Here is a 57,671-nt window from a genome sequence, read left to right as displayed (position 1 = left end):
CGCTTTCGGCGACCGCCTTGGCGATCAGCTCGATGCAATCGATGCCGCCTGCGACCCACCACAACAGCGTGTCGTTCAGCGCGATGTTGGCCTTGGTCAGGCGCGCGACCAGGTCCGCGCTCTTCGGCGGCAGCTTGCCGGCGCCGTCATAGCTGCAGCTCTTGTAGCCGATCGCGTAGACCTTCTTCCAGTTCTCCGGCTTGGCGACCAGGCTCGCAAGCTCGCCCGACGCCATCGAGGGATGACCGACGAAAGGCACGTCCCAGTTCATCGCGGCGCGGGTGTTGAACATGCGCGCCTCCATACCGGTCGAGACGCTCCACACCACGATCGCTTCCGCGCCGGCATTCTTGGTGCGCAGCATGTCCGGCGTCATGTCGGGCTGCGTGGCGTCGATATTGGCCTGATAGGCTACCTCCGCGCCATCCTTCTTGAACGCCGCGACGGAAGCGCCGACCGCGGTGACGCCATAGCCGGTGGTGTCGCCGATCACCGCGACCTTCTTCACCTTGAGGATCTTGAGACAGTAATTGCGCACGGCATCGTCCCATTGGTTGTTCGACGGCGCGATGCGGAACGCGTTGGGGAACTTGACCGGGTCGATCAGGGTCTCGACGACGCAAGGGTGCAGGTCGGGCATCTTGGCGCGCGCCATGATCGGCGTCGTCGCCAGCGCCTCGCCCGAGTTCAGCGGACCCCAGATTGCGTGCACCTTGGCCTGGCTGATCAGCTCCTGCGTGGCGTTCACCGCCTTGGTCGGATCGCCCTGGGTGTCGCGCATCACGAGCTCGATCTTGCGGCCCTTCACCCCGCCGGCGCCGTTGATGGCGTCGACCGCGAAGTTGACGCCGCGATTGAAGCCGACGGTCGGCGCCGAGCTCGGACCGGTGATCGCCGCGAGACAGCCGATCTTGATCGGTTCCGACTGTGCGATGGCAGGCGCCGGGAAGGAAAATGATGCGGCGCCCAATGCACCGGCGCTGCCCAACAAAACGTCACGGCGTGAAATAGCCATGTGATGCCTCCCTGTTTCCCTCTCGGCGCCCGTCGTTTGTTGCGGGACGTCCGTTCATTGATTGTCCGCGCGCTCAGGGGCCGCGGTTATGCGGGCCAAGTCTGGGCCGGATGCGAAGCTCTTGTCCAGCCCCGCGGACGACATTGGGCTTCGCCAAACTTTCATGGCCGAGGCCGCCGCGTCCAGTAGCCGGCATTGACCGCGCCGACGGGTATCTCGCCGGCAACGATCTTCGCAACCTGGCGTACCGTCTCCGACGACTGATGCTCGATCGCCTGCGGCGTCAGGCCGCCGACATGCGGCGTTGCGATCACATTGTGCAGCTTCGCAAGCTCGGGCGTCGGCATCTGGTCCGGCGCGCGGCCGACATCTATCGCGGCACCCGCGATGCGGCCATCGCGCAGCGCGGCCGACAGCGCCGCCTCGTCGACGAGGTTTCCGCGCGAAAGGTTGATGAAGAATGCGTGCTTCGGCATCCGCGCCAGTGCGGCTTGCCCGATCAGGTTCTCGGTCTGCGCGTTGGCGATCGCGAGACAGACAACGTAGTCGGCGCGCGCCAGCAGATCGTCGAGCGGCAGATGCCCGATCGCCGCATCATCGATCGTTACGTAGGGATCGGCGACCAGCACATTCATGCCGAGCACTTTTGCGATCCCGGCAAGATAGCGCCCGATGCTGCCATAGCCGATGATGCCGATCGCGCTTCCCGCCAGCTGGCGGCCCATCACGACCTCGGGCGCCCTGCCCGCGTGATAATCCGCGGTGGCGCGCGAGACGCCGCGCGACAGATCGACCATGAAGCCGAGCGCGAGCTCGGCGACCGACCGGACGAAGCCGGCGCTCGCCTGCGTCACCAGCACGCCGGCGGCGGAGGCCGCGGCCACGTCGATATTGCGGATATCGACCGCGCAGCGCACGAACGCGCGCAACTTCGGCAGCTGCGGAAAGATCTCCCCTCGCCCCTGCGTCATGCGGTCAGCGACGATGATGTCGACATCGGCCGCGGCCTCGACCAGCACCGCCGCATCGAGCGCGTCCTCGCCTTCGTGCAGCTTGACGTCGGCGACCGCGCGCAGGCCGCTCAGGCTGCGCTCGCCATAATAGTCGCGGCGCATCTGCGGGGTATGGGCGAGCAGCACCTTCACGATCCTACTCCCCTAATAGCCGAGCGCATGCGGCAACGCCGTGCTGATCGCCGGCACGAAGGCGATCACCAGCAGGCACAGCAACAGCAGGCCGAGATAGCCCGCGATCGGCTTGATGGTCTGCTCGATCGGCACGTTGCCGATCAGGCAGGCGCCGTAGAGCCCAAGGCCGAGTGGCGGAGCAAAGAGCCCGAGCCCCATCGCGATCACAAGCACGACGCCGAAATGCAGCGGATCGATGCCGAGCTTGACGGCAACCGGCAGCAGCAGCGGGCCGAAAATGATCAGCGCCGCGGCGCCTTCGAGCACCGAGCCCATCACCACCAGCACCAGGATCGACAGCAGCATGAACAGCCAGACGCCGTGGCTGCCCGAGATCGCCAGCATGAGGTCGCCGACGGCATGCGGCACCTGCTGCAGCGTCAGGATGAAGGCCAGTGACTGCGCCGCGGCGACGATGAACAGCACCAGCCCCGAACGAACAGCCGATTGGACGAAGCAGTGCGCGAGGCTCTTCGCGCCGAGCTCGCGGAACAGCAGGCTGCCGACGGCGATGGCGTAGACCGCGGCGAAGGCGGAGATTTCGGTCGCGGTGGCAAAGCCGCTCTTGAAGCCGAAGAAGATCATGAAGATCAGCCCGAACGAGGCGATCGCACCGGTCCAGAGCCCCGATACCGCGGCGCGCGGCTCGGCTTCCACGTTCGCCGCGGGGCGCTTGCCGAAGATGATCGACACCGCGATCAGCGCCAGCGCCATCAGCGCGGCCGGCAACATGCCGGCGACGAACAGTCCGCCGATCGACAGGTTGGCGACGAAGCCGAGGATGATGAGGTTGATGCAGGGCGGAATGGTCTCCGCCATGACAGCGGAGGCGGCGAGCAGCGCCACCGCTCCGCCCGGGTTCTGCCGCGAGCGGCGCGCCGCCGGGATCAGCACCGAGCCGACCGCGGCAACGTCGGCCATCTTGGAGCCCGAGATGCCGGAGAACAGCACCATCGACATCACCATGACGACGTTGAGCCCGCCGCGCATCCGTCCAACCGCGCGCTGCAGCAATTCGATCAGCCGGACCGACATGCCGTTGGCTTCCATCAGGTAGCCGACCAGGATGAAGAACGGGATCGCGAGCAGCACGAAATTGTCGATGCCGCGCGCCATCTGCTGGGCGAAGATCACGCCGGGCAGCGTGCCCTCGACCCAGATGAAGATCAGCGCCGCCAGCGCCAGCGCAAAACCGATCGGCAGTCCGCCGAACAGCGTGAGGAGGAAGCCGATCAGCATCAACGTTTGCGATGACGGTACGGACGATGGTGCGAATGCATCCCAAGCGAGATAGAGACCCACGATGACGGCAGTCGCGACGATGGCCACCGTCATGTCGCGCAGCGGCCGGCCACAGAACGTCTCGAACGCGAAGATCGTCATAAACGCCGCGCCGACGCCCATTGGATAGAATGTCCATTCCAGCGGCAGGCCGGAGCCGGAAGTCTGACCGGTGGTCAGCCAGCCCATCTTGACGGCGTTGAACGCGACATAGCCGGCAATGATGGTGACAAGCAGCGCACCGACCGCGTCGACCACCCGGCGGCAGCATGTTGACGAAGAAGGCGACGCCGAGATTCTCGCTGCGGGCGAGCGCGCTTGCCGCGCCGAAGAAGCTCGACCCGACCATCAGGCCGCGGGCGACGTCGTCGGACCATTCGACCGGCGCATTGAACAGGAAGCGGGCCAGCACCGAGACGCAGACCACCACGAGATCGGCGGCAAGCAGGAGCGCGGCGGTCGCATCACTGACGGCAAGCAGCGGCGCCGTAATCCGATCAGCGCTGCTTCTCGCCTCGACTGCGGCGACTGACATGCGCCGACCTCAGGCCTGGGTGGCGCGGATCAGGTCGACGACGGCCTTGGCCTCGGGCCGCGCCTTGATGAAATTGTCGGTCTGCGGCAGCACGCGCTTGCGGTATGCCTCCTTGTCGCATTCGACGACGGTGACGCCCTTCTCCACCAGCGCCGCCAGCGCCTCCTTTTCCACCGCAAGGCCGTGCGCGCGGGTGTCGATCGCGGCCTTGTTCGCCGCGTCGAGAAAGCCTTCCCGCAGCTTGGGAGCCATGCGGTTGAAGCTGGTGTCGCTGAAATAGACCGCGAGCGGCGAGAAGATGTGCTGGGTCAGCGCGTAGTGCTTCGCGGTCTCGTAGAACTTGCTGGCGAGGATGGTCGGCGGATCGTGTTCGAGGCCGTCGAGCACGCCGGCCTGCAGCGCCGTATAGATCTCGCCGAACGCCAGCGGCGTCGCGGCGGCCCCCATCAGCCGCAGGCATTCGGTGATGATCGGATTGGGCAAGGTGCGGATTTTCAGGCCGGCGAGATCCTCCGGCGTCTTCACCGGTTTCTTCGCCAGCACGCTGCGCGCGCCGAAATTATAGGCCCAGCCGATGATGTGAATGCCGGCGCCCTTGAGCAGCGCAGCCTCGATCGGCTTCGCCGCGCCGGCGTCGAACGCCTTGGTTTGCTGCTGGAAGCTGGTGAAGAGGTAACCGAGGTCGAAGGTGCCGACCAGCGGCACGAGATTCGCCGAGATCGACGAGCCGGACACCATCAGGTCGATCACCCCTAGCTTCACCGAGTTGATGACGTCGATCTCCTGGCCGAGTTGGTTATCGGGGAAGAAGGTGACCTCGATCTGCTCGCCGAGTCCGTTCGCCTTCAGACTCTTGACCAGATTGTCGTAGTAGACGCGGCCATTGGCGTATTTGGGATCGTTCGGAAGCGACGACGAGCATCGCATTTTCATCACCGCAGCCTCGGCGCGGCCGATGATGGCGGGCGCGGCGGCAAGCCACGCGGTCGCTGCGACCGACGACTGCAGCACAATGCGGCGGCTCACGCGGTTCGACGTCATGTTGGTGCTCCTCCCCGGGGACGGATCTTTATTGTGTTGGCCACCCGCCTGACGGCGTGAGCTTGGCAGCCGATTTGTCATAATGTATGACAAAACGGATACGGTTGTGCAAGGGCGCGGCTCGGCGGCGGCGCAGGCTGCAACCGCAGCGAGGCCCTCGATGTTCCAGACATCCAACGCGTTGCGTCGAAGCGTGCACAGCCAGGTCACCGACCGCGTCGGCAGCAGCATCGTGCGCGGCGAGATCGGCGTCGGCGAAACGCTGCCGCCGGAAATCCGGATCTGCGAGATGATGGACGTCAGCCGCACCGTGGTGCGCGAGGCGATCCGCACCTTGACCGGCAAGGGCCTGATCGAGTCGCGGCCCAAGAGCGGCACGCGGGTTCGGCCGCCCGAGCAGTGGAATCAGCTCGATCCCGACGTGCTGCGCTGGCATCTCGAGACCGCGGAGATCGACCGTTACCTCGCCAAGCTGTTCCAGCTGCGCGCCGCGGTCGAGCCCGCCGCGGCAGCGCTCGCGGCGACCCATGCCGATGAGGTCGACGTCGCCCGCATCCGCGCCGGATGCGACGGCATGGATGCGGCAAAGACCAACGAGGAGTTCGTCGCCGCCGACATCGCGTTCCACCAGGCGATCTATTTCGCCACCCGCAACGAATTCTTCTGGCCGATCGCGCAGATGTTCGAGATCACGCTGCGCCAGAGTTTTACGATCGCAGCGCCGGGCTCGCACCGTCCGCGGGCGCTGCGCGAGCACCGCGCGGTGCTCGACGCGATCGCCGCCGGAGATGCGGAGACGGCGCGCACAGCCACGGTCGTGCTGCTGACGAATTCCGCCGACGACCTGGTGCGAATCCGTGGCCGGGAGTTCGACACGCCACGTCCAGCCAAGCGCCGATGATGTTGGTGACTGCGGTCGTGATGCGCTCACTGCTTCCACATGGTCGTCCTGGCGAAAGCCAGGACCCATAACCACCGCAAGTGGTTGTGACCGGGATCATGGCCCCAGCGTCGCGCAACCTGACATTTGGGGTAATGGGTCCTGGCTTTCGCCAGGACGACATCGAATATGGGGCGCGACCTACATCCCAATCGTCGTCCCGGCGAAAGCCAGGACCCATACGCCGCGGCCGATGTTGTCGGTGAGACTCGTCGTTCCAGCGTCGCGCAACCTAGCTCAGCGGTGGTTATGGGTCCCGACCCCCGTGTGCAATTGCGCATTAGGCCGGGACGACAGCGAATGTGTGGTGCCGCTTGCAGGTCAAAAATGGGCATCAGTGATTGGCGCGTGAGCGAGGCACCGCCAGAAGGGTTCCCTCCCCCCTTGCGAGAGTGGGAGCCGCGCGGCGTGCTCACCTCACCGTCATTCCGCGCCCGCCACGTCAGAGTCGACCCGCACACGACCCTGTGACCATAGTTGAAGGCTGCGACGACGAAACTTCTGGATTGTTGGCCGCGTAGACGCCAAGACAGGAGCGCTATTCTGCGAAGGTTTCATTGATGCACGACGTCTCGATCCCGGCGGCCCTGATCGCCGGTCTGGTCAGCTTCCTCTCGCCCTGCGTGCTGCCGCTGGTACCGCCCTATCTGATCTATTTGACCGGCGCGACCATCGAGCAGGTCAACCAGGACGGCGCCACCGCGGCCTCCAAGCGCGCGGTGATGACGGCGGCGCTGATGTTCGTGCTGGGCTTCTCCACCGTGTTCGTCGCGCTCGGCGCCAGCGCGTCCTTCGTCGGCGGGCTGGTGCGCGCCTGGTCGGCCGAGCTCTCGATCCTGGCGGGCATCGTCATCATCATCATGGGCCTGCACTTCCTCGGCGTGACCCGGATCGGCCTGCTGATGCGCGAGGGGCGGCTGACCGCGCCGAAGCCGGTCGGGCTGTGGGGCGCCTACGTCATGGGTCTGGCCTTCGCCTTCGGCTGGACGCCATGCATCGGGCCGATCCTCGCCGCGATCCTCTCGATCGCGGCCGCCGAGGCCACGGTGACAAAAGGCGCCGGCCTGCTCGCGGTCTATTCCGCCGGGCTCGGCATCCCGTTCCTGCTTGCGGCCTTCATGGTCAAGCAGTTCTCCTCGCTGTTCGCGCGGATGAAGCGCCATCTCGACACCGTCGAGCGGGTGATGGGCGTGCTGATGGTGGTCACCGGCATCGGCTTCCTGACCGGCGCAGTCTCGAGCGTCAGCGTCTGGCTGCTGGAAACCTTCCCGGCGCTGCAAAATATCGGCTAGGCCTGCGCGCCAGCGCAGGCTGCCGTCGGCTGGCTTTTGGCCGCGCGATGTCGGACTATCGGGGAATCGCCGCAATCCTCACGGGGCACCGATGGGCCAGGATCGTCAGACACGCGCCAGCTGGCCGATCTTCCGTTCGCTCAGGGCCTTCCGGCCAAGCGACCTGCCGGGTGACCTGATCGCCGGGTTGACGCTCGCCGCGATTGCGATCCCGGAGCAGATGGCGACCGCGCGGCTCGGCGGCTTCTCGCCGCAGATCGGCTTCTTCGCCTTCATGGCCGGCTCGCTCGGCTTTGCGATGTTCGGTGCCAACCGCTTCCTGTCCTGCGGCGCCGACTCCACGATCACGCCGATCTTCGCCGGCGGCCTCGCGCTGATGGCTACCGCCGGCTCGCCGGACTATCAGGCACTGGCGATGGCGCTGGCGCTGATGGTCGGCGCGATCATGATCGCCGGCAGCCTGTTCAAGCTCGGCTGGATCGCCAATTTGCTGTCGACGCCGGTGACGGTCGGCTTCCTTGCCGGCATCTCGGTCCACATCCTGGTCTCGCAATTGCCCGGCGTGCTCGGCCTGACCACGCCGGACGGGCCGACGCTCTACAAGCTCGGGGTGCTCACCGAGAAGATCGGTCAAACCAATTTCTACACGCTGGCGATCGGCCTCGGCGTGCTGGCGCTGGTCGCCGGATCGGAGAAGATCAGCGCACGCATTCCGGGCGCGCTCATCGGCCTTGTCGTGGCCACCGTCGCCGTGATCGCCGGCCATCTCGAAAGCAAGGGCGTCAAGGTGGTCGGCACCGTGCCCGGGACGCTGCCGACGCCATCGTTTCCGGACATCGCGCCGGAGCGCTGGATCAAGCTGTTGTCGCTGGCGATCCTGATCGCCGTTGTCATCATGGTGCAGACCGCGGCGACGACGCGCTCGTTCCTGTCCGATCCGGACAAGCCGGCCGACGTCGATCGCGACTTCCTCGGCGCCGGTGCCGGCAGCCTGCTGTCCGGACTGTTCGGCGCATTTCCGGTCAACGCCAGTCCGCCGCGAACCGGCATCGTGTCGGAGACCGGCGGACGTACGCAGCTCTCGGGGCTGTTTGCCGCGGCCATCGTGCTCGCGCTGCTCGCGTTCGGCGCGACGCTGCTGCAGCACGTGCCCGATGCGGCACTCGGCGGGGTCCTGCTGTTCGTGGCGCTGCGCATCATCCGCGTGAAGCAGATCGTCGCGATCTTCCGTCAGTCGTTCTATGAATTCCTGCTGGTGGTGGCGACCGCAGCCGCGATCATCGTGCTGCCGATCGAGCAAGGCGTCGCCGTCGGCATCGCCTTGTCACTGCTGCACGGCATCTGGACCACGACGCGCGGCCAGCTTGCCGAATTCGTCCATGTGCCCGGCACCACGATCTGGTGGCCGACGGGCCCGCACGTCACAGGCGAGCGCACGCCCGGCATTGCCGTCGTCGGCCTGCAGGCGCCGCTGTCGTTCCTCAACGCGGAAAGCTTCCACAGCGGCGTGCTCAAAACCATCAGCGCGACGACACCCAACCCGCGGCTGCTGGTGATCGAGGCCAGCGGCATGATCGAGATCGATTTCACGGCGGCGCAGGCGCTGCGCGACCTGTTTCGCGAATGCCGCGATGACGGCGTGACGGTGGCGGTGGCGCGGCTCGAATCCGAGCGCGCGCAGGACGCCTTCGGGCGCTTCGGTCTCTACGAGGTGTTGCCGCGGGACCACGTCTTCCGCAGCGTCGACGAAGCGGTCCGCACGCTCGGCGGACAGGCGTAGAGGTTGGTGAGATCAGTCCGTAGCCCGCATGAGCGAAGCGATACCCGGGAAACCGTTCCCGCATATCGCTTCGCTCATGCGGGCTACGCACGATCCTCCGTCATTGCGAGCAAAGCGAAGCAATCCATCGTGTGGCGTATGCGGAAGCATGGATTGCTTCGTCGCTATGCTCCTCGCAATGACGGAGCTACAAATTTAGGGCGACTCAGCTGCATAGCCTGGATGAAGCGAAGCGCAATCCGGGATTTCTCGCGCGTTGATGAACCGTCCCGGATTTCGCTTACGCTCCATCCGGGCTACCGGACGACCTCAGGCCTGCTCGCCCTCGAGCGTCGGATGCTCCCTCAAAACTTCCGCCTTGATCGAGCCCGCGTGGATGGCGCGCAGCAGCGCCCGCCCCGTCTTGATGTTATTGGCCTTCATGCAGAGACCGACGATCTCGCGCACCGCGGAATCCCGCACCAACTCGTCGGAGATCTTCATCGCGGTCTCCATCGCGACCTTGGCGGCACGCTCGTAGCGATCACGCTCGATCTGCTGCTTCTTCGCTGAGCGCTTGTCGGGCGAGCCGACCGCCTCGGCGCAGCCGGCGGCATCGCGGCAGATCGCACGGATCCGCTGCGCAGCTTCGATGTCGCCGAGCGGATGCGCGACGGGATCGTCCCAGATATCCTTGTGCTCGTCCTTGCTGAACCACCACATCGCCGCACCTTGAATGCACGGCAAACATAGCTGGCCTTGGCGCAACCTGTGAACCGCAGAGTCGACTCGGTGCCGAGCAAGAGGTGCACACTATGGCCCGGCGGCCACACCCGCGGCCGATCCGCGCGCGAATTGATGTCGAACTCATGGAATAAAGCCCGTTTCGGTTCTGATTGCGTCAGAGCCGAGGCTGCGGGGTTTTCGCTTGCCGCGTTTTCACGCGAACCGACGAGGCTCTAAGCCGATCGTTTCGGCCCGATCGCCTCGAACTGCGCCTTTTGCTCATCGCTGAGCGTGGCGTAGAAATTCTCAAGCGCGGCGCGGACGTCCTTGACCGACTGCAGCATAACGTCGAGCCGCCTGGCAACGAAGGCAAGGCGTGCGGGCGGGGTCATCGCCTCGTTGGTCTGGCACGCGGCCTTCAGCTTCCGCGCGGCGTCGGCGCTGGCATCCTGCAGCGCCTGAAGCGCACCGCGCTGGGCGTCGCTGAGCTGCAGCCGCGCCTCGATCTCGCCGGTCGGCCATTCCTGCATCGCCGGTTGCGCAGCGCCGCAGCTCTGGGCGACCGTCGCGTTCGGATCGCGCGCCGCGGCTTCCTTGCGCTGGTTCTCGGCGAGCGCGTTGAGCCGCGCTTTCTGCTCGTCATCGAGCAGGCCGTAGAATTTGTCCAGCGGAGGCTTCACGATTCCGACCGCGGTGACCATCGCTTCGATCCGCTGCTGCATGGCGGCGAGGCGGTTCGGCGCCGTCAACACCACCTGCGCAGGACATGCTGCGCGAATGACCTGGGCAGCCGCGAGCGACGCGTTGCCGAGTTCGCCGAGCGCCGCCGATTGCGCTTCGGTCGGCTGCACCGTATCCGCGATCTGATCCACCGGCAGGCCGGCGACCGAACGGCTGTCATTGCCGCACATTTGCTCGATGCGCCCGCCGCCGCGGTAACGGCGGCCCGTCCGGCGCTCCGGCAGATAGCCCCTGAGATCGTCATACCCATAAGGCCCGAAGATGCCGGCATAGATATCCGGATAGCCGTAGCCCCAGAATCCGATGTCGTCGCCCCAGATCGCGTAGTCGTAGATGTCATTGTACGCGAACGGCCAGAACAGCGGACCGACCCAGCCATAGCCGCCGCCGGGATGCTGCCACCATCCGTTGGCCACCGCCCCGCCGTGCCAGCCGGCGAGCGCCGCGGCCGCGGCGATCTGCGCGCGCGCCGCCGGGTTGCTCAACAGCCGGCCGTTGCGCAATGCGCCGTTGCGCAATGCGCCGTTGCGCGACAGCGAGTTGAACGTATTGCGCATATGGCCTGGTGCGATCGCGGCATTTCGCATCCGGCCGAAATTGCCGCCCCCGCGCGATGCGAAGGCGCCGTGGCCGGCAAAGCCTGATCGCGAGATCGCGTGCGAACGGCCGACCCCGCCATGATGGCCGCCGCCAAAATGCATGTGGCCGAAGCCATGCCCGCCACGTCCATGGCCACCGCCGTGCCCGTGGCCACCACCATGCCCATGGCCGCCACCATGCCCATGGCCGCCACCATGTCCTCCGCCATGGCCGCCGCCGTGTCCGCCGCCGCCTCGGGCGATCGCGTCACCCGACAGCGCCATCGCAAGCACCACGACCGCAATTCCGATTGCCCGTCCGATCACGGCGTCCTCCCTCCGCGCACCACACACGTCGCGGCAACACAGCACAGCACAAGAGAGACGCCGGGCGGGCGGAAAAGTTCCGCGTATAACACGCGCCGCGCGCGGGCTCGCGAACGCTGCGCGGCGTGACGACGCCTCAGGCGGCCGGGACGATCTTTCCGGGATTGAAGATGTTTTGCGGGTCGAGTGCCTGCTTCAGCGCCCGCATCGCGTCGAGCGCCTCCGGGCCGAGCTCGGCCTGCAAGTATTTCTGCTTGCCCTGGCCGATGCCGTGCTCGCCGGTGCAGGTGCCGTCCATGGCCTGGGCGCGCTCGACCAGGCGGTGCATGAACTCCTCGCCGCGCGCCATCTCGCCCTTGTCGTTGACGTCGCAGAGCAGCGAGCAGTGGAAATTGCCGTCGCCGACATGGCCGACGATCGGCGACAGCAGGTTGAGCCGCTGCAGATCCTCCTCGGTCTCGGTGACGCAGTCGGCGAGCCGCGAGATCGGCACGCAAACGTCGGTCGCAACCACGCCGATGCTGTCGCCGGGGCGCAGCGCCTTCACCGACCAGTAGGCGTCGTGCCGGGCCTGCCACAGCTTGGTGCGGTCTTCAGGCTTGGTGGTCCAGGTGAAGTCGCCGCCGCCGCATTCGGCGGCGATGTCGCGGAAATTCTTCGACTGCTCGGCGACCTCGACCTCGCTGCCGTGGAATTCCAGCAGCAGCAGCGGCGTCTCCGGCAGCGACAGCTTCGAATAGCTATTACAGGCTTTCACCTGCGCGGCATTGAGCAGCTCGATCCGGGCGACCGGAATGCCGGTCTGGATCGCAAGGATCGTGGCCTGGCAGGCGCCACGCACCGTGTCGAACGAACAGGCCGCCGCCGCGATGGTGTCGGGAATGCCGCGCAGGCGGATGGTCAGTTCGGAGATGATGCCGAGCGTGCCTTCGGCACCGACGAACAGATGCGTCAGGTCGTAACCGGCCGACGACTTCTTGGCGCGCGTGCCTGTCGTGATGATCTCGCCGTCGCCGCGCACCACCTTCAGCGCCAGCACGTTCTCGCGCATGGTGCCGTAGCGCACCGCGTTGGTGCCAGAGGCACGGGTCGAGGTCATGCCGCCGAGCGAGGCATCGGCGCCGGGATCGATCGGAAAGAACAGGCCCTGGTCGCGCAGATGCTCGTTGAGCGCCTTCCGCGTCACGCCGGGCTGGATCACGCAGTCGAGGTCCTCGGCATGCACCTCGAGCACCTTGTTCATGTCGCGCAGATCGATGCAGATGCCGCCCGCGGGCGCGTTGACCTGCCCCTCGAGCGAGGTTCCGGTGCCGAAGGCGATGACCGGCACGCGATTGGCGGCGCAGATCCGCACCACGTCCTGGATGTCGGCGGTTTCCTGCGCCATCACGACGGCGTCCGGCGGCTGGGTCGGCAGCCATGTGGTGGTATGGGCGTGCTGCTCGCGCACCGTCTGCGACGTGACGAGCCGGTTGCCGAACCGCGCCGCCAGCGCGTCGATCGCGCGCTTCAGGGCCTGCGGATCAGGTCGCGTCACATTGCCCGAAATCGTTGTCGCCACGTCAAATTTCCTCCCACCTTTAGCCGACCGTGGCAAAGCTTGTATAAGGGGTCAAGAGAGCCTGACTTGAAAAAGTGGACGCCGGAGTCACAGAAAAGCTCATGCTCGAACGCCAGCAAACCGGGGATGGATCATGACTTCAGCGACTGCCACGAGCGAGATGCCGCTTCCGCCGGCCCCGTTCAGATCCTCGGTGATGCAGATCGAGCCGCAATGGATCGACTACAACGGCCATCTCAACATGGCCTACTACAACGTGATGTTCGACCGCGCCATCGACGAGATGTGGCTGCAGCTCGGCATCGGGCCGGCCTACATGAAGGCGCGGCAGTGCTCGACCTTCACCGCCGAGTGCCACGTCCGCTATCTCAGGGAAATTCATCTCGGCGATCCCGTGCAAGTCCACGTCCACCTGCTCGGCGCCGACGAGAAGCGGCTGCACACGTTCGAGGAGCTGCGCCATGCCACCGAAGGCTGGCTCTCCGCGACCTCGGAAAACCTCACGCTGCACATCGACATGGAGGCGCGCAAGGTGGCGCCGTTTCCGCCCGATATCCGCGCCCGCGCTCGCGCGGTCGTCGACAGCTATGCGGGTGTACCACGTCCCGAGGGCATCGGCCGCAACGTGGCGATGCCCTCGGCGAAATAACTTGCCGTTTTCAAGCGAAGCGGCCGCCGGTTCGCGGCCTCGCTAGACCCTTGTGCGGCCGCGCACCAATCCGACCACCGCCGACACCAGAAACAGGATGACGGCGATGAAGAAGATCGCCTTGGCGATTTCGACGGAGGCGCCGGCGATGCCGCCAAAGCCCAAAATGCCCGCGATCAGGGCGATGACCAGGAACGTGACGACCCAGCTCAGCATGATCAAAACTCCGCTTCGTTTCCTTGCTGTTTCTCGGGCGCGGACCTTCGTCCGGCGCGCACCCGTTGAAACAATCCGGCCGGGAAACGCGGGTTCCTGAGCGTGAAACCGCGAAATTTTCGTTGATTTCCGGAACCAGCATTGATGGTGGGCTGCCGGCGAAAGCGTTCCTGTCGATCGCGATAAAACCTGTCAAAACGGCCGATCAGGCCCTATATGGCCTTCAATCCCTGTTAAGAAGGCTCCCCTTCACCATCCTGCGGTGTCATCGTGGGGCCGAGACGATTCGCCAATGACCGAGCCGAGCAAATTGCCCCATCACGGCGTTCCCGAGCACCAGCCGGCGGCTGGCGGCATCGCCGCGCGTGCGCGGGCGGCGGCCGGTCCGCAATATCTGAGCGGCCTCAATCCGGAGCAGCGCGAGGCGGTCGAGACGCTCGACGGCCCCGTGCTGGTGCTTGCCGGCGCCGGCACCGGCAAGACGCGCGTGCTGACCACGCGCATCGCGCATATCCTGAGCCAAGGCCGCGCGCGGCCGCACGAGATCCTGTCGGTGACCTTCACCAACAAGGCGGCGCGCGAGATGAAGCTGCGGCTCGGGCAGATGCTCGGCCAGGCGGTCGAGGGCATGCCGTGGCTCGGCACCTTCCACTCGATCGGCGGCCGCATCCTGCGCATCCATGCCGAGCTGGTGCAGCTGAAATCCAACTTCACGGTGCTCGACGTCGACGACCAGGTGCGGCTGTTGAAGCAATTGCTGCAGGCCGAGAACATCGACGACAAGCGCTGGCCAGCGCGGATGCTGGCCGGCCTGATCGATGGCTGGAAGAATCGCGGCCTGTCGCCATCGCAGGTGCCGGCGGGCGAAGCCGCCTCGTTCGGCAACGGCAAGGGCGGCAAGATCTACGCGACCTATCAGGAGCGGTTGAAGATCCTCAACGCGGCCGATTTCGGCGACCTGCTGCTCGAGAACATCAGGCTGTTCCGCGAAAATCCAGACGTGCTGCGGCAGTACCAGAGCCGCTTCAAGTTCATCCTGGTCGACGAATATCAGGACACCAACGTCGCGCAGTATCTGTGGCTGCGCCTGCTGTCGCAGGCGCCGTCGCGGCCGGAGCGACGCCTTGCCGACGTCATTCCGGGAGCAACCAACGCGCCAGTCATTCCGGGGCGCCTCGAAGAGGCGAACCCGGAATCCCGAAGCAATGAGGACTCAACTCAAGATTCCGGGTTCGCACCTGGCGGTGCGCCCCGGAATGACGAGGAAAACGTCACCACGCAACAACCCCTCAAGAACATCTGCTGCGTCGGCGACGACGACCAGTCGATCTATGGCTGGCGCGGCGCCGAGGTCGACAACATCCTGCGCTTCGAGCACGATTTCCCCGGCGCCAGGGTCATCCGCCTCGAGCGCAATTACCGCTCCACCGGCCACATTCTGGCCGCGGCCTCGCATCTGATCGCGCATAATGAAGGCCGGCTCGGCAAGACGCTGCGCACCGAGGATGTCGACGGTGAGAAGGTCACCGTCACCGGCTCCTGGGATTCGGAAGAGGAAGCGCGCGCGATCGGCGAGGAGCTCGAGGAACTGCAGCGCGCGGGCGAGAACCTCAACGACGTCGCCATCCTGGTGCGCGCCTCGTTCCAGATGCGCGAGTTCGAAGACCGCTTCGTCACGCTCGGCCTGCCCTACCGCGTGATCGGCGGCCCCCGATTCTATGAGCGCGCCGAAATCCGCGATGCGCTGGCCTATTTGCGCACCATCAATTCGCCGGCCGACGATCTCGCCTTCGAGCGCATCGTCAACGTGCCCAAGCGGGGGCTCGGCGACGCCACCGTGCAGCTGCTGCACGACCATGCCCGCAAGCGCCGCATTCCGCTGTTCGAGGCGGCGCGCGCCGTGGTCGAGACCGACGAGCTGAAGCCGAAGGCGCGCGGCTCCTTGCGCGATCTCGTCATGCAGTTCGACCGCTGGCGCGCCCAGCGCGAGGTCACCTCGCATACCGAGCTCGCCGAGATCGTGCTCGACGAGAGCGGCTACACCGAGATGTGGCAGAAGGACCGCTCGGCTGATGCCGCGGGCCGGCTGGAGAACCTCAAGGAGCTGGTGCGTTCGATGGAGGAATTCGAGAACCTGCAAGGGTTTCTCGAACATATCTCGCTGGTGATGGACCGCGACGGCGAGGCCGGCGACGAGGCGGTGTCGCTGATGACGCTGCATTCGGCCAAGGGCTTGGAATTCGACAACGTGTTCCTGCCGGGCTGGGAGGAAGGCCTGTTTCCGAGCCAGCGCACGCTGGACGAACAGGGCCGCGCCGGGCTCGAGGAGGAGCGCCGCCTCGCCCATGTCGGGCTGACCCGGGCGCGCCGCCGCGCCAAGATCTATTTCGCCACCAACCGCCGCATCCATGGCACCTGGTCGACCACGATCCCCTCGCGCTTCCTCGACGAGCTGCCGGCGCACAATGTCGAAATCACCGAATCCAAGGGCGGATCGGGCTGGGGCGGCAGCGGCGGCTATGGCGCCTCGCGCTTCGACAACCTCGAATCATTCGGCTCGAGCTATTCGACCCCGGGCTGGCAGCGCGCCCAGGCCAACCGCAACCGCGGCGGCGGGGGCCGTAGCGGCAGCGGCTTCGAGGAGCGGCAATCCTCCTTTTCCTCTGAAAGCTTCAATCGCACCAAGCGCGGCCCTGTCGTGATCGAGGGCGAGCTGGTGGCGAAGTCCACCGGCACAACGTCGGATTTTTCGCTGGACGACCGGGTATTTCACCAGAAATTCGGCTACGGCCATGTGGTGAAGATCGACGGCAACAAGCTGACCATCGCCTTCGAAAAGGCCGGCGAGAAGAAGGTGGTCGACAGCTTTGTGCAACGGGTGTGACATAGCGACCTTTCTTTGGCGACCTTCTTTGGCGGTCTTCTCTGTTGGTAGCCCTTGACCCCAGTTGATTTCATGGGTTGAGATGGATCCATGGTCCGGGGGAGGTTTTTCCTTTTTGTCATCGCGCTCACCGCGCCGTCGCTGGCGGTCGCGGAGACGATGAGCTTTGGCGATTCGGCAGCCCAGCTCGCCAAGGCCTGCGGCGCAGACATCACCGCGAACTGCCGCGGCGTCAATCTCGACTCCAACCGCCTCAAGGAATGCCTGTCGCGCAACCGCGACGTGATCTCGCCGCAGTGCAAGGAGAGCTACTTCTCCACCCTCGATGCGATCCAGAAGCGGATCGCGGCGCGCGTCACCGTTGCGAATGCCTGCACCCGCGAGATCGTCAAGGTCTGCGGCGGCTCGACCAAGGAGACCAGCAAGTCGGTGCCCTGCCTCGTCAGCGCCAAGGGCCTCAGCCGCAATTGCACCCAGGCGATCAATGACGCGGGGTATCAATGATGCGGCTGTCGAGGCGAGGCTTGCGCGATCCTGGCCTTTTGGCCCTGCTGGGCACGCTGGCTTTGCTGGCGATGTCGATTGCGCCAGCGCCGGCGCAGACCGCCATCACACGCGACGACGTCATCGCCAAGCTCAATCATTTTGAGACAGATGCCGAGGTCGATGTCCCTGCGCTGCGCCAGCAGGTGGCCGAACGATCGAAGTCGCGATCGAAGAACGAGCCACCGCCCTCGAAGCGGCCGCCGATCGCTCCCGACCTGACCAAGCTGCCGACGTTTAACGTCGACATCGCGTTCGACGTCGACACGCCGATCGTGCTGCCGGAGTCGTATCAGACGGTCGGGCGGATCGCCGATGCGCTGACGCACTCCTCGCTGCTGCCCTACACCTTCCTGATCGTCGGCCACATCGAATCGACCGGACGACGCGAGAACAATGTGCTGCTGAGCCAGCGGCGCGCCGACGCGATCCGCGACATCCTGGTCAACACCTTCAAGATCACCGCGAAGCGCCTGCAGTCGGTCGGGCTCGGCGAGGAGCAGTTGCTCGACCCGACCAAACCCAACGCGCCGGTCAACAACCAGGTGCAGATCATGCTGGTCGCGAAGGTCGCCGACAGCGCGCCGCCCGCGCACCCTGCCCCGACGGCCGCCGCCAAGAAGCCGGCGAAATCAGCCAAGAAGCACTGATTGGATTGAATATCGGGGCGTCGGAACTGCGTCCCCTCCCGCCCGTATACGATGTCCCCGGGGCGAGCGGCGCCTCCACGATTTCGGGATAATAGAAGATTACCGCTGATTTGCCCGACGGGTCAAGTTGCAATATGCGCCGTGTCAGTAGCTCGTGATCTGTCGCCTGTTTGTAGCTCGTGAAGTGTCGTGTTTTCGGTGCTCCGGAACAAAGGGGGCGCGATGGGCACGGCATCCATTCACGAGGGTGTACGACGGATGCGGTTTTCAGATTTGCTGGATCGGACGGAGGCGAAGGAACTGACGCAGGAGGCAGCATCGGAGGTTCTTGGGATCAGTGTTCGGACGTTTCAACGCTGGGCGGAGCGCTATGAGGCGGAGGGCGACGACGGGCTGGTCGACCGCCGGCTGGGGCGTCGTTCGCCACGGCGGGCGCCGGAGGAGGAACTGGAACGAATGCTTGCGCTGTACCGGGACAAGTACGCGGACTTCACGGTGAAGCACTTCCACGAGCAGATGCAAAAGCGGCATGATTATGTGCTGGGCTATACGGTGACGAAGCTGGCGCTGCACGCGGCAGGGCTGGTGCGGAAGGCTCCGAAGCGTTCGGCGCACCGCAAGAAGCGGCCGCGGCGGCCGCTTCGGGGCATGCTGCTGCACCAGGACGGATCGCGCCACGTTTGGATCGAAGGCCTGCCCGCGAGGGACCTGATCGTCACGATGGACGATGCGACGAGCGAGATCTACTCGATGGTGCTGGTCGAGGAAGAAGGAACGGCCTCGACCTTCCAGGCCTTGCGCGAAGTGATTGGCGAGCATGGCCTGTTCTGCGCGCTCTACACCGACCGCGGCAGCCATTATTTCCTGACCCCAAAAGCTGGCGAGAAGATCTCGAAGACGCAACAAACCCAGGTGGGACGGGCTTTGTCGCATCTTGGGATCGAGCATATCGCAGCCTATTCGCCGCAGGCGCGCGGGCGCTCCGAGCGGGTGTTCGGCACCTTGCAGGACCGGCTGCCGAAGGAGCTGCGGCTTGCCGGGATCACGACGGTTGAGGCTGCCAACGCGTGGCTGAAGGCGCATTACATCCCCGGGCACAACGCCGCGTTTGCGATCAAGCCCGAACAGGAAGGCTCGGCATTCGTGGCCGACCGGCATGAGGCCTGGCGCGAGGCGCTGTGCGTGATCGAGGAGCGAACCGTCGCCAACGACAATACCGTTGCATGGAACGGTCGGCGGCTGCAGCTGCCGGAGAGCCGGCTCAGACCTCACTTCGTCAAGGCTGTGGTGCGCCTACATGAGTATCCCGATGGCACCGTCAGCGTGTTCCTTGGACCGCATCGATTGGCGAGGTTTGCGCCTGACGGACAGCAGATCAGCCCCGACGCGCTTCAGCCTGGCGGCGTGCTCGGAACCGTCAAGGACAAGCCCTGGCGGGCGCGCAAGCGCGCGTCCTTGACCGCTCCTGCGCGCGCCGCCGTCGAGACAGCGCGGGTCGGGACGGAGAAACGGGCTTCAAGTCGAACAAAGAAACTCACCCACAGGGCTAAAACCGCCACAACAGCCGTGGCATGATCAATCAGGGAAAGCCGTCCCCGCCTTCCGGCTCCCCTGCAAATCAGAAACGAAGGCGACAGATCACGAGCTACAAAAACACGACATCTTCACCCGCTACGGACAGTTGCAATATGCGCCGCCGGCCGCCGGCTCCTTTGCATGGGGTTGTTTTCGATATTTTGGTAGTGCGCCCCTGAGGCGGCAGGCTATCAGCCTCGTTCGAGCCCGGCCTCGATACGTGGACACGTGAGTTGCAGAGGCCGCAAGCGCCGTATGCAATGGCCCTGCCCGCAAGCGGGAGCGGTGCACGCTGCAGAATAAATTTCTCCCTCGCCGACCGATTGCAGAACGGACCGTGCGTTCCTATCTGGGCTGAACCCGCATCACGCGCCTGCCCGGGCCCCAATCCGCGCGCGCCCCCTCCCTCACGCTCACCGACTCTCCATGTCGCCGATCATCTCCGTATCCAATCTTTCGAAAACCTATGGCTCCGGCTTCAAGGCGCTGAAGGGCATCAATCTCGACATCGTCAAAGGCGAGATCTTCGCGCTGCTCGGGCCGAACGGCGCCGGCAAGACCACGCTGATCAGCATCATCTGCGGCATCGCCAATCCGAGCGAGGGCCGCATCACGATCGGCGGGCACGACATCATCGCCGACTATCGCGCGGCGCGGTCGATGATCGGGCTGGTTCCGCAGGAACTGCACACCGACGCGTTCGAGTCGGTGTGGGCGACCGTCAGCTTCAGCCGCGGCCTGTTCGGCAAGCCGAAGAACCCCGCCCATATCGAGAAGGTGCTGCGCGACCTGTCGCTGTGGGACAAGAAGGACGACAAGATCATCACGCTGTCCGGGGGCATGAAGCGCCGCGTGATGATCGCCAAGGCGCTGTCGCACGAACCGCAGATCCTGTTCCTCGACGAGCCCACCGCCGGGGTCGACGTCGAATTGCGCAAGGGCATGTGGGAGGTGGTCCGCACGCTGCAGGCTTCCGGCGTCACCATCATCCTCACCACGCACTACATCGAGGAAGCCGAGGAGATGGCCGACCGCATCGGCGTCATCAACAAGGGCGAGATCATCCTGATCGAGGACAAGGCGACCTTGATGCAGAAGCTCGGCAAGAAGGAGCTGACGCTGCAATTGCAGAACAAGCTCGAGGCCATTCCCGATGTTCTGTCTGCCTACAATCTCGAATTGTCCGACGACGGCCGCACCGTGACCTATGACTACGATACCAAGGGCGATCGCACCGGCATCACCAGCCTGCTCAACGATCTGCGCAATGCCGGCATCCGCATCTCGGACCTCGATACCAGGCAGTCGTCGCTCGAGGATATCTTCGTCAGCCTCGTGAGGGCGCCATGAACTACCGCGCAATCCGGGCGATCTACCTGTTCGAAATGGCGCGCACCTGGCGCACGCTGCTGCAGAGCATCGTCTCGCCCGTGGTGTCGACCTCGCTGTATTTCGTGGTGTTCGGCGCCGCGATCGGCTCGCGCATCACCGAGGTCGAGGGCGTCAGCTACGGTACCTTCATCGTGCCGGGGCTCGTGATGCTGTCGGTGCTGACCCAGAGCATCTCCAACGCCTCGTTCGGCATCTACTTCCCGAAATTCGTCGGCACGATCTACGAGATCCTGTCGGCGCCGATCTCCTATTTCGAGATCGTTATCGGCTATGTCGGCGCTGCCGCCACCAAGTCGATCATCCTCGGCTTGATCATCCTGGCGACGGCCGGGCTTTTCGTCCCCTTGCATATCCAGCATCCGGTGTGGATGCTGACGTTCCTGGTGCTGACGGCGGTCACCTTCAGCCTATTCGGCTTCATCATCGGCATCTGGGCCGACGGCTTCGAGAAGCTGCAGATGATCCCGATGCTGGTGGTGACACCGCTGACCTTCCTCGGCGGCAGCTTCTATTCGGTGAACATGCTGCCGTCGGGCTGGCGCACCATCACCCTGCTCAATCCCGTGGTCTATTTGATCTCCGGCTTCCGCTGGAGCTTCTACGAGATCGCCGATGTCAGCGTGCCGCTGAGCCTCGGCATGACCGTGGGATTCCTCGTGGCCTGCATGGCCATCGTGGCGTGGATCTTCAGGACCGGCTACCGGCTGAAGAACTGACTTGCAAGCAAGTCATTCCGGGGCGCGCCTTAGCGCGAACCTCAGATGCGCAATTGCGCATCGGGGAATCTCGCGCCGTCACTTCGAGATTCCGGGTTCATGCTTCGCATGCCCCGGAATGACGCTCGCCCGTAGCCCGGATAGAGCGAAGCGCAATCCGGGACCTTATCGCCAAGCCTGCAGAACCCGGATTTCGCTTCGCTCCATCCGGGCTACAGGTTCTTCAACGATCAATAGCAGTGGAAATGACCGTGGCGGTAATAGCCGCGGCAGCGGTGGCCACGGCGGTAACCGCGATCCGGGATGCCGAACACGCCCTTGACCGCGCCCATGGCGCCACCGACACCGGCGCCGACGGCGCCGCCAACCACGCCGCCCACCGGGCCGGCGACCCGGTTGCCCTCATAGGCGCCCTCATGAGCGCCGCGGACGATGCCCTGGGCATGGCCTGCATGGGGGACTGCGACCAGCGTCAAAGCGAGGGCTGCGGCCGCAAGCAGGAGCCGCGCGGAGAGGCCGGCTGGGACGACGGCCGCGGTCTTCACCTTGGTGTTGTTCATCTGGATTCCTTGATGCGCGGCGCGAACGCGCCGCCGGGCGGGATTGTTAAACGCCCATGCGGCCAAATGGTTGCGTGTCGGAGACCAATCGGGCCGTGGTCGCGGCCTGCTCGCGAAAAAGTCAGCCCGCCGTGACAGGCAGGCCCGGCTTCGGCCTTGTTTGCGCCGCGCACGGGATTAACCATGGCAATTGATCACGGCCTTGGCCCGCCACTGGAACCAAGTTCGGATTCCGTGCATATTGATTGCCGGGGACGGAGAGCCGCGGCTTCGCGAGCAGGCCTGGAGGCCAAAGGTAAAATGCGTTCGTTCCTCATTGCGTTCACGTCCGTGATGCTCTTCACCGCCGGCGCCGCACAGGCCAAGGTCGATATCACCATCGACAAGGACAACCAGCAGATGACCGTCGCGGTCGACGGCGTCGCGCGCTATCACTGGCCGGTCTCGACCGGCATCCCGTCGCGCGAAACGCCGAACGGCAGCTTCCGCGCCTTCCGCATGGAAGAGGATCACTACTCCAAGGAATTCGACGACGCGCCGATGCCGCACTCGATCTTCTTCACCAAGATCGGGCACGCGATTCACGGCACCGACTCGGTCAGCCGCCTCGGCTCGCCGGCCTCGCATGGCTGCGTGCGGCTGTCGCGCGACAACGCAACCACGCTTTACTCGCTGGTCCAGAAGGAAGGCGTGCTCAACACCACCGTGACGCTGACCGGCTCGTCGCAGGTCGCGCTGGCGCGCAATCCGCGTGGGCGCAATGGCACCGCCGTCGCCCGCCGCGCGCCGCAGCAATATGACGAGCAGTACGGCACCGCCGCCGCCGGCGACCCGGTCGTGCTGACGCCGCAGCCGCGCGACTATCCGGCGCAGGCCCGCACCGATGACGGCTACATCTATCCGGCCGACGGCAGCTCGACCGATCGCCGCTATCCGGCACCACCGTCAAGCCGCCGCGTCTACGATGCGCAGGCCTATGGCCAGCAGCAGCAGTATTACGGCAATCAGGGCTACGCGCCGGCGCCGCAAGGCTACTACCAGCCGCGCCCCGCCTATCAGCCGCGCGGCTTCTACGGCAACACCTATCAGGATTAGAGCGTTTTCGAGCGAAGTAGGCGCCGGTTCGCGTGAAGAAAACGCGTCAAAAGAAATCTGCCGCACGCTCTTGATCCGTGACGGCGCCGCAGGCAGGGCGCCGTCAGTTCACGCTCCCCTCACCCGCTTGTGACCGTCGCAAAGGGCGTCCGTCAACGTGCGCCGCGGCCCGTCGTCATCTGATTGTAAAACTAGCCCGATATTCGGCGGCACAAGCGCCCGCTTGGCCCCTGGAGGCCGATTCACGCTGTATGCCCGATGAAATCAGGGCGAGAAGCGCGGGTCACGTAGGCAAGATCAGAGGTCGACATGAAACGGGGCATCATTGTCCTTTGCCTGTGCGTCGTGGCGATGGCCGCTTATTTCACGACGGACAGATGGGCCATCCGTCACACGACGCTGACGTTCCACGACGTTCTGCGCGACGACCGCGACGTCACGGTCGAGGTCGCGGTGCGCCGCGACCGGCAAGTGCAGGCGATGGCCGAGATGATCGAGCTGCCGGTCGCGATCCTGAGCCACGGCAACACCGTCAAGAACACCGAGTACTCGTTCCTCACCAATTTGTTCGCGTCGCGCGGATACCTCGTGATCAGCATTCAGCATGATCTCGACACCGACGCGCCGATGGTTACCAAGGTCGGCGAGGAATATGTAGGCCGCCGCATGCAGTACAATCGCGGCGTCTTCAACATCATGTATGCGATCGACGAGCTCAAGAAGGTCTATCCGAACGCAAACTATCGCCAGCTGACGTTGATCGGCCATTCCAACGGCGGCGACATCTCGATGTTCTTCGCCAAGCAGCATCCCGACCTGGTCAAGAAGGTCGTCACGCTGGACAATCTGCGCGTCCCCTTCATCACCGACGGCAAGATCAAGATCCTCTCGTTTCGCTCCAGGGATCCGGTGTTCAAGGCCGATCCGGGCGTCGTGCCGGACGACGAGACCTGTGCGAGACTCGGCATCAAGGTGGTCAGAACCGAATTCCAGCACAACGATCTCAGCGACCGCGGCCCGGACAGCGCGAAATCGTCGATCCAGGCCGGCGTGGAGCAATTCCTAGACGAGGATGCGGGCGAGAGCACGCCGACGATGCCGCTGCTCGCTGCCTCGACGCCCGCCTCCGCGGGTGCGGCGCCGCCAGAGAACAAATAGTCGCGTCGCGCTGAAGGCGAGCTGGCGCTCCTCCGGTGCTGCCGGACAGCTCTCCGTTCCGGTTGAACTGGAACGGAGCTCCAGCTTCTTGCTTTGACACTAGGCGCGCGCGTGGCGATAGCCGGTGGCAACGAGCCAGATTGCGGAAAGCAGGAAATAGAACGCGCCGAAGCCCGCATAGGGAGCGACGTCGAGAATGGTCGGCGCAACGGTGCCGATGGACTGGCTGATCATGTAGCCGCCGGCGAGTGCCGACTGTGCGCCACTCAGGATCATCGCCCATTGCGCACCATAATGACGCCAGCGCCTGACGCCGGTGTACAATTGCAGCACGCCCGCGAGGATCGCCCAAACCCCGAACACGGCCAGGACGGCATAGCTGCTGTGGCTGAGCGCCACGATCACGGCGAGCGTCGTGATCGCGCTGACCACGACATTCAGGGCCTGGGATGGGTTGGCTTTCAGGCCGCCATTGACCCGGGCATCAGCCAGATTGGCGATGCCGTCCCACGCCGGGTAGATCACGAACAGAACCCCGGCAGGGCCGGCTTGGCCGCTAAACAGAACGGCAGCGGCGACCCAGGCGACCGAGAAGATGGCGCGCCCGAGATAATAGGATCGCAGCCAGGTGGATTGGGTCGAAAGGTGGCTTTGCATTGACAGGCTCCTTGTTTATCGTCCTACTAGTAGGTAGACAACAATTCCGAGTCAATCTGGCGCTCGGACGCCCTGTGTGGAGAGGAAGGCCTTGATTTACCTTTGTAATTTACCTACTGGAAGGTAGGCATAACGTGAACGTGATGATTTCGACTTCTGAAAAAATTCTCGACGTCGCGCAGCCCCTCATCGTCGCGGGGGGCTACAACGGCTTCAGCTATGCCGACATTTCCGACGCCATCGGTATCCGGAAGGCGAGCATCCACCATCACTTCCCGACCAAGGCCGAGCTGGTCTCGGCGCTGGTGGATCGCTACCGGCAGCAGACCGCGCTGGGCCTGAAGTCGCTTCAGGAGCAATTCGCGAGCCCGACCGACCAACTGCAGGCTTACGTGAACTTCTGGCAGGCGTGCATCGGCGATGCCTCGCTGCCGTTCTGCGTCTGCGCGATGCTTGCCGGCGAGATGCCGATGCTGCCGGACGAGGTCGCATCGCGCGTCCGCGCCCATTTCCATCATCTTGCGGGATGGCTCACCTCGGTGCTGCAGGCCGGCGCGGAACAGCATCTGTTCCGGCTGGACCAGCGGCCGCACGAGGAGGCCCAGATGCTGATGGCATCGGTTCATGGGGCAATGCTCTCGGCGAGGGCTTTCGACGATCCCGGAATGTTTGCCGCGATCGTCAAGCCCCAGTTCGCCAGACTGCTGGTAGCCGATCGCTAGAGAATTATCGCGCGGAAGCCGCCGCGATTGGCTCGGCTTGCAGGTCCTACTGCTCGCCGTCGCGCAGTCGGCGGTACACTGCACCCAGCACGTTCGAATAGTCGTCGGTCCAGACCCGTTGCTTCTCGTCGGCTTCGGTCTCGGTCCAGACATCAGACGATGCGAGCTTGCCGACGTCTTCCTCCTCGCGCGCGGAGACCACGACCGAGGTCGAGAAGATGTACTCGTTGTCGCGGCCGGAATCCTCGCTGTAGACCCAGCTCTTCATGTCGTTGGCGTCGGCGATGCCGACCACGACGCTGGCAAGCTCGAGGTGGCGGTTGGAGACGTGCATCACGACGGCGCCCTGCGGCGCCAGCTTCTCCTTGTAGATCGCCATCGCCTCCTCGGTCGCGAGATGGATCGGGATCGCGTCCGACGAATAGGCGTCGACGATGATCAGATCGTAGGCGCCGTCCGGCTCCTTGGCGAAGGTCAGCCGCGCGTCGCCGATGACGGGCTTGAGGTTCGGCTCGCAGTTCTGGATGTAGGTGAAGTATTTCGGATCGCGCGCGGTATCGACCATCGACTGGTCGATCTCGAAGAAGCGCCAGTCCTCGCCGGGGGCCGACGCGCAGGTCAGCGTCCCCGAACCGAGCCCGATCACCGCCACCTTCAGCGGCGCGCCCTTACGCTCGCGGATCGCTGATATCGCCCGCCCGATGCCGCCGTCCTTGTGATAGTAGCTGATCGGTTCGGGCATTCCGGCGACCGGCGTGCCGTCATCGTTCTTGAACTTCTCGGCGCCATGGATCGTGGTGCCGTGCATCAGCACGTGATACTGCCCGTTCGGCGTCACCACGATCTTGTGCACGCCGAAGAAGCTGCGCACGGTTTCGACGCGGCCGTCGTCGGATGGATAGGCGCGCAGCACCACCAGCGCGACCACGACGGTGGCGAAGATCTTCCAGCGATTGGCGTTCAGCGCGAGCGCCAGCAGCGCCGAGAGCACGCCGACCGCGCCGATCACCCAGACCCGGTGCACGTCGAACCAGTTGAAGATGTCGCCGGCCGAATAGCTCGGCGCGATCAGCGCCACCGCCAGCACCGCGAGGAACGGCCAGTACCAGGCGCTCCAGCGCGGCAGCCGCTCCGCGCCGCCGGGCGGACGGCATAGCGCCGCAAGCGCCAGCAGGATCGGATATTCGGCGACCCACGAGAAAGTAAAGGGCGCAATAAGCCCCGCGAACAGGCCGCCGACCATGCCGCCGAACGACAGCGCGACGTAGAATCCGGTGAGATATTTCGCCGCCGGGCGGGTGCGCGCGAGCTCGCCGTGACAGGCCATCGCGATGATGAAGAAGCAGAGCTGATGGCCACCGAGCGTGAGCAGCAGGTTCTGCTCGCCGCCGACCGCAAGCAGGATCACGACGCCGGCAATCGCCAGCGGCTGCGCCAGCAGCATCCATTTGTGCGGCAATAGCGGCCGCGACTGGAACACCAGCACCCAGGTCAAGAGATACAGCGACAGCGGCAGCACCCACAGCAGGGGCGCGGCGGCGACGTCGGTCGAGATATGCGCCGTCACCGCGATCAAGAGGCCGGACGGCACCGCGGCGAGGAAGATCCAGCGCGCCCGCAGCGGCCAGGACGGCGCCGGCGCATTGGCGTCATCGACCTGCATGTCGAGCGCGGCGGCATTGGCCGGCGACCGCAACAGCAGCACGCCGCAACTTGCGATCAGAATAATCAGCAGACCATAACCACCGGTCCAGATCAGGTTCTGGGTGCGCAACGTAAACATCGGCTCGAGCAGCACCGGATAGGACAAGAGCGCGAGGAAGCTGCCGATGTTCGAGGATGCGTAGAGGAAATACGGATCGGGACCATTGGGATGTCCTGTGCGCACGAACCAGGCCTGCAGCAGCGGATTGTTGGCGGCGAGCGCGAAGAACGGCAGGCCGATCGAAACCGCGAACAGGCCGAGCAGCCAGATCGCATAGCCGGACGTCGGCGGCTCGCCCCAGCCGCTCCTGATCGCCAGCGGCAAGGTCAGCAACGCGACGACGAGCAGCACCAGATGCACCACGACCGGCGCAATACGGCCGTTCAGCTTCATCAAGAGATGCGCATAGGCGTAGCCGCCGAGCAGCAGCGACTGGAAGAACACCATCGCCACCGACCACACCGCCGGCGAGCCGCCGAGCCGCGGCAGCACCATCTTGGTGAACAGCGGCTGCACCGAGAACAGCAACAGGGCACTGACGAAGATCGCGGCGGTGTAGACAACCAGCACCAGCCGGTTGCGCGAGGCGGTCGGCTCAGACGTCATGAAAGCTCCGGCATGGACCCGGCGGGCGCCGGAGGCGGACAGTCCGGTGGCACCCCACCGGAGGATTTCAGTTGAGCATACGGCACTATCACGGACAAGAAACGGCGGTCACGCGGACTTGACGACGCGGCGCTGCGGCGCCACAGCAGGCTGTAATCACTGCTTCTTGAAGCGGACATGAACGAAACAGACGTCGTTATCATCGGTGCGGGGCACAACGGCCTCACCTGCGCGGCCTATCTCGCGATGGCCGGGCTGCGCGTGAAGGTCGTGGAACGCCGCAAGGTAGTCGGCGGCGCCGCGGTCACCGAAGAATTTTGTCCGGGCTTCCGCAACTCCGTCGCCGCCTACACGGTGAGCCTGCTCAATCCGCAGATCATCTCTGACCTGAAACTTGCCGATCACGGCCTCCGGATCGTCGAGCGGCGCGCGCAGAACTTCCTCCCCTCGCCCGACGGCAGCTATTTGCTGACGGGCGAAGGCCGGACCCGGGAGTCGGTCGAAAAGCTCAGCCAAAAGGACGCGGCCGCAATCGGCGTGTTCTCAGGGGAACTCGAAGCCATCGCAGACGTGCTGCGGCAATTCGTGCTGCGCGCGCCGCCGAACCTCGTCGAGGGCTTTGGCATCGGCGCGATCAGCGAGGCCTTCAACGCGCTCGGCACCGCCAACATCCTGCGCCGGCTGTCGCTGGAACAGCAGCGCAATCTGCTCGACCTGTTCACGCGATCGGCCGGCGAGATGCTCGACGAGCGCTTCGAGAACGACCTCGTCAAGGCGCTGTTCGGCTTCGATGCCATCGTCGGCAATTATGCCAGCCCCTACGCGGCCGGCTCGGCCTATGTGATGCTGCACCATGCGTTCGGCGAGGTGAACGGCAAGAAGGGCGTCTGGGGCCACGCGATCGGCGGCATGGGTGCGATCACCCAGGCAATGGCGCGTGCCGCGCGCGGCCATGGCGTCGAGATCGAAACCGATGCTGCCGTCCGCGAGGTGATCGTCGAGAAGGAGCGCGCCGTCGGCGTCGTCCTCGACAATGACAAGACCGTGCGCGCCAAATACGTCGTCTCGAACGTCAATCCGAAGCTGCTGTACACACGCCTGGTACCGGAAGGCGCATTGGCGCCCGAGTTTCGCGCGCGCATCTCCCGATGGCGGAACGGGTCCGGCACGTTCAGGATGAATGTGGCGCTAAATGCCCTGCCCTCGTTCACCGCGCTGCCCGGCCTAGGGGATCACCTTACGGCGGGGATCATCATCGCTCCGAGCCTCGGCTACATGGATCGCGCCTGGCACGATGCGCGCGAATTCGGCTGGAGCCGCGCGCCGGTCGTCGAGGTGCTGATCCCCTCGACGCTCGACGACAGCCTGAGCCCGCCGGGCCAGCATGTCGCGAGCCTGTTCTGCCAGCACGTCGCGCCGCAACTGCCCGACGGCAGATCGTGGGACGATCATCGCGAAGAGGTCGCCGATCTGATGATCGCAACCGTCGATCGCTACGCCCCCGGCTTCGCAGGCAGCGTGATCGGCCGCCAGGTCCTGTCGCCTCTCGACCTCGAGCGGCAATTCGGCCTGCTCGGCGGCGACATCTTTCACGGCGCGCTGACACTGAACCAGTTGTTCTCGGCGCGGCCGATGCTCGGCCATGCCGACTATCGCGGACCGCTGAAGGGCCTCTACCATTGCGGTTCCGGCGCCCATCCCGGCGGCGGCGTCACCGGCGCCCCCGGCCACAATGCCGCGCGGGCCATCCTGGCCGACCATCGCGCGCTGTTCTCGTAGACGACACACCGCGCGCCGCGGGACAAGCTGTGGACAGGCGTGTTGAGAAGCTGTGGGCCTGCGGTGGACGGCGGCCTTGCCTCAAGACGGGATAACCGGTGGACGCCACTGTGGACCGGCTGTGCGACAGACGCTCACAATCCCGGGAAAACGCAGTTGATGTCTTGTCGACAAGCTGCGTGTGGCTCTGTGGACAATCGGTCAAAAAGAAAACACCGGGCGACATGTCGCCCGGTGCTTCCCTGAGAACGCCGTTCGAGAAATTACTTCAGCGAGCCGCTGATCGAGTTGAAGGTCCCGCTCAGTGCCGTGCCGACGCCATTCACCGCAGCGATGATCGCGATGGCGATACCGGTCGCGATCAGTCCGTATTCGATGGCGGTCGCGCCGGATTCATTCCGCAAAAACTTAACGATAAAAGCCTTCATTGCAGCCCTGCCCTTGGTTGTGATGCCTTGGAACGAAGGGTGTTCCCAGTTCCGCCACCGTAGTAGTACTGCAACATCTAAGGTTGTCTGAACCGGGAACCTCTCAATTCTCGCGATATTCGATTGAATCCGGCTTGAAATTTTAACAAAAACCGCGCTACCGGCCTCCGATGACCCCGTCCACACACCGCGCCAGCGTCACCCTTCCAGATGAATCGACCGCAAAGCGCGTGGTAGACACGCTTTCCGAGCTGTTTTTCGAGGATCAGGCGGCGTTTGCGGCCTTCGAGCGGCCGGATGGCCGCTGGGACGTCACCGTCCATTTTGCCGAGCCGCCGGACCAAAATTTACTGCGCGAGCTGGTCGGCCAAGTGGTGCGGCAGAATGTCGCATCTACTTTAGTCTTTGATACCGTGGAGGCCAAGGACTGGGTCAAGGCCAGCCTGGAGGATCTTGTCCCGGTCGCGGCCGGCCGCTTTATCGTCCACGGCCAGCATGACCGGCACCGGATACCCCCCAACAAGCTCGGGATCGAGATCGAGGCGGCGCTGGCCTTCGGCACCGGCCATCACGGCACCACCCGCGGCTGCCTGCTGCTGCTCGACCACGTGCTGAAAGCGTATCAGCCCCGCCGCGTGCTGGATCTCGGCACCGGGACCGGCGTGCTGGCGATCGCCGCCGCCAAGGCGCTGCACGGCAAGGTGCTGGCAAGCGACATCGACCCGCCGTCGGTCAGGGTCGCCGAGGAGAATGCCCGGCTGAACGGCGCAGGCGATCTGGTGGACGTGATCCGCGCCACCGGCTTTGCCGCTCCGCGCTTTGCCGAGGACGGTCCGTTCGACCTGGTGCTCGCCAACATCCTCGCCAATCCGCTGCGGCAGCTGGCCGGCCCGATGGCGCGCCACCTCGCCTCGTCGGCGCAGGTCATTCTCTCGGGCCTGCTGACGCACCAGGCGCCGGCGGTCATCGCCGCCTACCGTGCCCGCGGGCTGGTGCCGCTGCGGCATCTGAGGATCGAGGGCTGGAGCAGCCTGCTGCTGCGCTCCGTGAAGTGACCGCGACCGGCAGACAGTGCGGCGACTGCACGCTCTGCTGCAAGGTGATGGCGATCGAGGAACTGGCCAAGCCCGCCAACACGTGGTGCCCGCATTGCAAGCCGGGGCGCGGCTGCCGGACCTATCCGGGGCGGCCTATGGAATGCCGCTCGTTCAGCTGCGTCTGGCTGGCGAACGAGCTGCTGGAGGAGCACTGGAAGCCTTCCAGGTCGAAGCTCGTCCTGACCACGTCGGAAGATGGTCTTGAGGTCAGATGCGATCCGGGCTTCCCCGACGCCTGGCGCAAAGAGCCGTTTTGCAACGAGCTCAGGGAATGGGCGATCTCCGGCGAGACGCTCGACATGACCGTCGTCGTGATCGCCGGCCAGCGCATGACGCTCGTGACGCCCGAGCGCGAATTCGATCTCGGCATCGTCGGCCCCGATGAGCGGATCGTGCGCGAGCTCGAGGACGGCAAGGTCGTCAATGTGACCGTGGCGAAGGCGTCCGACCTGGAACGGTAGCCGCGATCCGCGGGTTGTTTATTCGGGCGCTGGCGAATCGCTACGGTTGGTCTCGACCTTGCCCTGACCGGCCGCACGCTTGGCGCGCGCCTCGACAAGGCGGTCCAGCATCTGGACGATGACGCCGCGCTGCTTCTGTTCGACCGGCGCGATCGGGCCGCGGCGGACCGGCGGCGAGATCTTCTCAAACGTGAATGCAGGCATCGTGCATCTCCTCACCGTTGAGTTGAGACACTCCTGGACACTCCCCGTACGCTTGACCGTTGACGTGCAGTGGACATCGTCCGGCCAATTCCACTATGCCATATTCAAGCATAAGTTATGCCAAAAATATGGTCATGCTTGATCGCGCTCGCGCGAAGGTCATGCCCCATCCGAAGAGAGTGCGACGGCGATGTTCGAAGCCCATTTCCAGACGTTCGAAGAGCCTGAAGGCGGCGTGGCGCTGACTGCCCGCTTGAGCGCGCTGCGCGAGGAGCTGGCGCGGCGCAAGCTGACCGGATTCGTGGTTCCGCGCGCCGACCAGCAGCAAAATGAATATGTCGCGGCCTCCGAGGAGCGGCTCGCTTGGCTGACCGGCTTCACCGGATCGGCCGGGCTCGCGATCGTGCTGAGCAAGGAGGCCGCCCTGTTCGTCGACGGCCGCTACACGCTGCAGGCCGGCAAGCAGGTCGACCGCAAGGCCTGGCAGGTCGAGCCGCTGGTCGATCCGCCGCCGGAGCACTGGCTGACCCGGCATCTGGCGGCCGGCGACCGCCTAGGATTTGACCCCTGGCTGCACACTTCTGCGGCAGCCGAACGACTGGCAGCGGCCTGCGCCAAGGCCGGCGCGGAACTGGTCGCCGTCGACAGCAATCCGCTCGATGCGATCTGGCACGAGCGGCCGGCACCGCCGCTCGGTCCGGTCACGATCCACGGCGCGCAGTTTTCCGGGGAGATCGAAGCCGAGAAGCTCAAGCGCATCCGCCTCGAGATCAACAAGCTCGGCGTCGACGCGCTGGTGCTGTCCGACAGCCACGCGGTCGCCTGGACCTTCAACATCCGCGGCGCCGACGTCTCGCATACGCCGCTGCCGCTGTCCTATGCGCTGGTACCGAAGGAAGGCCGGCCGCTGGTGTTCATCGATCAGCGCAAGCTGTCCAACTCGACACGCGACCATCTCGAGCAATCGGCCGATGTCGAGCAGCCCGCGGCGCTGGCGGCAAAACTCACCGAGCTCGCCAAGCGCGGCGCCTCGATCGCGCTCGACAGCGCGACCGCAGCCGACGCCCTGAGCCGCCTGATCGCGGGTGCCGGCGGCAAGCCGATGCGCGGCAGCGATCCGGTCAGCCTCTTGAAGGCGGTCAAGAACGTCACCGAGATCGAGGGCACGCGCACGGCGCATCAGCGCGACGCGGTGGCGCTGGTGCGTTTCCTCGCCTGGATCGATCGCGAGGCGCCCTCCGGCAGCCTCACCGAGATCGATACCGTCGAGGCGCTGGAGACGTTCCGCCGCCAGACCGGCGCGCTGAAGGACGTCTCCTTCCCGACCATCGCCGGCACCGGACCGAACGGCGCCATCGTGCACTACCGCGTGACGCGCAAAAGCAACCGCCGCATCGAGCCCGGCGATCTCCTGCTGATCGATTCCGGCGCACAATATGAGGACGGCACCACCGACGTCACCCGCACCATCGCGATCGGCAAGCCGACCGACGAGATGCGCGACCGCTTCACCCGCGTGCTGCGCGGCCATATCGCGATCGCCCGCGCGATCTTCCCCGACGGCACCACCGGCGCGCAGCTCGACACGCTGGCGCGGCAATATCTCTGGCAGGCCGGGATTGATTTCGAGCACGGCACCGGCCACGGCGTCGGCAGCTATCTCAGCGTCCATGAAGGGCCGGCGCGGATTTCCAAGCTCGGCACCACGCCGCTGAAGCGCGGCATGATCCTGTCGAACGAGCCCGGCTACTACAAGACCGACGCCTACGGCATAAGGATCGAGAACCTCGAGCTCGTGATCGGCACCGACATTGCCGGCGCCGAGAGGCCGATCAATGCATTCGAGACGCTGACGCTGGCGCCGATCGATCGCCGCCTGATCGAGGTCAGCATGCTGAGCCCGGACGAGTTAAGCTGGCTCAACGACTACCACGCCCGCGTCGCGCATGTGGTGCGGCCGCATCTCGACGACAACGCCACCAAGCTGTGGCTGGACGAGGCAACGGCGGCGCTGAAGTAGCGGCGCGCCCAGGCATCCGCACGCTCGACGTCGTCCCCCCCCCCAACGCTCTGTGTCATCCCCCGCGAAAGCGGGGGATCCAGTACGCCGCGGCCTATCAATTCAAATACGCCTGCCTCTGGAGTACTGGGTCCCCGCTTTCGCCGAGGACGACAGCGGAATTCGCAGCTGACGACAGAGCGTTTATTGCGCGAGACGAAACATCGTCACCGCGTCTCCTGAAATCGCATGGGCGTATGCCGAAACACCCGTATTCCGCGCGGACGGGCACGCTACAGTCTTTCCACAATGCTGGATCGGACCTGAATGCACGGCGTGATGGGCAAGCCGCCCGGCGCGGCCAAAGACAACATCGCGACATCGAAGGTCATGCTGCTGATGCTCGTCGTGATGACGGGCGTGGCGCCGATCTCGCTCTACATGCTGGTGCCGGCGCTGCCGGTGCTGGCGACCACATTCGGCCGCGACATTTCGATCGCGCAGATGACCGTGTCGCTCTACATGGTCGGCATCGCGCTTTCACAGCTGATCATGGGGCCGCTGTCCGACAGGTTCGGGCGCCGGCCGGTGCTGCTCGCGGGCCTCGGCCTGATGGTCGTGGCCGGCGTCGGCTCGGTGTTCGCCGAGACCTTGCCGCAACTGATCGCGGCGCGCTTCTTCCAGGCGCTCGGCGGCGCCAGCGGCATGGTGATCAGCCGTGCCATCATCCGCGATCTCTATCCGCGCGAGCGGGTCGGCGCCATGATCAGCCTCGTCGTCGCCGCACTGATGATCGCGCAGATGGTGAGCCCGCTGACCGGCGGCCTGCTGGAGACCACATTCGGCTGGCGCGCGATCCTCTATCTCATCACCGCGGCGTCGCTGATCACCACGATCTTCATCGCGTTGGCGCTGCCGGAAACCCGCCGCGACCGCGCCGAGAGCAGCAGCTTTCGCGGCGACCTCGGCAAGCTGATGACGAGCCGCGCCTTCGTCGGCTATCTATTGTGCCAGGTATTGGCGTCGCAGATCATCTTCGCCTTCGCCGGCGGCGGCCCTTACATCGTGGTGACCCAGATGGGCCGGACCAGCGCCGAGTATGGCGCGTGGTTCGCGATGACGGGGTTCGGCTACTTCGTCGGCAATCTCTTGTGCGTGCGCTTCGCGCCACGGCACTCGCTGGAGAAACTGATCTGGTTCGGCCTCGCCCTGCAGGTCGGCGGCAGCCTGTTGAACCTGGTCTGGAGTTTTACTGGAGTAAACCAGACCCCGCTCTGGCTGTTCGGCACCCAGATGATCGTGATGATCGCCAACGCCTTCGTGATGGCCAATTCCGCCGCCGGCGCGATCAGCATCCGGCCCGAAGCCGCCGGCACCGCCTCGGGCGCCATGGGGTTCCTGCAGCAGGGCATCGGCTCGCTGATCTCGCAATTCGGCGCCTATCTCGGCGGCCACTCCACCACGACGCTGCCGCTGACCGCGGCGATCTTCGCGATCTCGATCGCCTGCGCCTGCACCATGATCTTCGTCGTGCCGCGACGGAAGGTGGTGGTGAGCGAGGAGCTGATCGCGCAGGCCGAGGAGGATGAGCAGGGGATGATGTGAGCAGTTCGTCATTCCGGGGCGATGCGCAGCATCGAACCCGGAATGACGGACAACCCTACTCCCCGATCAGCTTCAGCCACTCGTCTTCGGTCAGCACCTGGACGCCGTGCTTCTGCGCTTCGGCAAGCTTCGAGCCGGCGCCCGGCCCCGCGACGACATAGTCGGTCTTCTTCGACACCGAGCCGGCCGCCTTGGCGCCCAGCCGCTCGGCCGTCGCCTTGGCCTCGTCACGTGTCATCTTTTCGAGCGATCCGGTGAACACCACGGTCTTGCCGGCCACCGCCGAATTGCTCTTCGGCTTCTCGGCGTCGATGATCTCGTCGAGCTCGCCGGTCAGCCGCTCGACGATGCCGCGATTGTGGCTCTCGCCGAAATAGTCGGCGATGCTCCTGATCACGGTGTCGCCGATCTGGTCGAGCGCATCCATCTCCGCCATCGCATCCTCGTCGCCCTTGGCGACCTTGAGGCAGGCATCGTGGAACGCATCCCAGGAGCCATAGCCGCGCGCCAGTGCCAGCGCGGTGGTCTCGCCGACATGGCGCATGCCGAGCGCGTAGATGAAGCGCTCGAGGCCAATCCTGCGGCGGCTGTCGATCGCGGCGAACAGATTGCGCACCGAGGTCTCGCCGTAGCCTTCGATGTCCTCCAGCTTCAGCTTCGCGTTGCGCTTTTGCAGCGTGAAGATATCAGCCGGCTCCTTGACCCATCCCTCGTCGAAGAAATATTGCAACTGCTTCACGCCGAGACCGTCGATGTCGAAGGCGCGGCGCGAGACGAACAGAATGAGGTGTTCGACCTTCTGGAACGGACAGGCGAACTCGCCGGTACAGCGGGCGCGCGAGCCCTCCTCGCCGGCCGCGGTCTCCTCACGCACCACGTCGGTGTGCAGCGGACACGGGCATTTCTTCGGGAAGTGGAATTCCTTCGCATTCTTCGGCCGCTTGTCGATCACGACGTCGACGACCTGTGGGATCACGTCGCCGGCGCGCTGGATCACCACGGTGTCGCCGATCCTGATGTCGCGCCCCTCGCGCAGCACCTCGCCCTTGTTGCCGATGCCCTTGATGTAGTCCTCATTGTGCAGCGTGACGTTCTGCACGATCACGCCGCCGACACCGACCGGCTCGAGCTTGCCGACCGGCGTGAACGAGCCGGTGCGCCCGACCTGGATCTCGATGTCGCGCAAAACCGTCATGGCGCGCTCGGCCGGGAATTTGTGCGCGATCGCCCAGCGCGGCGTGCGCGACACGAAGCCGAGCCGCTCCTGCCAGTCGATGCGATCGACCTTGTAGACGACACCGTCGATGTCGTAGTCGAGCTCGGCGCGCTGCTCCTCGATCTTGCGATGGAACGCGATCAGCTCCTCGACCGAGTGGCACAGCTTGGTCAATGGATTGGTCTTGAAACCGCACCGCTCGAACCAGTGGATCATGCCGGTCTGGGTATCCTCCGGCAGCGCGCTCATCTCGCCCCAGGCATAGGCGAAGAAGCCGAGCAGCCGCGAGGCAGTGATTGTGGGATCCTTCTGCCGCAGCGAGCCGGCCGCCGAATTGCGCGGATTGGCGAAGATGGTGTCGCCGGCCGCCTTCTGCCGCTCGTTGAGCGCGAGGAACGCCTTCTTGGTCATGTAGACCTCGCCGCGCACCTCGCAGATGTCGGGCACGTTGCGGCCCTTCAGCTTCTGCGGCACGTCCTCGAGCGTGCGGATGTTGGCGGTGACGTCCTCGCCCTCGGCGCCGTCGCCGCGGGTTGCCGCGGTGACGAGTTCGCCGCCCTCGTAGCGCAGCGACATCGAGAGCCCGTCGATCTTCGGCTCGGCCGAGAAATCGATCTTGTCATCCGGCAGCTTGAGGAAGCGCGTGATGCGCCCGACGAAATCGACCACGTCGGCTTCCGCGAACGCGTTGTCGAGCGACAGCATCGGCAGCGAATGGCGAACCTTCCGGAAGCGCCCCGACGGCGCGGCGCCGACCTTCTGCGACGGCGATTCCGCGGTGACGAATTCAGGAAAGCGCTTCTCGATCGCATTGTAGCGCTGCCGCAGCGCGTCGTATTCGGCGTCGGTGACGCTCGGCGCATCGTCCTGATAGTAGCGCTTGTCGTGACCTTCGAGCTCGAGCGCAAGGCGCATCAACTCGACCTTGGCCTGGGCCTTGGTGAGCTTGTCGACGTCGGAGAGTTCTTTCTTTTTTGCTGCTTTAGCCATGCGACGGGCGCGCTATAGTTTTTCGTCATTCCGGGGCGGTCCGTCAGGACCGAACCCGGAATCTCGAGATTCCGGGTTCGATGCTTCGCATCGCCCCGGAATGACTGTGTGGGAAATGGGGCTCATGTCGTACTACGTGTACATTCTAGCAAGTCGACGAGACGGAGCAATCTATGTTGGGATCACCAACGATCTCGTGCGGCGGGTCTACGAACATCGAATGAAGGCCGTCCCAGGCTTCACGTCCAAATACAACATCACGCAGCTGGTTTGGTTCGAAATCTACGACGACCCGATCTCCGCGATATCACGCGAGAAGGAGCTCAAGAAGTGGAAGCGAGCCTGGAAGACGCAATTGATCGAAGCGAGCAATCCGCAGTGGAATGACTTGTACGAGTCGATCTGTACCTGAGGTGGTCATTCCGGGGCATCGCGCAGCGATGAACCCGGAATCTCGAGATTCCGGGTTCGATGCTTCGCATCGCCCCGGAATGACGAGGGGAGAGATTACGCTGTCGCCGCCCGGAGCAGCCGTTCCGCGGCCGCCCTCGCCTCCGCGGTGATCTCGGCGCCGGCCAGCATGCGCGCGATCTCCTCGCGGCGGTGGTCGGCGGCGAGCGCGTTGACGCGGGTGGCGACCCGCTTGCCCTTGTCGAGCGCGTCCTTGGAGATCAGGAGATGCTGGCTGGCGCGGGCGGCGACCTGCGGCGCGTGTGTCACCGCCATCACCTGCACCTTGCCGGCAAGGCGCGCCAGCCGCGAGCCGATCGCATCGGCCACCGCGCCGCCGACGCCGGTGTCGATTTCGTCGAACACCAAGGTCGGCGCCGAGCCGCGATCGGCCAGCACGACCTTCAGTGCCAGCAGGAAGCGCGACAGTTCGCCGCCGGAGGCGACCTTCATCATCGGCCCCGGCTTGGTGCCCGGATTGGTCTGCACCCAGAACTCGACACGGTCGATGCCCTGCGGCCCCGGCGCGGCCGCGTTGCTCTCGACCTGGGTCATGAACTTCGCGCGCTCGAGCTTGAGCGGCGCAAGCTCGGCGTTGACGGCCTTGTTGAGCTTCTCGGCGGCCTTGGTGCGCGCCGCCGACAGTTTGGCGGCAGCCGCCGCATAGCGCTTGTCGGCTTCACCGGCGGCCGCTTCCAGCTTCTTCAGCTGGTCGGCGCCGGCATCGATCAGCGCGACGTCGCCGGCATATTGCGCCGCCAGCGCAGCCAGCAGATCGACCGGCGTCGAATATTTACGCGAGGCGGCGCGCAGCGCGAACAGCCGCTCCTCGATGCGCTCCAGCTCGGCCGGATCGAAATCGGTCGCCGCCAGCGCAGCGTTGAGGTGCTGGTCGGCCTCTTCCAGCGCGTTGATCGCAATGTCGATCGCCTTGACCGCGGGCTCGATCAGCGAAGGCGCATTGGCGGCGCGCCGCTCCAGCCGCCGTACCGCGGCCGACAGCGACGCCACCGGCGAATGCGAGCCGCCGATCGCCTCCTGCGCCTCGCGCAGATCGGTTGCGATCTTCTCGCCCTGCATCATGGTGGTGCGGCGACCCGCGAGCTCGGTCTCCTCACCTTCCTTCGGCGCCAGCGTCTTCAATTCCTGCGAGGCATGGCGCAGATAGTCCGCCTCGCGCGCGGCGCGCTCCATGCCGGCGCGATGCTCGTCGAGATCGGCATTGGCGGTCCGCCTGATATCCCACAACGCTTCCAGCGCCGCGACCTCCTTCTCGTGTCCGGCGAAGGCGTCGAGCAGCTGGCGGTGGGTGGAGGCGTCGACCAGCGCGCGCTCGTCATGCTGGCCGTGGATCTCGACCAGCGCGGCACCGACCGCCTTCAGGGTCTGCACGCTGATCGCCTGATCGTTGATGAAGGCGCGGGTGCGGCCGTCGGCGAGCTGCACGCGGCGCAGGATCATCTCACCGGTGTCGTCGAGGCCGTTCTCGGCCAGGATGCCGGCCGCCGGATGCCCCTTCGGGACGTCGAACATGGCGGTGACCTGCCCCTGTTCGGCGCCGTGGCGCACCAGTCCGGCATCGCCGCGGCCGCCGAGCGCCAGCGCAAAGGCATCGAGCAGGATGGATTTGCCTGCGCCGGTTTCGCCGGTCAGCACCGCGAGGCCACGGGAAAATTCGATATCGAGCCGTTCGATCAGGACGATGTCACGGATCGACAGACGCGCCAGCATGCGAGGACAATTCCTAGCCGAGACCTATCTTCTTGAAGGTCCTGCTGATCCAGGATCCCTGATTCTCGCTCGGCTCGAGACCGCCGGACTTTACTAGATTATATGCGTCCTTGTACCAGCGGCTGTCTGGAAAATTGTGGCCTAGCACCGCGGCCGCGGTCTGCGCCTCGCCGGCGATGCCGATCGCCATGTAGGCCTCGGTGAGGCGGTACAGCGCCTCCTCGACGTGGCGCGTGGTTTGGTACTGCGTGACCACGGTCTTGAAGCGGTTGATCGCGGCGGTGAAGTCGCGCTTGCCCATGTAATAGCGCCCGACCGCCATTTCCTTGCCGGCGAGCTGGTCTCGCGCAGCCTGGATCTTGGACTTGGCCTGGGTGGCGTATTCCGAGGTCGGATATTTGCGGACCACCTCTTCGAGCGCCGCGATCGCCTTCTCGGTGCGGCTCTGGTCGCGCGAGATGTCCGGGATCTGGTCGAAATGCGAGGCCGCGATCAGGTACTGGGCGTAGGACGCGTCCGGGCTGCCGGGATGCAGCGTGACGTAGCGGGTGGCAGAGCCGATGCAGCTGTCGTAGTCGCCTGCCTGGTAGAACGAATAGGCCGACATCAAGAGCGACTTGCGCGCCCAGTCGGAATAGGGATGCTGACGGTCGACTTCCTCGAACTTCTTCGACGCGGCCTTCAGGTCCTTCTTCTCGTTCATCATGTACAAGCCCTCATTGTAGAGCTTGTCCGCGGGCTCATCGACGAAGGTGTCGTCCTTGGCCATGAACTTGTCCCACAGCGCGCCGGTGCCGCAGCCGCTGAGCGGCATGGCCAGCACAATCAGGCCCGCCGCAAAACGCAGCGTGCGCGCGGCCTTGGTCAGGCCGGAGACGTCAGAAGAATTGCGTGATTCGAGCGCCATACGCATTGCCGACATGAATTGTAAAACCTGACGCCTTTGATGCGGTTAACGGCGACCCCACTCCACCCATGAACCGCGGTCATGGATGCAATATTTCCAGTGCCTTGACTGCCGTTACTCGCAACCGCAGGCCTGCTTAGCCGAAAAATGACCGTGGACCAACCGAATACGGAGCCATTCCGCCGGGAATAAGGCGACCCGGCGAAGCTCACAGCCTGCTGTGGTTATTACGGAAATTGGGCCCGACCGGCTAGGCGATCAGGACTTGGGCGATCAGGACACGTCCGGGCCATAGGCCGGGGCGACGAGGCCGCCCACGGTGCCTGCACCGGCTTCGACATGGCCACGGGCCGGCCGCCGAGCCGTCTCCGATTCGACCACCCGCCAGGCGCTGCGGTCGGCGAGCAGCGCCTTCAGCACCGCGTTGTTGAGCTTGTGGCCGCCCCGTACCGAACGGTAGCTGCCGAGCAGCGGCAGGCCGGCCAGCGCCAGATCGCCGATCACGTCGAGCACCTTGTGGCGGGCGCATTCGTCGGCGTAGCGCAGGCCCTCGGCGTTGAGCAGACGGGCCTCGTCGAACACCACGGTGTTGTCGAAGGACGCGCCGAGCGCGAAGCCTGCACCCCACAGCCGCGCCACGTCGCTCATGCAGCCGAACGTGCGGGCACGGGCAACCTCGCGGCGGAAACCTTCCGGCGACAGATCGAAGGTGAAGGTCTGGCGGCCAATCACCTGGTTGGTGAAATCGATCTCGACTTCGGTGCGGAACCCGCCGGCGAACGGACGCAACTCGCCAACCGATTCGCCGATCTTGACCTGCACCGGCTTCAAAACCTGGATGAAGCGGCGGACACCGGGCTGGGTCACAATCCCGGCCTGATCGATCGCCGCGACGAACGCTGCAGCGCTCCCGTCCATGATCGGAACTTCGGCGCCGTCGACTTCGATGGTGGCGTTGTCGACGCCCATGCCGCGCAGCGCCGCGAGCACGTGCTCGGCGGTCGAAACCAGCGGCCCTTCGCGGTCACCCAGCACCGTCGCGAACTCGGTCGCGATCACCGCATCGGCGGTGGCCACGACTTCGCGGTCGGAACCGTCGAGACCGGTGCGGACAAAAATAAAACCCGCATCAACAGGTGCAGGTCCCATGGTGAGACTGACAGGAAGACCGGAATGAACGCCTACGCCAGTCACGGTGGCTTGCGACCGAAGCGTTGTTTGACGGCTGAACTTCATTCGATAATGCCCACTACCCGACTTCACTCAATTCAAGTGGCCAAATTTCCCCAAGGCCGACTCGCTTGAGCTCCCCAAGTCACGGCAGACCATAGTCACGGCCCTAAACCGCGCCAACTCACGCTTCTTTACCGATTGTTACCCCATCTCCGCCGCATTCACGCCCAAGGTAAACCAAACTACGGCAGCGAAAGCGGTCCTCGGCGACGCGCCATCTGACCACCGAAAGAATAATTAATCATTTAAAATCAGTTGCTTGTTCATCCGGCGCGATCGCCTGCCCGCGACAAGGAAAAGGCCCCGGCGGTTCCCCGCCGAGGCCTTCTTCGTGGCCAAGATTGTAACAAACTTCAGTTTGCCTGCCGGCGCAGGAAGGCCGGGATATCAAGATGGTCGTCGCCCTGTGGCGCTGGGGCAACAGGTGCCTGGCGGCCATGAGCGTCCAGACCCTGCGGCGCAGGGCGCTTTGCATATTCGGATACCGGCGATTCGTTCGCCGAAATCTGCTGGGCGACGCTTCGGGCCGGCTTGCGCTCGGGCAGTGGCGGCATCGTCGGCATGGCCGGACCGGAAGAACGGGCCGCGATCGGCGGCTCGGTCTCCTCGTCGCGGCGGCCGAGGCCGACATTGGCCAACCGCTGCAGCAGCGACAGGCGGGTCTTCTGCGGGTGTTCCGGTTCGCCGTCACCGCTGGCCTGGCGGATTTCGGCCTGCGCCGGCATCGGCAGATCCTCGAACTTCGGCATCCGCGGAGCACGGACCGGCGACCGTTCCGCCGCCTGCGGGATGAAGGTCTCGGGCGGCATCGGCTCATGCTGCTCGGCCCGGGCGGCCTCGTGGTCCGGGAACAGCGAGGGCTTCTGGGCAATCGGCCGCACGGTGACGTCACCGTAGGAGGCCGGCTGCATCGGCGCCTGGGCAGCCGGCGCGCTGTCGGGAGCAACCGCGGCGGCGATCGCCGCAAGCGCGGCGCGCTCGACGGCCGGACGCTGCTGCGGAGCGGCGGGAGCTGCAATCGGGGCGACCGTCACGCCGGTCGGCGGTTCCAGCTTCTGGGCACGTTCGGCCATGCGCTGATTGTCGGCACGCAGGCGGGCGGTCAGATCGGCCAGCCGGCTCTCCGGCGAACCGCCCGACTGCTGCGCGGCGGGAGCCTGGGCGCGGGAGGCGATCGCCGCCTGCTCGATACCGGTTGCGACCACCGAGACGCGAATGACGCCGTCGAGCGATTCGTCGAAGGTGGCGCCGACGATGATGTTGGCGTCGGCGTCGACCTCCTCGCGGATGCGGGTGGCGGCTTCGTCGACCTCGAACAGGGTCAGGTCCTTGCCGCCCGTGATCGAGATCAAGAGGCCGCGGGCGCCCTTCATCGAGCTGTCGTCGATCAGCGGGTTGGCGATCGCCGCTTCCGCGGCGGTCAGCGCGCGCTTCTCGCCGGTGGCTTCGCCGGTGCCCATCATCGCCTTGCCCATTTCACGCATCACGGCGCGGACGTCGGCGAAGTCGAGGTTGATCAGACCTTCCTTGACCATCAGGTCGGTGATGCAGGCGACGCCCGAGTACAGCACCTGGTCGGCCATCGCGAAGGCGTCGGCGAAGGTGGTCTTCTCGTTGGCGACCCGGAACAGGTTCTGGTTCGGAATGATCAGCAGCGTGTCGACCACCTTGTGCAGCTCGGCGATGCCGTGCTCGGCGGTGCGCATGCGGCGCTGACCTTCGAAGTGGAACGGCTTCGTCACCACGCCGACGGTGAGGATTCCCATCTCGCGAGCGGCCTTGGCGATCACGGGTGCAGCACCGGTGCCGGTGCCGCCGCCCATGCCGGCGGTGACGAACACCATGTTGGCGCCGGTGAGGTGATCGCGCAGCTCGTCCATGACCTCCTGCGCGGCCGCAGCGCCGACGTCGGGCTGCGAACCGGCGCCGAGGCCCTGGGTGACCTGGGTGCCCATCTGCACGATGCGCTGCGCCTTCGACATGGTCAGCGCCTGCGCGTCGGTGTTGGCGACGACGAAGTCGACGCCCTGCAACCCGGCGGTGATCATGTTGTTGACGGCATTACCACCCGCGCCACCGACGCCGAAGACGGTGATCCGCGGTTTCAGCTCGCTGATGTCAGGGGGTGTCAGATTGAGTGCCATGGTTGCCTCTCTCGATTATGCGCGCGTTGGTTCGTCCCGGCCGCTGGCCGCCGGAGCTGGTGAAAATGCAGTGAGCCGGGGTGCGGTCATCAGAAGCCCTCGCGAAGCCATCGTCCGACCTTTCCGAAGTAACCGTCTGTCCCTGTCCTGAGCTGCCGCGTGCGCCGCGGTTCGACATGTTCAAGATGTGCGTATTGCGGATAGACCAGGAGGCCCGTCGGCACCGAGAACGAAGCGCCCTTCGCCTCGTTCGGCAGCCGGCCGAAGCCGAGCGGACGGCCGATGCGGACCTGACGGTTCAGGATGCGGGTGGCAAGCTCGACGGTGCCGGTGAGCTGCGAGGCGCCGCCGCTCAACACGACGCGCGCCCTCGGCTCTGCCGCAAAGGGGGAATCCGCGAGCCGGTCACGGACCATTTCGAAAATCTCCTCGGCGCGATGCCGGACAATGTTCGCAATCGTGGCGCGGGACACGATTTGCGGTGTCTCCCGATCATCGCCTGCAGTGGGAACGGACATCAGCTCGCGCGAGTCCGAACCGCCGGTCAGCACCGTGCCGTATAAAGTCTTGATTCGCTCGGCATCCGCAATGCACGCGCCGATGCCGCGCGCAAGGTCCATCGTGATGTGTTGTCCGCCCAGCGCAAATCCGGATGCGTGCACGAGACGTCCGCCGGAGTATGTCGCGATCGTGGTCGATCCCGCGCCCATCTCGACGACGGCAGCGCCGAGATCGGCCTCGTCATCGGTCAGCACCGAGAGGCCCGCGACATAGGGGCTCGACGCCATGGCTTCGACGTTGAGATGGCAGCGCTCGACCACCAACATCAGGTTCTTGGCAACCGTCGCGTCCGACGTCACCACGTTCATGTCGACGCCGAACTGGCGCGCCACCATGCCTCGGGGATCGCGGATGCCCTTGACGCCGTCGAGTGCGTAGCCGACCGGCAGCGCGTGCAGCACGGTGCGGCCCGCGCCGGCGGCGTGGCGCATGCCGGCGGACGTGACGCGGCTGATATCGTCCGAGGTCACCGAGCCGCCGCGGATATCGGCCGCGGCCTCGACCAGCTGGCCGTGCTGCCGGCCGCCGGAGACCGACAGCAGGACGGATTCGACACGGACCTTGGCCATGCGCTCGGCCAACGCCACCGCGTGGCGCACCGCCTTCTCGCATTCGGCGAGATCGACCACGGAGCCGGCCTTGACGCCGCGCGACTGGATCTGGCTGTAGCCGATCAATTCGACCGCATGGGTGCGTCCGCGCAGCGCCTCGTTCGGCGGCGATGGCCTCAGCCGCGCGATCATGCAGGCGATCTTGCTGGAGCCGACATCGAGCGAAGCCACCATCGCGGTGCGCTTCTGCATCGGGCGGGTCTTCGGGGTCAGGTTGCGATCGAGGCCGGTCATGCGGAGTCACCGGCCTTCTTCTTGGACTTCTTGTCCTTGAACAGTTCGTCGCGCGCCTTGCCGGCGTCCTCCGACAATTGCACGATAAGCCGATCGGGCAGCCGCATGTCGACGGCGACAATGTCGCGCGAGAACAGCTTCTCGTCCTTGTCGAGCCTGGAGAGCGCAGCGAGCGCGTTGCCGACGTCGTTCTCTGGCAGGCGGACGTCGAGACCGTCCTTGAGGCGCAGGTTCCAGCGCCGCTCGCCGACGAAGATCGCCGCCTTGGTCACCGAACGGACCTGCGGATAACGGTCGAGCAGCGCCAGGAAGTCGTGGGCCCTGACGTCGGCGCCCTTGCCGACCACGAGCGGCAGATTGAGGAAGCGGCGCGAGACGTAGGGCTCGAGCACCGCGCCGTCGGAAGCGATCACCGACAGGCGGCCGTTCTGCTGCCACAGCGCGAAGGCGGTGCGCTCGACGATGTCGATCTGCAGCCGGCCCGGATAGAGCTTCAGGATCGTGGCATCCGCGATCCAGGGATTGGCCTTCAGCTTGGCGCGCACGGTGTCGGCGTCGAGGAACAGCAGCGAGGAGCGGCCGTTGACGCCGCCGATCGCGAGCACCTCGTCCTGGCTTAGCTGCTTGCGGCCGTTGATGCCGACGGTGGTGATGCGGAAGCCGGCGGTATTGGCAAGCGCGTTGCGGGCATCGCTGAGCGCGGTGGTGAATTCCTCGACATGGCCGCCCTTGACGATGCCGAGGCCCAGGCTGCCGAACAGGATCGCGAGCGTCGCGACCAGCCCGATGCGGCGCGGCAGATAACGTTCGACCATCAGGATGTAGCGGTTCGGCGGCTCGCGATCGATGATGACTTGCGGCCGCTTGGCGGGACGCCGCCTGCGGCGCGCGAGATGGGCGCCGACATACTCGCGCAGCAGCACCGCCGCTCCAATAGCGGCTGCTCTCAGGTCAGCTTGAGGCCCCAGCGATCGCAGCGATCGGGTGAGGCGTCCTGCACCATCCATTGCACGAGCTCGTCACATGTTGCGCCCGCAAACCCCGCGGGTCCCGGCACAAATCACGTCTCGGCTAGACCGGTGGGATTAGAGTGGCCCCCTGTTCCCTGGTTGCGATCCTCGAAGCGGTAATCCGCGACAGCTCACGCCCCGGCAGCCAAGCGCTACATGCGCCGCCAGCGTTAACCTTCGGGCTTCCTGGTAAACAAAGGGTAAATGACTTCGGCCTGGAGCGTGTTTTGACCAACGCCGTGAGTACTTTGCCGCGAACTCGTTAGCATTTTAGCAACAGCGCCCGGGTTCCATCCGGCCGACCAGGGCGGGTTCCCCCCGGCCGGGCATTAACTTCGGACGCGGCGGCGGGCCAGCTCGATCTGGTCGGTGAGGAAGTCGGCAAAGGCGATACCCTGTGCTTTCAAGGCCTTAGGGTACAGTGATGCCGCGGTGAGCCCCGGCAGAGTGTTGGTCTCGAGATAGACCGGGCCATTGGCCGAGACGATGAAATCGCTGCGCGAGTAGCCGGTGCAGGACAGCGCGCGGTGCGCCCGCAGCGCATGGTCCATGATCGCGGCGCTGACCTCGGGCGCGAAGCGGCCGGGACAGATCTCCTGGGTCGACTTCAGCAGGTATTTGGCTGTGTAGTCGAAGGTTCCCTCCCCCGGCACGATCTCGATCGGCGGCAGCGCGAACACGGAGCCGTCGGACTGCTCGAGCACGCCGCAGGTCGCCTCCACGCCCGACACGAACGGCTCGATCAGATACTCTTCATGCTTCGCGGCATTGCGGACCGCGACGAGATCCTGCTTCGCGTTGACGAAGATCAGCCCGTAGCTCGATCCGTCCTTGGCGGGTTTTGCAATCAGCTTGCCGTGTTTCGCAAAGGCGTCATCGATCTGTTCGACATTGATGCCCTGCGGCGCGTTGAGGCCTGCGATCGCGGCGAAACGCTTTGCCGACGGCTTGTCGAACGCCAGATGCGACGACGCCGAGCCGGAGCCGGTGAACGCGACGTTGCGCATCTCGCACATCGCCTGCAATTCGCCATTCTCGGCGCGGCCGCCGTGCAGGCCGAACACCAGCACGCGCTGCTCGGCGCCCGCCTTGTCGAGCGCCTGGTCGAGTGCGATGCCGCGACCGTCGGGTTTGAAGTCGACCTCGAACGGACGCGTGTGGCCGAGCAGTTTTTCCGACGTCACCGCGTGCACGGTGTCGTCGACGTCCCAGAACCAGAGGTCCGCGTCGGGCAGCGCGCGGTGCAGCGCCTGCGTGCTCGCCACCGAGACCAGCCGCTCCTTGTTGGTGCCGCCGAACAGAATGGTCACCTGCATCTTCTTTGCCTGTCTTCGCTGCTTCCGTCATTCCGGGATGGTCCGAAGCACCAGACCGGACTCTCGAGATTCCGGGTTCGATGCTGCGCATCGCCCCGGAATGACGACTACGATGAATTTCCGATCCGCTTGATTTCCCAGTGTAGCTCAATTCCACTGCTTTGCTTGACCCGTTCGCGCACCGTCTCGCCGAGCGTCTCGATGTCGTGCCCGGTGGCATTGCCGGTGTTGATCAGGAAATTGCAGTGCATCTCCGACACCTGTGCGCCGCCGACCTTGAGGCCGCGACAGCCGGCGGCATCGATCAGCTTCCAGGCGCTGTTGCCGGGCGGATTCTTGAAGGTTGAGCCGCCGGTCTTCTCGCGGATCGGCTGCGCGGTCTCGCGATGGCCCTGCACCTCGTTCATGCGGGCGCGGATCGCCACAGCATCGGTGATCGTGCCGCGGAAGCGCGCCGAGGTGAAGACGATGGACGGATCGACGCCGCTGTTGCGATAGACGAACTTCATGTCGGCATTGCCGAACGTATGCTTCACGCCGTCGCGGCCGATGCCGGTGGCCTCGATCAGCACGTCCTTGGTCTCGCCGCCATTGGCGCCGGCATTCATGCGCAGCGCGCCGCCGACCGTGCCGGGAATGCCGAAGAAGAATTCCATGCCGCCGATGTCAGCCGCCGCAGCCGCCTCGGCGACGCGCTTGTCGAGCGCCGCAGCGCCGGCGATGACGACATCGCCGGCCGCGCTGGTCTCGCCGAACGCGCGCGGCGCGAGCCGGATGACGACGCCGGGCATGCCGCCATCGCGCACGATCAGATTGGAGCCGACGCCGACGACATAGACCGGCAATTCCTGCGGCAGGCGTTTCAGGAAATAGGCGAGGTCATCTTCATCTGCCGGTGTGAACAGCACCTGCGCCGGGCCGCCGACGCGAAACCAGGTCAGCTCCGCCAGCGACTGGTTCGCCAGCAGCCGCCCGCGCAGCTCCGGCATCGCGGCTTTCAGGTCGGGCGTGATGTCGCGGAAGGTCACGATCACCCCAACGCCTTCAATTCGCCGGGCAGCGCGTAGGCCCATTGCGTGATGTTGCCGGCACCGAGGCAGACGACGAGGTCACCGGGCTTGGCGAGGCCGTGCACGATCTTCGCGAGCTCGCCCGCGTTCGGCAGCGGCACCACATTGCGATGGCCGTGGGCGCGCAGGCCGGCGGTGAAATGGTCGCGGTCGACGCCAGCGATCGGCGCCTCGCCGGCCGGATAGACCTCGGCGACCACGACCGCATCGGCATCGTTGAAGCAGGTGCAGAATTCCTCGAACAGCGATTGCAGGCGGGTGTAGCGATGCGGCTGCACCACGGCGACGATCTTGCCGTTGACGGATTCCCGCGCCGCCTTCAGCACGGCTGCGATCTCGACCGGATGATGACCGTAATCGTCGATCACGGTGATGCCGTTGGTCTCGCCGGTCTTGGTGAAGCGCCGCTTGACGCCGCCGAAGCCGGCCATGGCCTGGCGGATGACGTCGTCGGACACGCCGAGCTCGTGCGCGACCGCGATCGCGGCCGTCGCATTCGATGCGTTGTGGCGCCCCGGCATCGGCAGCATGATATCGGCGATCTCATGGACCGCGCCGGACTTGCGATCGCGGATCGCGACCGAGAATTTTGAGCCGCCACCCATCGGCGTCAGCTCCTTGAGCTGCGCATCAGCCTGCGGGTTCTGGCCGTAGGTGATGATGCGGCGGTCTTCGATCTTGCCGACGAGAGTTTGCACCACGGGGTGATCGGTGCACATCACGGCAAAGCCGTAGAACGGGACGTTCTCGACGAAATTGCGGAACGCGTCCTGGATCGCCTCGAAGGTCTTGAAGTGGTCGAGATGCTCGGGGTCGATATTGGTGACGATGACGACATCGGACGGCAGCTTCAGGAAGGTGCCGTCGCTCTCGTCGGCCTCGACCACCATCCAGTCGCCGGCCCCGAGCCGTGCGTTGGAGCCATAGGCGTTGATGATGCCGCCATTGATCACGGTCGGATCGAGCCCACCGGCATCGAGCAGGGTCGCCACCATCGTGGTCGTGGTGGTCTTGCCATGGGTGCCGGCGATCGCGACGCAGCTCTTCAGCCGCATCAGTTCCGCCAGCATCTCGGCGCGCCGCACCACCGGAATGCGTCGCGCGCGGGCCGCCATCAGTTCGGGATTGTCGCGCTTGATCGCAGTCGAGACCACGACGACATCGGCGCCGTCGACATTCTCGGCGGCGTGGCCGACCGAGACCTTGGCGCCCTTCTTGCGCAAGCGGTCGAGGTTGTAATTGTCCGAAGCATCGGAACCCTGCACGGTGTAGCCGAGATTGATCAGTACCTCGGCGATGCCGCTCATGCCGATGCCGCCGATCCCGACGAAGTGAATGGGTCCGATCTCGCGCGGCAGTCTCATGATGCTAACACCTTCATCGTCTCCGGACTCACCCCGGCAATTCTCCGACTTATGAAAGACTGATATGGCCGGGACAAGCCCGGCCATGGCGTCCCACGGCCGAAATTCCTCGAAAGCGGCCTAAATTCCGGCCACTTTCGCAACCAGATCGGCCAGCCGCTCGGCGGCATCGAGCCGGCCGACGCCGCGCGCCGACGCCGCCATCGTGGTCAGTTTCACGGGCTCGGTGGCGAAGGCCGAAATCTCGGCGGCCAGCCGCTCGGGCGTGAAGTCGCCCTGCGCGATGCGCAGCGCGCCGCTCGCCTGCGACAGCACGCCGGCATTGGCAAACTGGTCCTGATCGATCGCGCCCGGCAGCGGCACCAGGATTGAGGGCCGGCCGATCGCGGCGAGCTCGGCGACCGTGCCGGCGCCCGAGCGCGAGATCACGAGCTGGCTCGAGGCGAGGCGCGCCGGCAGGTCGGCGAAGAACGGCGCGAGCTCGGCGTTAATCTCGAGCCGGTCGTAGACCGCGCGCACCCGATCCATGTCCTCTTCGCGCACCTGCTGGGTGACGATCAGACGGCTCCACAGCGCGGGCGCGAGCTGCTCGATCGCGGGCGGCACGATATCGCTCATCACCCGCGCGCCCTGGCTGCCGCCGACGACGAGCAGGCGCAGCGGACCGTTCGCCTCGGGCGGCGTGTACTTCACTGCCGCAGCCGCAAGGATCGCCGGCCGCATCGGCGTGCCGACCGTGGTGGCCTTGCCGGCCAGCGCGGGATCGCGATCGAGCACGCCGGGCAGCGAGGTCGCGATCGCGCTGACGCGGGCAGAGAGGAAACGATTGGCGCGGCCGAGCACCGCATTGGCGTCATGGATGATGCCGGGAACGCCGAGCAGCCGCGCCGCCATCAGCGGCGGCAAGGTCGGGTAGCCGCCGAAGCCGACCACGGCCGCGGGCTTCAGCCGGCGCACCAGCTTGGCGGCGACCAGCGTGCCGTAGCCGAGCATCAGCGCGGTGCGCGCCACCGAGATCGGGTTGCGGCTGCGCACGGTTGCGCTCGGCACGAGGTCGATGCTCTCCCTGCCGAACAGGCCGGAATAGCGCAGCGCGCGGCCGTCGGTGGCGAGCCGGACGCGCAGGCCACGCCTGATCAATTCCACGGCGAGCGCTTCGGCCGGGAACAGATGGCCGCCGGTGCCACCGGCCGCCAGCAGAATCAGGGGCGCGTTGTCCATAGCCGCCTTTTACATCGTCATTGCGAGCGAAGCGAAGCAATCCATCGCCCCGCAGAACGGCGGGATGGATTGCTTCCGCCTTCGCCGAGGCTTCGGCGGACAAGTCGTCGCTTCGCTCCTCGCAATGACAACAAGGGTTCACCTACGCGTAGGCGCGCTGAGCGCTGGCGCCTTCCATCGATTCGATCTCGGTGCGCGGCCGCTGCCGCGTCAGCGCCAGCATCATGCCGACGCCATAGGCAAGCGACACGAACGAGGAGCCGCCATAGGAGATGAACGGCAGCGTCATGCCCTTGGCCGGGATCAGTTGCAGATTGACCGCCATGTTGATGGTCGCCTGCACGCCGAACAGGATCGCAAGCCCCGACGCCGCGAAGCGCGAGAACATGTCCTCGGTGGCATAGGCACGGGTTAGCGTCCGGATCACGATGAAACCGAACAGCGCGACCAGCATCAGGCAGAGGATGATGCCGAACTCCTCCGCCGCGACCGCGAACACGAAGTCGGTGTGGCTGTCCGGCAGGCTGCGCTTGGCGATGCCCTCGCCCGGCCCCAGGCCGAACCAGCCGCCGTTCCAGAACGCCTCCATCGCGGTGTCGACCTGGAAGGTGTCGCCGGAGGCCGGATTCATGAAGCGCTTGATGCGGCCGGCGACGTGCGGCACCAGCAGATAGGCGCCGAACAGGCCCGCGCCCGCCGCGCCGGCGAGCCCGAACACCCAGATCATCCGCATGCCCGCGATGAAGAACAGCGCGCCCCACACCGTGAGGATCAGCATGGTCTGACCGAAGTCGGGCTCCATCACCAGCAGCGTGACCAGCGTCAGCAACAGCACCAGCGCCATCGAGGTCGCCGGCATCTCCGGCCGCTTGGTCGATTCCGCAAATAGCCAGGCAGCGACGATGACGAAAGAGGGTTTTGCAGCTTCGGAGGCCTGGATGTTGACACCGAGCAGCGTGATCCAGCGCCGCGAGCCCTTGACCTCGGGGCCGAGCAGCAGCGTCAGCACGATCAGCGCTATCGAGACCGCGAACACTATCAGCGCGGTGCGCCGGATCTGCCGCGGCGTCATGAACGACACCCCGATCAGCACCATCAGCGACGGCACCAGGAACATGACGTGGCGGTTGAAGAAGTGGAACGGATCGAGCCCGATCCGGGTCGCCACCGGCGGGCTCGCCGCCAGCGACAGGATGACGCCGGCCAGCATCAACGCGGCGATCGCGACAAGCAGCAGCTTGTCGACGGTCCACCACCAGTCCGAGAACGGGGTGCGTTGGTCACGGGCGAGCATGGGCGTCCCCAGATGGCAGAGATAACGTCCATTCGTGGCGCAGGATGGTTTCCAAGGGGTTAACGGGATGGGTAACTTTTGAGGGAGGTGAATGAGCCCCCATCCCGACGTCGTCCTGGCGAAAGCCAGGACCCATAACCACCGACTTGATAATGGACGCTACCGCGGCCCCAGCGTCGCGCAACGATTGAGATTTGGGGTAATGGGTCCTGGCTTTCGCCAGGACGACGATGAGGATGGTTCTCGCGCGATACGACGCACCGTCACTGCGTACTTCATCTCGGTGTCATCGCCCGGCACCGAACGGCGGATTACGCTGTGCCAATCCGCCCTACGTGATCGTCACACCACCGGCTTGACGCCGGGCAGCGCCTGCACGATGTCGCGGAAGGCGGCACCGCGGATTTCGAAATTGCGGTACTGGTCGAACGAGGCGCAGGCCGGCGACAGCAGCACGACGGCTTCCGCGAGCCCCGATGCCTCGGCATCGCGCGCGGCGCTGGCGATCGCGACGTCGAGCGTGCCGGACATGTCGTGCGGGACGCGCTCGCCCAGCGTGCCGGAGAAGTCGGCCGCCGCCTCGCCGATCAGATAGGCCTTGCGGATGCGCGGGAAATATTCGGTCAGGCTGGTGATGCCGCCGGCCTTCGGCTTGCCGCCGGCGATCCAGTAGATGTCGGCAAACGACGACAGCGCATGCGCGGCCGCATCCGCATTGGTGCCCTTGGAGTCGTTGACGAACAGCACGTTGCCGCGGCGGCCGACCTGCTCCATGCGATGCGCGAGACCCGGGAAGCTGCGCAGGCCGTTCTGCAACACGTCGGTCGCGATCCCCATCGCCACCGCGCAGGCCGAGGCGCAGGCGGCGTTCTGCGCATTGTGCAGGCCGCGCAGCGAGCCGATGCCGCCCAGCCGCGCGATCTCGCTGCGCGCCGCGCCCGAGGCACGCACGATCGTCTCGTGCTCGACATAGAGACCGTCGGGCAGCGGGTTCTTCACCGAGATGCGCACCACGCGCTTGCCGGCGCGATCGAGCCGGTCGGCGATGTTGCGGCACCAGATGTCGTCGACGCCTGTTATCGCGGTGCCGCCGGCCTGTACGCCGGCGACCAGCCGCTCCTTCACCGCGGCGTAATGCTCGAGCGTGCCGTGGCGGTCGATGTGATCCTCGCTGATGTTGATCAGAATACCGACCGACGGATCGAGCGACGGTGCGAGGTCGATCTGGTAGGACGACATCTCGATCACATGGACACGACCCATGCGCGGCGGCTCCAGCGACAGGATCGCGGTGCCGATATTGCCGCCCATCTGGGTGTCGTAGCCGGCGACCTTCATCAGATGCGCGATCAGCGCGGTGGTGGTCGATTTGCCGTTGGTGCCGGTGATGGCGACGAACGGCGCGTTCGGCGCGTGGCGGCGCCGCTCGCGGCAGAACAGTTCGACGTCGCCGATCACCTCGCAGCCCGCCTCGCGCGCCTTCAGCACGCTCCAGTGCGGCGCCGGATGGGTCAGCGGCGCGCCCGGGGTCAGGATCAATGCGGCGAAATTCGCCCACGACACGGTGCGCAGATCGGCGGTGGTGAAGCCGGCCTGCGCCGCCCTGGCGACGTTGTCGGCATTGTCGTCGGCGGCGATCACCTCGGCGCCACCGGCCTTCAGCGCCTGGCAGCTCGCGAGCCCGGAGCCGCCGAGCCCGAACACCGCGACCGTCTTGCCGGAGAAGGAGGTGACCGGGATCATGTCTATCTCCCTGTCATTCCGGAAACCGCGCAGCGGTTATCCGGAATCTCGAGATTCCGGGTTCTCGCTGCGCGAGCCCCGGAATGACAGTCAATGGGATGCGAAACCATCAGCGCAGCTTCAGCGTCGACAGGCCGGCGAGCGCCAGCATCACCGAGATGATCCAGAACCGGATCACGATCTGCGGCTCGGTCCAGCCCTTCTGCTCGAAATGATGGTGCAGCGGCGCCATCCGGAACACGCGCTTGCCGGTGAGCTTGAACGAGGTGACCTGGACGATGACCGAGACCGCCTCCAGCACGAACAGGCCGCCGATCACGGCGAGCACGATCTCGTGCTTCACCGCAACCGCCGTCGCGCCAAGCATGCCGCCGAGCGCCAGCGAACCGGTGTCGCCCATGAAGATCGAGGCCGGCGGCGCGTTGAACCAGAGGAAGCCGAGGCCCGCGCCAAGCACCGCGCCGCACAGCACCGCCAGTTCGCCGGTGCCGGCGACGTAATTGATCTGCAGGTAATCCGAGAACACCGCGTTGCCGGTCAGGTACGAGATCATGCCGAAGCTTGCGGCGGCAATCATCACGGGCACGATCGCAAGACCGTCGAGGCCGTCGGTCAGGTTCACCGCATTGCCGGCGCCGACCATCACGAAGGCGCCGAAGATCACGAAGAACCAACCGAAATTGATCACGAGGTCCTTGAAGAACGGAATCACGAGCGAGGTCGACGACACGTCGCGCCCGAGCCGAACCAGCGCGTAGCAGGCGGCGAGCCCGATCGCGGCTTCGATCAGCAGCCGCAGCTTGCCGGCGAAGCCGCTGTGCGACTGCTTTGTGACCTTCAAATAATCGTCATAGAAGCCGACGAAGCCGAAGCCGAGCGTCACCGCCAGCACGATCCAGACATAGGGATTGAGCGGATTGGCCCAGAGCAGCGTCGACACCACGAGCCCGGACAGGATCATCAGCCCGCCCATGGTGGGCGTGCCCTTCTTGGAGATCAAATGCGACTGCGGGCCATCGGTGCGGATCGGCTGGCCCTTGCCCTGCCGCAGCCGCAGGTGATCGATGATCCAGGGCCCGAACAGAAACACGAACAATGCGCCGGTCACCATCGCGCCGCCGGTGCGGAAGGTGATGTAGCGGAACACGTTCAAAGCGCTGCGGAACGCCCCAAACCCCGGAACGGTGTTGGACAGTTCGATCAACCAGTAGAACATTCGAGGGTCCTATACCGCTTCTTCGTGCGCGGCCCTGTCGGGGAAGCGTTTTTCCAGCGCGCTGACAATCAGCTTCATCTTCGATCCCAGCGAGCCCTTCACCATGATCACGTCACCGGCACGGACCGCGGCGACCGCCTGCGCTTCGAGCGCCGCCGAACTCTCGGCATAGCCTCCCCGCTTGCCGGTGGAAAGGGCATCCCACAGATTCCGCATCAGCGGACCACAACAATATACGAGGTCGATGCGGTTGGCGGTCACGGCCTCGTTGAGGCCGCGGTGCAGTTCGGGCCCGGTCGGCCCGAGCTCGAGCATGTCGCCGAGCACCGCGATGCGGCGGCCATGCGGCCCGGTCTGGGCCTGACCGAGCACGTTGAGCGCGGCGCCCATCGAGGCCGGGTTGGCGTTGTAGCTCTCGTCGATCAGCATCGCCTCGCCATGGCCGACCTCGAGGGTGCGACGGAAGCCGCGGCCGGTCGGCGCCTCGAGCTGCGACAGCGACAGCGCCGCGCGCGCGATATCGGCGCCGAGCAGCGAAGCGCCGGCGAGCACCGCGAGTGAGTTCATCGCCATGTGCCGGCCGGGCATGCCGATCTTGTAGGCGATGTCATGATCCAGAATATCCGCATGCACCGCCGAGCACGTCGCGTGCAGCGACAAGTCGAGCAGCCGCGCCTCGGCGCGCTTGTCGGTGCCGAACGAGACGATGCGCGAGACTCCGGCCTGCTTTGCCTGCTTCTGCAGCCGCGCGAATTGCCCGTTGTCGCGGTTGAGCACGACGGCGCCATCGGGCTCGAGCCCTGCGAAGATCTCCGCCTTGGCGTCGGCGATCGCCTCGATGCCGGCGAAGAATTCCAGATGCACCGGCTCGATCGTGGTGATGATTGCGACGTGCGGGCGCACCATCTTCACCAGCGGCGTGATCTCGCCGGCATGGTTCATGCCGATCTCGAACACCGCAAAGCGCGTGCTGGCCGGGCAGCGCGCCAGCGACAGCGGCACGCCCCAGTGATTGTTGAACGACGCCACCGACGCATGGGTCTCGCCCTGCGCCGACAGCACGCGGCGCAGCGCCTCTTTGGTCGAGGTCTTGCCGACCGAGCCGGTCACCGCGACGATCTGCGCGTTGAGCCGCGCGCGCGAGGCATGCGCGAGCTCGACAAGACCGGCGAGCACGTCGTCGACCACCAGCAGCGGCGCATCAGCGGGAAACTTTGCCCGTTGCGCGGTCTCGACCACCGCGAGCCCGGCACCGGCCTTCAGCGCCGCCTCGACGAAGGCATGGCCGTCATGGACATCGCCCTTGATCGCGAAATACGCCTCGCCCTTTGCAATGGTGCGGCTGTCGATCGAGAGACCGGTGACGCCGTCCGGCAGCGCGCCTTGCGTGGCGGCGCGCATCGCCATCGCCATCGCATCCGAGGTCCACAACATCGTGCTCATGCGCCCTCCGCAGCCAGTGCACTGGCGACCGCTTCATGATCGCTGAATGGCAGCGTCGTGTTGCCGACGATCTGCCCGACCTCGTGGCCCTTGCCGGCGACGACCAGCGCATCGCCCGGCGCGAGGCCGGCAATGCCGGCGCGGATCGCCGCGGCGCGGTCGCCGATCTCGCGCGCGCCCTTCGCCGTCGCCATGATCGCGGCGCGGATCGCCTCCGGCTTCTCGCTGCGCGG

The 57,671-nt window shown here is 65.5% G+C and carries 47 protein-coding genes and 2 pseudogenes (2 of these 49 only partly in view); 19 read left to right on the top strand and 30 right to left on the bottom strand.

The genetic code is table 11. The annotated features are described in order from the left end of the window. From ACVIYL_RS20875 to ACVIYL_RS20860, 4 genes and pseudogenes are all read right to left on the bottom strand, one after another. A protein-coding gene (locus tag ACVIYL_RS20875) for an ABC transporter substrate-binding protein (protein ID WP_253607585.1) crosses the window boundary here: on the bottom strand, positions 1-1,015 show its 5' portion. It extends 182 nt beyond the left edge of the window; only the first 1,015 of its 1,197 coding nucleotides appear in the window; the start codon lies at positions 1,013-1,015; its stop codon lies off the left edge, out of view. A gap of 161 nt (positions 1,016-1,176) precedes the next feature. Next, entirely contained in the window at positions 1,177-2,160 is a 984-nt protein-coding gene (locus tag ACVIYL_RS20870) for an NAD(P)-dependent oxidoreductase (protein WP_253607584.1), read from the bottom strand. 12 nt (positions 2,161-2,172) lie between these two features. Next, positions 2,173-4,018, bottom strand: a pseudogene (locus tag ACVIYL_RS20865) (TRAP transporter large permease). 9 nt (positions 4,019-4,027) lie between these two features. Then, positions 4,028-5,059: a TRAP transporter substrate-binding protein gene (locus ACVIYL_RS20860; RefSeq protein WP_253607581.1), complete on the bottom strand. Its 1,032-nt coding sequence runs from the start codon at positions 5,057-5,059 to the stop codon at positions 4,028-4,030. Between the two features lie 160 nt (positions 5,060-5,219). Here ACVIYL_RS20860 and ACVIYL_RS20855 point away from each other — a divergent pair, with 160 nt between their 5' ends. From ACVIYL_RS20855 to ACVIYL_RS20845, 3 genes are all read left to right on the top strand, one after another. Then, the gene (locus ACVIYL_RS20855) at positions 5,220-5,960 is read left to right on the top strand and encodes a FadR/GntR family transcriptional regulator (RefSeq protein ID WP_310880662.1); all 741 of its coding nucleotides are present in this window, start codon (positions 5,220-5,222) and stop codon (positions 5,958-5,960) included. Between the two features lie 599 nt (positions 5,961-6,559). Continuing rightward, positions 6,560-7,291, top strand: a complete 732-nt coding sequence (locus tag ACVIYL_RS20850) for a cytochrome c biogenesis CcdA family protein (protein WP_016846251.1) — start codon at positions 6,560-6,562, stop codon at positions 7,289-7,291. Between the two features lie 91 nt (positions 7,292-7,382). After that, positions 7,383-9,071, top strand: a complete 1,689-nt coding sequence (locus tag ACVIYL_RS20845; protein ID WP_253607576.1) for a SulP family inorganic anion transporter — start codon at positions 7,383-7,385, stop codon at positions 9,069-9,071. A 309-nt stretch (positions 9,072-9,380) separates the two neighbouring features. Here ACVIYL_RS20845 and ACVIYL_RS20840 read toward each other — a convergent pair whose 3' ends face one another. The 3 genes from ACVIYL_RS20840 to ACVIYL_RS20830 form a co-directional block, all read right to left on the bottom strand. Continuing rightward, the gene (locus ACVIYL_RS20840) at positions 9,381-9,773 is read right to left on the bottom strand and encodes a hypothetical protein (RefSeq protein WP_028332513.1); all 393 of its coding nucleotides are present in this window, start codon (positions 9,771-9,773) and stop codon (positions 9,381-9,383) included. A gap of 236 nt (positions 9,774-10,009) precedes the next feature. After that, on the bottom strand, positions 10,010-11,422 hold the full coding sequence (locus ACVIYL_RS20835; protein ID WP_253607574.1) for a Spy/CpxP family protein refolding chaperone: 1,413 nt from the start codon (positions 11,420-11,422) through the stop codon (positions 10,010-10,012). Positions 11,423-11,558: 136 nt separating this feature from the next. After that, positions 11,559-12,983: an FAD-binding oxidoreductase gene (locus ACVIYL_RS20830; RefSeq protein ID WP_310880664.1), complete on the bottom strand. Its 1,425-nt coding sequence runs from the start codon at positions 12,981-12,983 to the stop codon at positions 11,559-11,561. 160 nt (positions 12,984-13,143) lie between these two features. On the opposite strand from ACVIYL_RS20830, the gene ACVIYL_RS20825 reads away from it, so the two are divergent. Further along, positions 13,144-13,632 (top strand): thioesterase family protein, encoded by a 489-nt coding sequence (locus ACVIYL_RS20825; RefSeq protein ID WP_253609925.1) that lies wholly within the window; start codon positions 13,144-13,146, stop codon positions 13,630-13,632. A 42-nt stretch (positions 13,633-13,674) separates the two neighbouring features. On the opposite strand, the gene ACVIYL_RS20820 is transcribed toward ACVIYL_RS20825, so the two are convergent. Further along, positions 13,675-13,848, bottom strand: a complete 174-nt coding sequence (locus ACVIYL_RS20820; protein ID WP_016846258.1) for a DUF1328 domain-containing protein — start codon at positions 13,846-13,848, stop codon at positions 13,675-13,677. Between the two features lie 292 nt (positions 13,849-14,140). Between ACVIYL_RS20820 and ACVIYL_RS20815 the strand changes: the two genes are divergently transcribed. From ACVIYL_RS20815 to ACVIYL_RS20790, 6 genes are all read left to right on the top strand, one after another. Further along, positions 14,141-16,732 (top strand): ATP-dependent helicase, encoded by a 2,592-nt coding sequence (locus tag ACVIYL_RS20815; RefSeq protein WP_253607572.1) that lies wholly within the window; start codon positions 14,141-14,143, stop codon positions 16,730-16,732. Between the two features lie 90 nt (positions 16,733-16,822). Then, on the top strand, positions 16,823-17,236 hold the full coding sequence (locus ACVIYL_RS20810; RefSeq protein WP_057015016.1) for a hypothetical protein: 414 nt from the start codon (positions 16,823-16,825) through the stop codon (positions 17,234-17,236). Beyond that, entirely contained in the window at positions 17,233-17,925 is a 693-nt protein-coding gene (locus ACVIYL_RS20805; RefSeq protein WP_076824165.1) for an OmpA family protein, read from the top strand. The genes ACVIYL_RS20810 and ACVIYL_RS20805 overlap by 4 nt, the downstream gene beginning before the upstream one ends. A 258-nt stretch (positions 17,926-18,183) precedes the next feature. Next, complete coding sequence (locus tag ACVIYL_RS20800; protein ID WP_456777614.1) at positions 18,184-19,500, top strand: ISNCY family transposase; 1,317 nt, start codon at positions 18,184-18,186, stop codon at positions 19,498-19,500. Positions 19,501-19,926: 426 nt separating this feature from the next. Further along, complete coding sequence (locus ACVIYL_RS20795) at positions 19,927-20,850, top strand: ABC transporter ATP-binding protein (protein WP_225643686.1); 924 nt, start codon at positions 19,927-19,929, stop codon at positions 20,848-20,850. Beyond that, complete coding sequence (locus ACVIYL_RS20790; RefSeq protein WP_028342160.1) at positions 20,847-21,608, top strand: ABC transporter permease; 762 nt, start codon at positions 20,847-20,849, stop codon at positions 21,606-21,608. Before ACVIYL_RS20795 ends, ACVIYL_RS20790 begins: the two co-directional genes overlap by 4 nt. 230 nt (positions 21,609-21,838) lie before the next feature. Here ACVIYL_RS20790 and ACVIYL_RS20785 read toward each other — a convergent pair whose 3' ends face one another. After that, positions 21,839-22,168 (bottom strand): hypothetical protein, encoded by a 330-nt coding sequence (locus tag ACVIYL_RS20785; RefSeq protein ID WP_018273009.1) that lies wholly within the window; start codon positions 22,166-22,168, stop codon positions 21,839-21,841. Between the two features lie 300 nt (positions 22,169-22,468). Here ACVIYL_RS20785 and ACVIYL_RS20780 point away from each other — a divergent pair, with 300 nt between their 5' ends. Further along, positions 22,469-23,263, top strand: a complete 795-nt coding sequence (locus tag ACVIYL_RS20780) for a L,D-transpeptidase (protein WP_076824155.1) — start codon at positions 22,469-22,471, stop codon at positions 23,261-23,263. Positions 23,264-23,572: 309 nt separating this feature from the next. Next, a complete protein-coding gene (locus ACVIYL_RS20775) occupies positions 23,573-24,421 on the top strand; it encodes an alpha/beta fold hydrolase (RefSeq protein WP_253607571.1) in 849 nt (282 codons plus the stop codon). Positions 24,422-24,520: 99 nt separating this feature from the next. Here the strand turns inward: ACVIYL_RS20775 and ACVIYL_RS20770 are convergent, their stop codons facing one another. Continuing rightward, positions 24,521-25,078, bottom strand: coding sequence for a DUF308 domain-containing protein (locus tag ACVIYL_RS20770; RefSeq protein ID WP_310880667.1), 558 nt, complete (start codon positions 25,076-25,078; stop codon positions 24,521-24,523). 134 nt (positions 25,079-25,212) lie between these two features. On the opposite strand from ACVIYL_RS20770, the gene ACVIYL_RS20765 reads away from it, so the two are divergent. Further along, positions 25,213-25,800 (top strand): TetR/AcrR family transcriptional regulator, encoded by a 588-nt coding sequence (locus tag ACVIYL_RS20765; RefSeq protein ID WP_253607569.1) that lies wholly within the window; start codon positions 25,213-25,215, stop codon positions 25,798-25,800. Positions 25,801-25,846: 46 nt separating this feature from the next. Here the strand turns inward: ACVIYL_RS20765 and ACVIYL_RS20760 are convergent, their stop codons facing one another. After that, positions 25,847-28,111: a spermidine synthase gene (locus ACVIYL_RS20760; RefSeq protein WP_310880668.1), complete on the bottom strand. Its 2,265-nt coding sequence runs from the start codon at positions 28,109-28,111 to the stop codon at positions 25,847-25,849. Between the two features lie 177 nt (positions 28,112-28,288). Here ACVIYL_RS20760 and ACVIYL_RS20755 point away from each other — a divergent pair, with 177 nt between their 5' ends. Next, entirely contained in the window at positions 28,289-29,890 is a 1,602-nt protein-coding gene (locus ACVIYL_RS20755; RefSeq protein WP_310880669.1) for a phytoene desaturase family protein, read from the top strand. A gap of 263 nt (positions 29,891-30,153) precedes the next feature. Here the strand turns inward: ACVIYL_RS20755 and ACVIYL_RS20750 are convergent, their stop codons facing one another. Continuing rightward, a complete protein-coding gene (locus ACVIYL_RS20750) occupies positions 30,154-30,318 on the bottom strand; it encodes a Flp family type IVb pilin (RefSeq protein WP_016841571.1) in 165 nt (54 codons plus the stop codon). Positions 30,319-30,488: 170 nt separating this feature from the next. On the opposite strand from ACVIYL_RS20750, the gene ACVIYL_RS20745 reads away from it, so the two are divergent. Beyond that, a complete protein-coding gene (locus ACVIYL_RS20745; protein WP_310880670.1) occupies positions 30,489-31,373 on the top strand; it encodes a 50S ribosomal protein L11 methyltransferase in 885 nt (294 codons plus the stop codon). Beyond that, positions 31,370-31,876, top strand: a complete 507-nt coding sequence (locus tag ACVIYL_RS20740; RefSeq protein WP_456779580.1) for a hypothetical protein — start codon at positions 31,370-31,372, stop codon at positions 31,874-31,876. Before ACVIYL_RS20745 ends, ACVIYL_RS20740 begins: the two co-directional genes overlap by 4 nt. Before the next feature lie 18 nt (positions 31,877-31,894). Here ACVIYL_RS20740 and ACVIYL_RS20735 read toward each other — a convergent pair whose 3' ends face one another. Then, positions 31,895-32,080, bottom strand: coding sequence for a hypothetical protein (locus ACVIYL_RS20735; protein WP_057015008.1), 186 nt, complete (start codon positions 32,078-32,080; stop codon positions 31,895-31,897). A 190-nt stretch (positions 32,081-32,270) separates the two neighbouring features. On the opposite strand from ACVIYL_RS20735, the gene ACVIYL_RS20730 reads away from it, so the two are divergent. Both ACVIYL_RS20730 and ACVIYL_RS20725 read left to right on the top strand, forming a co-directional pair. Beyond that, on the top strand, positions 32,271-34,100 hold the full coding sequence (locus ACVIYL_RS20730; RefSeq protein ID WP_310880672.1) for an aminopeptidase P family protein: 1,830 nt from the start codon (positions 32,271-32,273) through the stop codon (positions 34,098-34,100). Between the two features lie 306 nt (positions 34,101-34,406). Then, complete coding sequence (locus ACVIYL_RS20725; RefSeq protein WP_310880673.1) at positions 34,407-35,684, top strand: multidrug effflux MFS transporter; 1,278 nt, start codon at positions 34,407-34,409, stop codon at positions 35,682-35,684. A 55-nt stretch (positions 35,685-35,739) separates the two neighbouring features. Here ACVIYL_RS20725 and ligA read toward each other — a convergent pair whose 3' ends face one another. After that, positions 35,740-37,890 (bottom strand): NAD-dependent DNA ligase LigA, encoded by a 2,151-nt coding sequence (ligA, locus tag ACVIYL_RS20720; protein WP_456779579.1) that lies wholly within the window; start codon positions 37,888-37,890, stop codon positions 35,740-35,742. Between the two features lie 124 nt (positions 37,891-38,014). Between ligA and ACVIYL_RS20715 the strand changes: the two genes are divergently transcribed. Next, the gene (locus ACVIYL_RS20715) at positions 38,015-38,302 is read left to right on the top strand and encodes a GIY-YIG nuclease family protein (protein ID WP_057015104.1); all 288 of its coding nucleotides are present in this window, start codon (positions 38,015-38,017) and stop codon (positions 38,300-38,302) included. Between the two features lie 95 nt (positions 38,303-38,397). On the opposite strand, the gene recN is transcribed toward ACVIYL_RS20715, so the two are convergent. From recN to ACVIYL_RS20635, 16 genes and pseudogenes are all read right to left on the bottom strand, one after another. Next, positions 38,398-40,071, bottom strand: coding sequence for a DNA repair protein RecN (gene recN / locus ACVIYL_RS20710; RefSeq protein WP_456779578.1), 1,674 nt, complete (start codon positions 40,069-40,071; stop codon positions 38,398-38,400). Between the two features lie 13 nt (positions 40,072-40,084). Next, entirely contained in the window at positions 40,085-40,993 is a 909-nt protein-coding gene (locus ACVIYL_RS20705) for an outer membrane protein assembly factor BamD (protein WP_028332540.1), read from the bottom strand. A gap of 258 nt (positions 40,994-41,251) precedes the next feature. Further along, on the bottom strand, positions 41,252-42,214 hold the full coding sequence (gene lpxC / locus ACVIYL_RS20700) for a UDP-3-O-acyl-N-acetylglucosamine deacetylase (protein WP_168858441.1): 963 nt from the start codon (positions 42,212-42,214) through the stop codon (positions 41,252-41,254). A gap of 350 nt (positions 42,215-42,564) precedes the next feature. Further along, positions 42,565-44,355 carry a cell division protein FtsZ gene (gene ftsZ, locus ACVIYL_RS20695; protein ID WP_092088690.1) on the bottom strand — a complete coding sequence of 597 codons (1,791 nt, stop codon included), beginning with the start codon at positions 44,353-44,355 and terminating at the stop codon, positions 42,565-42,567. A gap of 89 nt (positions 44,356-44,444) precedes the next feature. Continuing rightward, positions 44,445-45,761 (bottom strand): cell division protein FtsA, encoded by a 1,317-nt coding sequence (gene ftsA, locus ACVIYL_RS20690; protein ID WP_028332543.1) that lies wholly within the window; start codon positions 45,759-45,761, stop codon positions 44,445-44,447. After that, positions 45,758-46,768 carry a cell division protein FtsQ/DivIB gene (locus ACVIYL_RS20685; RefSeq protein WP_057015001.1) on the bottom strand — a complete coding sequence of 337 codons (1,011 nt, stop codon included), beginning with the start codon at positions 46,766-46,768 and terminating at the stop codon, positions 45,758-45,760. The genes ftsA and ACVIYL_RS20685 overlap by 4 nt, the downstream gene beginning before the upstream one ends. Continuing rightward, positions 46,708-47,032 (bottom strand): annotated as a pseudogene (locus tag ACVIYL_RS20680) (D-alanine--D-alanine ligase); the annotation flags it as partial. The pseudogene ACVIYL_RS20680 and the gene ACVIYL_RS20685, both read right to left, overlap by 61 nt. A 68-nt stretch (positions 47,033-47,100) precedes the next feature. Then, positions 47,101-48,087 (bottom strand): D-alanine--D-alanine ligase family protein, encoded by a 987-nt coding sequence (locus tag ACVIYL_RS20675; RefSeq protein WP_092088695.1) that lies wholly within the window; start codon positions 48,085-48,087, stop codon positions 47,101-47,103. A 107-nt stretch (positions 48,088-48,194) separates the two neighbouring features. Further along, a complete protein-coding gene (gene murB, locus ACVIYL_RS20670) occupies positions 48,195-49,115 on the bottom strand; it encodes a UDP-N-acetylmuramate dehydrogenase (RefSeq protein ID WP_456781859.1) in 921 nt (306 codons plus the stop codon). Positions 49,116-49,117: 2 nt separating this feature from the next. After that, positions 49,118-50,521 carry a UDP-N-acetylmuramate--L-alanine ligase gene (gene murC / locus ACVIYL_RS20665; protein WP_253607554.1) on the bottom strand — a complete coding sequence of 468 codons (1,404 nt, stop codon included), beginning with the start codon at positions 50,519-50,521 and terminating at the stop codon, positions 49,118-49,120. Positions 50,522-50,641: 120 nt separating this feature from the next. Then, complete coding sequence (murG, locus tag ACVIYL_RS20660; RefSeq protein WP_456779577.1) at positions 50,642-51,742, bottom strand: undecaprenyldiphospho-muramoylpentapeptide beta-N-acetylglucosaminyltransferase; 1,101 nt, start codon at positions 51,740-51,742, stop codon at positions 50,642-50,644. Positions 51,743-51,884: 142 nt separating this feature from the next. Beyond that, positions 51,885-53,036: a putative lipid II flippase FtsW gene (gene ftsW, locus ACVIYL_RS20655; protein ID WP_057014997.1), complete on the bottom strand. Its 1,152-nt coding sequence runs from the start codon at positions 53,034-53,036 to the stop codon at positions 51,885-51,887. Between the two features lie 342 nt (positions 53,037-53,378). Further along, the gene (gene murD, locus ACVIYL_RS20650) at positions 53,379-54,779 is read right to left on the bottom strand and encodes a UDP-N-acetylmuramoyl-L-alanine--D-glutamate ligase (RefSeq protein WP_456779576.1); all 1,401 of its coding nucleotides are present in this window, start codon (positions 54,777-54,779) and stop codon (positions 53,379-53,381) included. A 109-nt stretch (positions 54,780-54,888) separates the two neighbouring features. Next, complete coding sequence (gene mraY / locus ACVIYL_RS20645) at positions 54,889-55,995, bottom strand: phospho-N-acetylmuramoyl-pentapeptide-transferase (protein WP_456779575.1); 1,107 nt, start codon at positions 55,993-55,995, stop codon at positions 54,889-54,891. Between the two features lie 9 nt (positions 55,996-56,004). Further along, a complete protein-coding gene (locus ACVIYL_RS20640; RefSeq protein WP_456779574.1) occupies positions 56,005-57,438 on the bottom strand; it encodes a UDP-N-acetylmuramoylalanyl-D-glutamyl-2,6-diaminopimelate--D-alanyl-D-alanine ligase in 1,434 nt (477 codons plus the stop codon). Then, positions 57,435-57,671, bottom strand: the end of a protein-coding gene (locus tag ACVIYL_RS20635; protein ID WP_456779573.1) for a UDP-N-acetylmuramoyl-L-alanyl-D-glutamate--2,6-diaminopimelate ligase. It continues 1,221 nt past the right edge of the window; only the last 237 of its 1,458 coding nucleotides appear in the window; its start codon lies beyond the right edge, outside the window — the gene reads right to left on this strand; it ends in the stop codon at positions 57,435-57,437. Before ACVIYL_RS20635 ends, ACVIYL_RS20640 begins: the two co-directional genes overlap by 4 nt.

Source organism: Bradyrhizobium sp. USDA 3315 (assembly GCF_054056795.1).
Note: the sequence above shows the minus strand (reverse complement) of the source record. Positions and strands in the feature narration are given on the sequence as shown.

Coding starts and splice junctions, on each gene's coding strand:
- ACVIYL_RS20860 (WP_253607581.1), bottom strand. CDS start 5,059: ATGACGTCGAACCGCGTGAGCCGCCGCATTGTGCTGCAGTCGTCGGTC.
- ACVIYL_RS20855 (WP_310880662.1), top strand. CDS start 5,220: ATGTTCCAGACATCCAACGCGTTGCGTCGAAGCGTGCACAGCCAGGTC.
- ACVIYL_RS20850 (WP_016846251.1), top strand. CDS start 6,560: ATGCACGACGTCTCGATCCCGGCGGCCCTGATCGCCGGTCTGGTCAGC.
- ACVIYL_RS20845 (WP_253607576.1), top strand. CDS start 7,383: ATGGGCCAGGATCGTCAGACACGCGCCAGCTGGCCGATCTTCCGTTCG.
- ACVIYL_RS20840 (WP_028332513.1), bottom strand. CDS start 9,773: ATGTGGTGGTTCAGCAAGGACGAGCACAAGGATATCTGGGACGATCCC.
- ACVIYL_RS20825 (WP_253609925.1), top strand. CDS start 13,144: ATGCCGCTTCCGCCGGCCCCGTTCAGATCCTCGGTGATGCAGATCGAG.
- ACVIYL_RS20820 (WP_016846258.1), bottom strand. CDS start 13,848: ATGCTGAGCTGGGTCGTCACGTTCCTGGTCATCGCCCTGATCGCGGGC.
- ACVIYL_RS20815 (WP_253607572.1), top strand. CDS start 14,141: ATGACCGAGCCGAGCAAATTGCCCCATCACGGCGTTCCCGAGCACCAG.
- ACVIYL_RS20810 (WP_057015016.1), top strand. CDS start 16,823: ATGGTCCGGGGGAGGTTTTTCCTTTTTGTCATCGCGCTCACCGCGCCG.
- ACVIYL_RS20805 (WP_076824165.1), top strand. CDS start 17,233: ATGATGCGGCTGTCGAGGCGAGGCTTGCGCGATCCTGGCCTTTTGGCC.
- ACVIYL_RS20800 (WP_456777614.1), top strand. CDS start 18,184: ATGCGGTTTTCAGATTTGCTGGATCGGACGGAGGCGAAGGAACTGACG.
- ACVIYL_RS20795 (WP_225643686.1), top strand. CDS start 19,927: ATGTCGCCGATCATCTCCGTATCCAATCTTTCGAAAACCTATGGCTCC.
- ACVIYL_RS20790 (WP_028342160.1), top strand. CDS start 20,847: ATGAACTACCGCGCAATCCGGGCGATCTACCTGTTCGAAATGGCGCGC.
- ACVIYL_RS20785 (WP_018273009.1), bottom strand. CDS start 22,168: ATGAACAACACCAAGGTGAAGACCGCGGCCGTCGTCCCAGCCGGCCTC.
- ACVIYL_RS20780 (WP_076824155.1), top strand. CDS start 22,469: ATGCGTTCGTTCCTCATTGCGTTCACGTCCGTGATGCTCTTCACCGCC.
- ACVIYL_RS20775 (WP_253607571.1), top strand. CDS start 23,573: ATGAAACGGGGCATCATTGTCCTTTGCCTGTGCGTCGTGGCGATGGCC.
- ACVIYL_RS20770 (WP_310880667.1), bottom strand. CDS start 25,078: ATGCAAAGCCACCTTTCGACCCAATCCACCTGGCTGCGATCCTATTAT.
- ACVIYL_RS20760 (WP_310880668.1), bottom strand. CDS start 28,111: ATGACGTCTGAGCCGACCGCCTCGCGCAACCGGCTGGTGCTGGTTGTC.
- ACVIYL_RS20755 (WP_310880669.1), top strand. CDS start 28,289: ATGAACGAAACAGACGTCGTTATCATCGGTGCGGGGCACAACGGCCTC.
- ACVIYL_RS20750 (WP_016841571.1), bottom strand. CDS start 30,318: ATGAAGGCTTTTATCGTTAAGTTTTTGCGGAATGAATCCGGCGCGACC.
- ACVIYL_RS20745 (WP_310880670.1), top strand. CDS start 30,489: ATGACCCCGTCCACACACCGCGCCAGCGTCACCCTTCCAGATGAATCG.
- ACVIYL_RS20735 (WP_057015008.1), bottom strand. CDS start 32,080: ATGCCTGCATTCACGTTTGAGAAGATCTCGCCGCCGGTCCGCCGCGGC.
- ACVIYL_RS20730 (WP_310880672.1), top strand. CDS start 32,271: ATGTTCGAAGCCCATTTCCAGACGTTCGAAGAGCCTGAAGGCGGCGTG.
- ACVIYL_RS20725 (WP_310880673.1), top strand. CDS start 34,407: ATGCACGGCGTGATGGGCAAGCCGCCCGGCGCGGCCAAAGACAACATC.
- ligA (WP_456779579.1), bottom strand. CDS start 37,890: ATGGCTAAAGCAGCAAAAAAGAAAGAACTCTCCGACGTCGACAAGCTC.
- ACVIYL_RS20715 (WP_057015104.1), top strand. CDS start 38,015: ATGTCGTACTACGTGTACATTCTAGCAAGTCGACGAGACGGAGCAATC.
- recN (WP_456779578.1), bottom strand. CDS start 40,071: ATGCTGGCGCGTCTGTCGATCCGTGACATCGTCCTGATCGAACGGCTC.
- ACVIYL_RS20705 (WP_028332540.1), bottom strand. CDS start 40,993: ATGTCGGCAATGCGTATGGCGCTCGAATCACGCAATTCTTCTGACGTC.
- lpxC (WP_168858441.1), bottom strand. CDS start 42,214: ATGAAGTTCAGCCGTCAAACAACGCTTCGGTCGCAAGCCACCGTGACT.
- ftsZ (WP_092088690.1), bottom strand. CDS start 44,355: ATGGCACTCAATCTGACACCCCCTGACATCAGCGAGCTGAAACCGCGG.
- ftsA (WP_028332543.1), bottom strand. CDS start 45,761: ATGACCGGCCTCGATCGCAACCTGACCCCGAAGACCCGCCCGATGCAG.
- ACVIYL_RS20685 (WP_057015001.1), bottom strand. CDS start 46,768: ATGGATGGTGCAGGACGCCTCACCCGATCGCTGCGATCGCTGGGGCCT.
- ACVIYL_RS20675 (WP_092088695.1), bottom strand. CDS start 48,087: ATGCAGGTGACCATTCTGTTCGGCGGCACCAACAAGGAGCGGCTGGTC.
- murC (WP_253607554.1), bottom strand. CDS start 50,521: ATGAGACTGCCGCGCGAGATCGGACCCATTCACTTCGTCGGGATCGGC.
- murG (WP_456779577.1), bottom strand. CDS start 51,742: ATGGACAACGCGCCCCTGATTCTGCTGGCGGCCGGTGGCACCGGCGGC.
- ftsW (WP_057014997.1), bottom strand. CDS start 53,036: ATGCTCGCCCGTGACCAACGCACCCCGTTCTCGGACTGGTGGTGGACC.
- murD (WP_456779576.1), bottom strand. CDS start 54,779: ATGATCCCGGTCACCTCCTTCTCCGGCAAGACGGTCGCGGTGTTCGGG.
- mraY (WP_456779575.1), bottom strand. CDS start 55,995: ATGTTCTACTGGTTGATCGAACTGTCCAACACCGTTCCGGGGTTTGGG.
- ACVIYL_RS20640 (WP_456779574.1), bottom strand. CDS start 57,438: ATGAGCACGATGTTGTGGACCTCGGATGCGATGGCGATGGCGATGCGC.